Genomic DNA, 57,671 nt, shown 5'->3' on the forward strand with positions numbered 1-57,671 from the left:
TCAACTCAGGCTTCGTAAGCTGCTCAAGTTCCTCGCGATTCATGGATAGTGTGAATCATAGACGCGACCCCTTGGCAAGGGGGTGGGTAATTACAGCGCCGCCGCCGAGGCGCCAATCGAAATCGCCAACGCCAACAACAATCCGGAAGTCTTCATTGCATCTTTTCCTCATTGATATCGCGTCATCGGTTACGACAACCGAAACCGCGACACAAGATGAGAAACCATTATTTTGCAATTAGTTACGGCTATTAGGGCTAACGCTTCACTGTTCTGGAAGTGCATTGCCTCTTGCCGTGCCGGGCTCGCGCAAGCCAGCGCCCAGCAGCCGGAATTCCTCGGCGCGTGGGCTGCCGCTGCGCCAGGCCAGCGCAATGGTGCGCGCGGCATCCCCTTCCAGCGGGCGCGCGATCAGCCCCGTGTCTTCGAGAATGCCGCCATCGAGCGCCATCTTCGGCACCAGCGTCTGCCCCAGTCGGCCAGCCACCATCTGCACAAGTGTCACCAGCGATGTGCCGCGGTGGCCCGGGTCGGCACGCAATTCCGGGCGGCCGCAGGCGGCAAGTGCCTGGTCCTTGAGGCAATGCCCGTCTTCCAGCAGCAGCAGGTCGGTATCGTGGATCGAATCCGGCGACACGAACGGCGGCGGATCGCGCCGGTCGCGCGGATGGAAAACGAGGAAAAAGGCATCATCGAACAGCGCCATCGTCTCCACCGCCCCGCAGTCCCAGGGCAGCGCCAGCAGCACCGCATCGAGCTGGCCACGCGCCAGCGCCTCGCACGCCGCATGGCTCATCGCCTCGCGCAGGTAGAGCTTGAGCTCGGGATAGGCCTGGCGGAGTGCGGGCAGCACGCGCGGCAGCAGATAGGGGGCGATGGTGGGGATGACGCCGAGCCGCAGTTCGCCGGTGAGCGGGCGGGCCGAAGCGCGGGTGAGCCCGGCCAGCGCATCGGCTTCGCGCAACACATCATAGGCCTTGGCCACCACCCGCTCGCCGAGCGGCGTGAAGCGCACCACGCGGCGATTGCGCTCGACAAGCTGCACGCCGAGCAGTGTTTCGAGCTCGCGCAGTCCGGCGGACAATGTGCTCTGCGTCACGAAGCACGCCTCGGCAGCACGTCCGAAATGACCATGGATGTGCAACGCGGCAAGATACTGGAGTTGCTTCAGCGTCGGCAGGAATGTCATCGATTAACTCGATATGTAACAGTCAAATTATCGATTGGATTTGTAGAGCGGGTTTCGCCAGTGAGCAATGGCGATTTCACGCAACCCGAATCACAGGAGCATCTCATGGCCCTTACCGTTGGCGATACCGTCCCCTCGTTCGAACTTCCCGTCCAGCAGGGCATCGGCGCCCTTCCCGATGGCGAAACGCTCGACATCACCACCGCATACCCGAACAAGTGGAAGGTGCTGTTCTACTGGCCGAAGGATTTCACCTTCGTCTGCCCGACCGAAATCATCGGCTATGGCGACCTCAAGAGTGACTTCGAGGACCGCGACGCCGTGCTGATCGGCGCCTCGACCGACACCGATTTCGTCCACTTTGCCTGGCGCAAGTCGGACGAGCGTCTGGCCGCAGCCGATTTCCCCTGGCTGGCCGACAACTCCAAGCACCTCGCCGATGCACTCGGCATCATCGTCAAGGACGCTGGCGTGGCGCTGCGCGCGACCTTCATCATCGATCCGGACAATGTCATCCAGCATGTCACGATCAACGGCCTCAACGTCGGCCGCAACCCCGCCGAAACGCTGCGCATCCTCGATGCGCTGCAGACCGACGAGCTGTGCCCGTGCAACTGGAGCGAAGGGCAAGAGGTTCTCAAGCCCGCCGCGTAAACTCGATATCGCCGCATGACAGGAGGGCGCGGGCCTCGCCTGCGCCCTTCTTCATGCCCGTTTTCCCTGAAAGGACACCCCATGCTCTTCTCCGAACTCGCCAAGACGCTGCCCGATTATGCCAAGGACCAGCGGCTCAACGTCTCCAGCCTGATTTCCGAGCAGCTGCTCACCGACCAGCAGAAGTGGGGCACCTTCGTCGCCTGCGCGCACGCCACTGCGTACAAGCCGCTCATCGACGCGGTGGAAGCCGAAGCCGCCGACAAGCTGACGCCCGAAGCGATGAACGCCGCCAAGGCCGCCGCCAGCATCATGGCGATGAACAACATCTACTATCGCTTCACCCACCTCGCCTCGCGCCCCGAATATCGCACCATGCCGGCCCGGTTGCGCATGAACGTCATCGGTGCCCCCGGCATCGACAAGGCCGATTTCGAGCTGTTCAGCCTCGCCGTCTCGGCGATCAACGGCTGCGGCATGTGCATCGACAGCCATGACAAGGTGCTTGCCCAGCACGGCATGGCCGCCGACAAGATCCAGACCTCGGTGCGCATCGCCTCGGTCGTCCATGCCGTGGCGCGCACGCTCCAGGCCATGTGATGCCCTTCGCAGCCCGGCGCTCCCCCGCACGACAAGAACTGGCGCCGGGCTGCAATTAGGATTATCTGGCACAAAAGCCGAGCTTGTCAGCCGACTCGTCTGGGCGGAGTATTGCCATGGCTTTCGCCTTTCTCGATTCGATCAAGTCGCGTGATCCCGCCCCGCGCTCGCGCTGGGAGATCCTCACCTATCCAGGTGTCTGGGCGCTCGGCTTCCACCGTGTCGCGCACGCCCTGTTCACGGCACGGCTGTTCCTGCTGGCGCGCATCGTCAACCACATCAGCCGGCTGTTGACGGCGATCGACATCCATCCCGGCGCGCAGATCGGCCGCAATTTCTTCATCGATCACGGCTTTGTCGTCATCGGCGAGACGGCGGTGATCGGCGATGACGTGACCATCTACCAGTGCGTCACGCTGGGCGGCACCGATCCGGCGAACGGCGTCCCCGGCAAGCGCCACCCGACGCTGGAAAACGGCGTCATCATCGGCTCGGGCGCACAGGTGCTGGGGCCGATCACTGTCGGTGCCCGCGCCCGCGTCGGCGCCAATGCCGTCGTCACCCGCGATGTGCCGGCGGGTGCCACCATGGTCGGCATCCCGGCGCGCGCCGTGCCGGTGGAGGCCGAAGTCAAGGCCAAGGACTTCATGCCCTATGGCACGCCGTGCGCGCAGAAGTTCGATCCCGAAACGCAGAAGCTCGAACTGCTGCGCTGCGAGATCGAGACGCTGCGCGCCCGGCTCGATGCCATTACCAGCGAACAGCAACCCCAAGAAAACAAGAAGGTCGGCTGACTCTTGGAGAATGTGACCCCGCTGCGCACCCCCCGGAGCACCGGCGCCGAGCCGCAGGTCGCCTTCACCCGCCCCGAACTCGACCGCATCCTCTCCCTCTACGGCCGCATGGTCGCCGCCGGCCTGTGGCGGGATTATGCCCTCACCTTCGGCCCGCGCACCGCCAGCTTCAGCGGCTTCCGCCGCACCGCCGAAAACCCCGAGGCGCGCATCGTCAAGGACCCGGCACTGCGGTTGAAGCAGGGCGAATGGATCCTCTATGGCGAGGGCGGCGTTGTGCTCAAGCGCGGCCACGATCTCGCCGGCGTCCTGGCCCCACTCGAGCGCCGCCTGGTGAAGATCGTCGAGGGATGAGCGCCGAGGGGCTTGCCGGCGGTTGCCACTGCGGCCGCATCCGCTTCGCCGTGCCACTGTCCGCACTGCTCGGCACCGGCTATTGCCATTGCTCGATCTGCCGCCGCCTCTCCGGCGGTCCGGTCAACGCCTGGGTCGCCGTCGATCCGCAGGCGCTGCGCGTGGAGGGCGATCCCCGCCGCTACCGCTCCTCGGCCACCGGAACCCGCGCCTTTTGCGACGATTGCGGCGGGCAGCTCTGGTTCGCGCCCGACGACGGCAGCTTCATCACCCTCAACGCCACCGGCTTTGACGATCCGGAGGCTCACGCGGTGCGGCCGACGCTCCACGTCTACGAGGCCGACCGGCTGTGCTGGTTCGACATCGCCGACAAGCTGCCGCGCCATGCCGGCGGGTCGCAGCCCGACTGAGCTAGCGCTGCCCGCCCAGGGCAACCGCGCCTTGCGCAGCGCCGGTGTCGGGAACGATTTCGCCGGTGCGATCGCTGATTTCGTCGAAGCGCGCCGCGATCGTCTCGGCCGACATGTCTTCGGCCGCGACATGGATGCCGCGCGTCAGCGTCACATAGGCACGCTCGAAGCCGCCGCCGCCGGCGTTGATGATGGCATTGGTCGGCGCCTCGTCGCTCACCAGATACACCGCCGCCGGTGCCACCGTCTCCGGCCCCATCTTCGCCAGCAGCTCGGGCGGCATCAGGTCCTCGGTCATCCGCGTCGCCGCAAGCGGGGCGATGGTGTTGACCTTAACGTTGTACTTCGCTCCCTCGAGCGCCAGCGTCTTCATCAGCCCGACCAGCGCCAGCTTGGCAGCGCCATAATTGGCCTGGCCGAAATTGCCGTAGAGCCCGGTCGAGGAGGTTGTCATCAGGATACGGCCATAGGCCTGCTCGCGCATGATCTCCCACACCGCCTTGGTGCAGATGACCGACCCCATCAGATGCACGTCGGTCACCTGCCGAAAGTCCTCGATCGTCATCTTGACGAAGGTCTTGTCGCGCAGGATGCCGGCGTTGTTGACGAGGATATCGATCCGGCCCCAGCGCTCCTTCACGAAAGCGACCATCTTCTCGACAGCGGCAGCATCGGTGACGCTCGCTCCGTTCGCCATCGCCTCGCCGCCGGCCGCAACGATCTCGTCGACCACCGCCTGCGCCGCCGAAAGCGAGCTTCCGGTGCCATCGCGCGATCCGCCCAGATCATTGACCACAACCTTGGCGCCGCGCCGCGCCAGCTCGAGCGCATAGGCGCGCCCGAGGCCGCCGCCGGCCCCGGTGACGATGGCAACACGGTCTGCAAAACTGATCGTCATACGCTAATCACGCCCCTGATGTTCAAGGCGCGCTGTCTATCGCAACCGAGCCGAGCCGCAAAGCTCAAATGGATGCGTCTCAGGCCCGCAGAAGCACCGGCTCCGAGTCGAGCGCATAGCCCGCCGAGCGCACGGTGCGGATCACATCGGGAAGCTCCTGCGTGCCAGGCCCGGCGTTGATCGCCTTGCGCAGCCGGCGGATATGCACATCCACCGTGCGCTGCTCGACATAGACATCGCGCCCCCACACCGCATCGAGCAGTTGCTCGCGGCTGAAGACCCGGCCGGGATGCTCGAGGAAGTGGCGCAGCAGCCGGAATTCGGTCGGCCCCAGCTGCACCACCCGGCCGTCGCGCGTCACCTTGTGCGCCGATGTGTCCATGTTGATTCCGGCATAATCGAGGTTGCCGCCAGAAAGTGCAGGCCGCAGCCGCCGCAGCAACGCCCGGATGCGGGCAACGAGCTCGCGCGGCGAGAAAGGCTTGGTCACGTAATCGTCAGCACCCGTCTCTAGCCCGCGGATGCGATCGGCTTCCTCGGCACGCGCGGTCAGCATCACGATGGGCAGGTTGGCGGTGGCCGGCGCGCGGCGCAGCCGGCGGCAGACCTCGATGCCCGAGAGGTTGGCGATCATCCAGTCGAGAATCACCAGATCAGGCTTCTCCTCCTGCGCCAGCACCAGGGCTTCCTCGCCGTCGCCGGTGCGAATCACATCGAAATTCTCCTTCTCGAGATTGTAGCTCACCAGCTCCACGAGATGGGCATCGTCTTCGACCAGCAGGATCTTGGGGCGCATCAGTCATCCTCCTCAGGGGGGGCTTTGGCGGGGTAGCCTTTGGGTGGGGAGCCTTTGAGGGGCGGAGCGTCGGTGTTGGGAATGGCGTATATGCTGCGGGCGAACAGCGCGCTGTCATCGCCCTTGGTCCGCTCGGCCATGCGTTCGCCGGTGACGGCATAATGCACCATCTCGGCGATCGAAGTGGCATGATCGCCGATCCGCTCGAGGTTCTTGGCGACGAACAGCAGGTGCGTGCTCGGCGTGATGTAATGAGGATTTTCCATCATGAAGGTGAGCAGCGAGCGGAACAGGCTGTTGTAGAAATCATCGACCCAGCGGTCGCGCTCGCACACCGTCGCGGCAAGGGCGGCATCGCGATCGACATAGGCATCGAGCACGTCGCGGATCATCCCCACCACGGCGCGTGCCATTTCGGGAACGATCACCACCGGGCCGATCGGCTGCGCCTGCGACACGGCATAGGCGCGCTTGGCGATGTTCTTCGCATAATCGCCGATCCGCTCGAGCACATTCGCCATTTTCAGCGCCGCAATGATCTCGCGCAGATCGTCCGCCAGCGGCGCGCGCAATGCGATGATCCGCACCGCCAGCGCCTCGGCTTCCATTTCCAGCGCATCGATCCGCGCATCATCGCGGACGATCTGCTCGGCCGCCTCGATGTTGCGCGACACCAGCGCATCGACCGCGGCGGCAATCTGCACCTCGCACAGCCCGCCCATCTGGCTGATGATGGCGCGCAGCTGGCCGATGTCCTCATCGAAGGACTTGACGGTATGGCCGTGGGAGTCTGCCATGTTCTTGTCCTGGTTCAGCCGTAGCGGCCGGTGATATAGTCCTTGGTGCGACCCTCGGACGGATTGGTGAAGATCGTCGAAGTATCCCCATACTCGACCATCGTCCCCAGGTGGAAAAACGCCGTCTTCTGGCTCACGCGCGCGGCCTGCTGCATGTTGTGCGTGACGATGATGATGGCATATTTGCCGCGCAGATCGTCGATCAGCTCCTCGATGCGCGCCGTGGCGATCGGGTCGAGCGCCGAGCATGGTTCATCCATCAAAATCACTTCGGGATCGACGGCAATGGCGCGCGCGATGCACAGCCGCTGCTGCTGCCCGCCCGACATGGCGGTGCCGCTCTCGCCGAGCCGGTCCTTCACCTCTTCCCACAGCCCGGCGCGGCGCAGCGATCCCTCGACGATGCCGTCCATATCCGTCTTGTTCGCCGCAAGCCCATGGATTCGCGGGCCATAGGCGATGTTCTCGTAGATCGATTTCGGAAACGGGTTGGGCTTCTGGAAGACCATGCCGACGCGCGCGCGCAGCTGCACCACGTCCATCGAGGCTGCATAGATGTCGGTTTCGTCGAGCTTGATCTCGCCCTCCACCCTCGCGCTGTCCACGGTGTCGTTCATCCGGTTGAAGCAGCGCAGGAAGGTGGACTTGCCGCAGCCCGATGGCCCGATGAACGCCGTCACTTCATCGGCGCGCACATCGAGCGACACATTCTTGATCGCCTGCTTGGCGCCATAAAAGACATTGACGCCGCGCGCCGTCATCTTCGGCGGCTGGTTGCTGCCGACTGGTGGTGGTGCGTTGTTGGTGTTCACCAGCGCCTCTCGAACTTGTTGCGGAGATAGATGGCCACGCTGTTCATGGCGATGAGGATCATCATCAGCACCATGATTGCGGCACTGGTCTTCTCGATGAAGCCGCGCGCCACATCGTCGGACCACAGGAACACCTGCACCGGCAGCACCGTTGCCGGCTGGGTGAAGCCTTGCGGAGTATCGACGACAAAGGCGCGCATGCCGATGAGCAGCAGTGGTGCGGTCTCGCCCAGTGCCCGGGCGATGCCGATGATCGTGCCGGTGAGGATGCCCGGAAGCGCGAGCGGCACCACATGCTGGAACACCACCTGGATCGGCGAGGCGCCGATGCCAAGGGCTGCATCGCGGATCGACGGCGGCACCGACTTGATCGCCACGCGCGTCGAGATCACGATCACCGGCAGCGTCATCAGCGCCAGCGTCAGCCCGCCCACCAGTGGCGCCGAGCGCGGCATGCCGAAGACGTTGAGGAACACCGCCAGCCCGAGCAGCCCGAAAATGATCGAGGGCACTGCCGCCAGATTGTTGATGCTCACCTCGATGATGTCGGTCCAGCGGTTCCGGGGCGCAAACTCCTCGAGCCAGATCGCGGCACCGACGCCAACGGGAAAGGACACCGCGATGGTGACCAGTAGCGTGAGCAGGCTGCCGAGTGCGGCTCCCCAGATGCCGGCCAGCTCGGGAACGGTGGAATCGGCGGTGCTCAGGAAGATGCCGTTGAAGCCGGTGCGAAGCTTGCCCTGGGCCTCCAGCGCCTGCCAGGCACGGATATCCCGGTCAGACACGCCGCGGCTGATCTCGGGCGCTTCGAGATCGAACTTGCCCTTGTTGAGCAAGTCGATCGTGCTGCGAACCGGCACCCAGACCTGCTCGGTCTGCCCCAGCAGCGCCGGGTCCGCCTCCAGCCGGTCGCGCAGTGCCAGCCATGCACCTTCGCTCACCACCGAATCAAAGTCGCCGAGCTGCTCCGAGGCGGCGAGCATCAGCCCGGCGAAATCCGCCTGGCGAAACGCAGCCCGCCGCGCCGCCGGGTCGGCGGTGGCGGCAATGCGCCCGGCGTCGAGGCCGAGGATGGCGGGTTCATAGGTCACCGCCACCCGCACTTCGGTGTTCAGAAAACCGGTCCAGCCATCGCGCACGATGGTGAACAGCAGAAACACCAGGAAGCTGGCGGCCAGGCCGAGTGCTGCCAGGCCAAGGAAACGGAAGTTGCGCTCGGCGGCATAGCGGCGCGCGATGCGGCGCTGCATCCGCGTCGACGACCAGTCGGTCGGCTCGCGCTCGACAGGCATGGCGGTGCTGGATGCAAGCGTGGCCATCAGTCATATGCCTCGCGATATTTCTTCACCACGGCGAGCGCGTAAATGTTGAGCACCAGCGTGATGCCGAACAGCACCAACCCCAGCGCAAAGGCGGAGAGCGTCTTGGGGCTGTCGAACTCCTGGTCGCCGGTCAGCAATGCCACGATCTGCGTCGTCACCGTCGTCACGCTGTCGAACGGGTTGATCGTCAGGTTGGCGGCAAGCCCGGCCGCCATCACCACGATCATCGTCTCGCCGATCGCCCGGCTGACGGCGAGGAGGATGCCGCCCACGATGCCCGGCAGGGCCGCCGGCAGCAGCACGCGCTTGACCGTTTCGGAGGGCGTCGCGCCCATCGCCAGGCTGCCGTCGCGCATGCTGCCCGGCACCGCATTGAGCGCATCATCGGCCATCGAGCTGACGAACGGGATGATCATCACCCCCATCACCACCCCGGCGGCAAGCGCCGATTCGGAGCTGGCGTCGCTCATGCCGAGCCACACCGCAAAGTCGCGCACCCTCGGCGCCACGGTGAGCGCTGCGAAAAAGCCGTAAACCACCGTCGGCACCCCTGCGAGCAGTTCGAGAATCGGCTTCAGCACCTTGCGCACCGATGGCTTGGCATATTGGGTGAGGTAGATGGCGGACATCAGCCCGAGCGGGATCGCCACCAGCATGGCGATGATGGCGCCGATGAAGATCGTCCCCCAGAAGAGCGGCACCGCGCCGAACGCGCCCGACGACCCCACCTGGTCGGCACGAATCGCGGTCTGCGGAGACCAGCGCGTGCCGAACAGGAATTCGATCGGGGACACCATCTGGAAGAAGCGCAGGCTCTCGAAGATCAGGCTGAGCACGATGCCGAGCGTGGTCAGGATGGCCACCAGCGATGCCAGCATCAGCCCCCATCGCACCGCCACTTCCACCCGGTTGCGCGCCCGGAACTGCGGCGTGAGCCGCGAATAGGCCCAGAACCCGCCCAGCGCCGCAAGCGTCGCTGCAACCGCGCCGGCAAGCATGTTGTAGTTCGTCTGCGTCGCGGCATAGACCCTGGAGGCAGGTATTGTGGCCAGGTCGAACGGCTCGTCGATCTCGCCCGCTGCGAGGCCCCTGACCTCGTTCATGAAGCTGGTGCGATCGAGCGAAGTTTCCGGACGTTCCGCGGCCGGCACTGATGCCAGCACGCTGTCAGTCAGCACGCCTTCGCTGATGAAGCTCCAGCCGAGCAGCACCACGAGCGCCGGGGCCAGGGCAAGCAATGCTACAAAGCTGCCATGATAATTCGGCCGCGAATGCACGGCACCAATGCGGGCGCGCGCCGCAGTTCCCGCCGCAATGCCGCTCGTCGCCACCAGCGTGCGGCCGCGCGCACGGCCGATCTGGAAGCCGACCAGCGCCAGCCCGAAGGCAGCGAGGAAGAGGATGGTCAACGACATACGCTATAGAACGTCGGACGGATCGAGGAACACCGGCGTCCGCGCTGCCGCGGCATTGGCCGATCGCGCCGGCACCGGCGATGCCACCAGCCCGCGGCGCGACAGATAGCCCTTCGGACCCCAGGTCGATTCGCGGCTGAGCTCGACCAGGAACTCGCGCATCCCGCGCACCGCGCGCATGTGCTGGCCCTTCACATAGACATAGAGCGGCCGCGACGCCGGAAAGGCGAAGCTGGCGATATTGTCATAGGTCACCGGCACACCCGAGATCGGCACGCCCTTCACCTTGTCCAGATTTTCCTCAAGGTAGGAAAAGCCGAATACCCCGAGCAGCCGCGGGTTAGCCGCCAGCTTCTGCACGATCAGATTGTCGTTCTCGCCGGCCTCGACATAGGCGCCATCCTCGCGAAGTGCCGTGCAGACCTGCTGGTGGCGATCGGGATCGGACTTCTTGAGCACCTTCATGGCCGGGTTCGCGTCGCAGCCCTTCTCCATATAGAGTTCGTTGAAGGCATCGCGCGTCCCTGAGGTGGGCGGCGGACCCAGCACTTCGATGCGGATGGCCGGAAAGCTGGGGTTGACGTCGCTCCACAGCCGGGCGGTCTGCTTGCGGCCATAGGGGTTGGCGGCAAGTGCCCGGTAGATGTCGGCTTCGGTCATGCCCGGAAAACGTCCTGCCCGGCCTTGGGCCAGCGCAAGCCCGTCAAGCCCGATCTGCACTTCGATGATGTCGGTCACGCCATTGCTGCGGCAATCGGCGACCTCGGTGGCCTTGATGCGCCGCGATGCATTGGCAACATCGGGGAAGCGCTCGCCCACGCCCGAGCAGAACAGCTTGATGCCGCCGCCGGTGCCGGTCGATTCGACGATCGGCCCTGGAAACTGCGGGTTGGTGCGCTTGAACTGCTCGGCCACTGCCGTGACGAAAGGATAGAGCGTCGACGAACCGACGATCCGCAACTGGCTGCGCGCCGCCACCGGCGCCGGGAGCAGCACTGCAAGCATTCCGAGCATTGCTCCCAAGATCGCCCGGCGTCGCAACTTCCACTCTCCCGATCTGCGCCTGAGCGCGGCAGCATGGTTGCTGCACGATGATTGCCTTAGCGACACTCGATGCGGCGCATATGACAGTTCAATTGCAGTTTGATGACAGCGCTTCAGTCGGCTCCCGCCGCTTCGACCGGGACAGGCGCCGGTCGAGGCGGCTGTGCGAGCGGCAGCGTGAAGCTGACCCTGCTCCCCTCGCCCAGCTGGCTTTCGATCTCGAGCCGACCGCGGTGCCGCTCGACGATGTGCTTGACGATCGCCAGTCCCAGCCCGGTCCCCCCCATCTTGCGCGAACGCTGCGAATCGACGCGGTAGAAGCGTTCCGTCAGCCGCGGCAGATGCTCGGGCGCAATTCCCTCGCCGATATCGCTCACCAGCACCCGCAGCTGCGCAGGGGAAGCCGGCCCGGCCTCCTCGACCGTCACCCCCACCGTTACCGGTGTCCCCGATTGGCCATATTTGAGTGCATTCGAAACCAGATTGTGGAGCACCTGCAGGATCTGGTCACGGTCTCCGATCACCGGCGGCAACGCTGGCGGCACCTGCAGCAGCAACTGCCGCTGGTCCTGCTCCAGCCGCATCGCCAGTGTCTTGCCGACGTCGGCAAAAACGCTGCCCATGTCGAGTGACATCGACGGGCGCACATGCTTGTCGAGCTCGATCCGGGAAAGCGACAGCAGATCGTCGATCAACCGGCTCATCCGACTGGCCTCGTTCGCCATGATCGCCAGGAACCGCCGCCGCGCTGGCTCGTCCTCGGCCGCCGGCCCGGCCAGCGTTTCGATGAACCCGGAGAGCGTGGCCAGCGGTGTCCGCAGCTCATGGCTGGCGTTGGCGACGAAATCGACGCGCATCCGCTCGGTCAGCCGCGTCTGGGTGATATCGTCGAACACCACCAGCACCCTGCCCTGCCCGGCATCGACCGCGCGCAGCCGCCAGGCGCTGTTGCCGGCACCAATGCCGCCGAACTCGCGATTGCTGCTGGTGCCGCTCGCCGCCGCCTCGGCAATCGCGTCGAGCACCGCCGGGTGCCGCACCACAAGCCGCAAGTCACCGCCTTCCACCCTCGCACCGAACAGCGCCCGAGCTGCGGCATTGGCCGCGACGGCGGTCGCACCTTCCGCAATGAGTGCCGCATCGGAGAGCGCCTCGATGCTGATCCGGTCGGCCGGCTGCGCAACCGATGGCGACGGCAGCGGCGGCGGCTGCAGGATGGGCTCACCCACAGCCGGCAAGGGGCTGCGCCGGCCGATCACCCAGCCCATCCCCAGCGCTGCCAGCATCAACGCGAGAAAGGCAAGGACGAGAGTGGAGCTCATACCGGTTGCCAACGCAGCAGGGCGGCATCGAGTTCATCATAATGGTCGATCACCGCATCGGCTCCGAGCTCGGCCACCGGCCGATCCGAAAAGCCGAACCCCACGACGATCACCGGCAACCCCGCCGCACGTGCGGCCGACACATCGGCGATCGAATCGCCGATGAACACCGCACGGCCGCGCACGCCCCCCGCGGCATCTATCGTCGCCCACACATGCCCGGGGTCCGGCTTGGGGGCCGGCACCGAGTCGAAGCCCAGCACCGCCGCAAAGCGCTCGCCCCAGCCCAGCGCTGCCACGAGCGCATGGGCAAGGGCAGCCGGCTTGTTAGTGCAGATCGCCAGCCGGTGCCCTGCCGCCATAAGCCGGTCGAGTGCCGCTTCCACGCCGGGAAACGGCCGCGAGCCATCGGCGATATGCGCGCCATAATAATCGAAGAAGGCGGGCACCCCGGCCTCGACAAGCGCTGGCGTGCTCTCCCCGCTTTCCGCAAGCCCGCGTGCCAACAGCGCACGCGACCCATGCCCCACCATGTGGCGCACATCGTCAGGCGGCACCGGCGGCCTTCCGAGTGTGGCCAGCGCGTGGTTGAGGGCAGCACAAATGTCGGGGCCGGTGTCCACCAGGGTGCCGTCGAGGTCGAAAATGATGGAAAGTGGAGCCGTCACGCTGCCAAGGTGCGCATGCGTGCCTTTCCAACGCAAGGCCGATATGGCAGGGCGGGCAGTGTGACCGGAGCGACCACCAGAACCCCCTTGGCGGCCATCATCCTGGCCGCGGGCCAGGGCACCCGCATGAAGTCGGCTTTGCACAAGGTTCTGCATCCGATCGCCCATAAACCCATGGTGTTGCATCTTGTGGACAGTCTGGCGCCTTTGTTGCCGCAGGCGGTCGTTGCCGTGGTGGGGGCCGGGCGCGAGCAGGTGGAAGCCGCCCTCGCCGGGCGCGATGTGGTGCTGGCCGTTCAGGCCGAGCAGCTTGGCACCGGCCATGCCACGGCCCGGGCCGAAGCCGCACTCACCGGCTTTTCGGGCACGGTGCTCATCCTGTTCGGCGATTGCCCGCTGGTACCGAGCGCGACGCTGGCAGCGCTCGCCGATGCATTGGCCGATAATGTCGCCGTGGCGGTGCTCGGCTTCCGGCCCGCTGATCCGGCGCGCTATGGCCGCATCATCGCCGAGGGCAACCAGGTGGCGAAGATGGTCGAATGGAAGGATGCGACCGAAGCGGAGCGCGCCACGACCCTCTGCAACACCGGGCTGATGGCGGTGCGCGCTGCCGATCTCTGGCCGCTGCTGGCGCGGCTCGACAATGCCAATGCCGCCGGCGAATATTATCTGCCCGATATCGTCATGCTGGCCCTCGCCGATGGGCGGCGCGCAACCGTGATCGAAACCGACTCCGACGATGTGCTCGGCGCCAACAGCCGCGGAGAACTCGCCGCCATCGAAGCGGTGTTCCAGGCGCGCTCGCGCACCGCGATGATGGCCGCGGGCGTGTCGCTGACGGCACCCGACACGGTTTTCTTCGCCTATGATACCGCGATCGAAGCCGATGTGACCATCGAGCCCTTTGTCGTCTTCGGTCCCGGCGTGCGCGTTGCCACGGGCAGCCGCATCCGGTCGCACAGCCACCTCGAGGGCGCCACCATCGGCCCCGATTGCGAGGTCGGCCCCTTCGCCAGGTTGCGCCCCGGCACCGTGCTCGCGGCCGGCGCCAAGGTCGGCAATTTCGTCGAGATGAAGAAGTCGGTGCTCGGCGCGCACGCCAAGGCCAATCACCTGAGCTACATCGGCGATGCGCAGGTGGGCGCCGGCGCCAACATCGGCGCGGGCACCATCACCTGCAACTATGATGGCTTCGGCAAATACCAGACCGTCATCGGCGCTGGCGCCTTCATAGGCTCGAACAGCGCGCTGGTGGCACCCGTCAACATCGGCGCCGGTGCCATCGTCGGCGCAGGCAGCACCATCACCACCGATGTGTCGCCCGATGCGCTGGCGATGGTGCGCCCGGCACAGCAGGAAAAGCCCGGCTGGGCCGCGCGCTTCCGCGCCGCAAAAACCATGCGAAAGGCAGACTGAACCCCATGTGCGGCATCATCGGAATCGTCAGCACATCCGCCAGCGCAGCGGTTGCCCCTCGCCTGCTCGATGGGCTGCGGCGGCTCGAATATCGCGGCTACGACAGCGCCGGCATCGCCACCCTCCACGAGGGCGCGCTGCTGCGCCGCCGTGCCGAAGGCCGGCTCGACAATCTGGCGCGTGCGCTGGCGGCAGACCCGCTCGCGGGCCACACCGGCATCGCCCACACGCGCTGGGCCACACACGGCGGCCCCACCACCGACAATGCCCACCCGCATGCCACCGAAGCGGTGGCGCTGGTGCACAATGGCATCATCGAGAATTACAAGACGCTGCGCGCCGAAGTCCTCGCCGCCGGCCGCACGCTCACATCGCAGACCGACACCGAAGTGGTGGCCCAACTGCTCACACTTGCGGTCCTGCGCGGCCTCACGGCGGCCGAGGCCTTTGCCGAAACCCTGCCGCGCCTGCACGGGGCCTTCAGCTTCGCGGTACTGTTCAAGTCCGAGCCCGGCACCCTTTACGGTGCCCGCCAGGGCAGCCCGCTCGTGCTCGGCCATGGCACCGATCCGGCGCTGCCCGAGATGTTTCTCGGCTCGGACGCGCTCGGCCTCGCCCCCTTCACCAACCGCATCACCTATCTGGAAGAAGGCGACCGTGTGCGCCTGACCGCGACATCGTGCGAAATCCACGACCGCGGCGGCGCGCTTGTCGACCGGCCGATCACCATTTCCAGCGCCTCGGCAGCGCTCATCGAAAAGGGCAACCACCGGCACTTCATGGAAAAGGAAATCCATGAGCAGCCGATCGTCGTGGCGCAAACGCTTGGCGCCTATCTCGATCCGCTTGCCGAGACGGTCGGCCTGCCCCCGTGCGACTTCGATCTCGCCGCCATCACCCGCATCCAGATCGTCGCCTGCGGAACAGCATTGCTGGCGGGTCATGTCGCCAGCTACTGGCTCGAATCGCTGGCGCGCATCCCCGTCGCCATCGAGAACGCCTCCGAGTTCCGCTACCGCGAGCCCGTCTGCGGCCCCGATGCGCTGCTGCTCGTCATCTCGCAATCGGGCGAGACGGCCGACACGCTAGCAGCCCTCCGCCATGCCCGCGCTGCTGGCCAGAAGGTCGCGGCGGTCGTCAACGTGCCCAGCAGCACCATGGCGCGCGAGGCCGATCTGCTGCTCCCCACCCATGCCGGCCCCGAGATCGGCGTCGCCAGCACCAAGGCCTTCACCTGCCAGTTGGCCGTGCTCGCCGCCTTCGCCGTCGCCCTGGCGCGGCTGCGCGGCACCATCGATGCCGAAGCCGAGGCCGCCCATGTGCGGATGCTTACCGAAGCCCCGGCGGCCATGAACGCCGCACTGGCACTCGAAGCCCCGATCCAGGCGCTCGCACAGCCGCTCAGCCGTGCACAGGACATTCTCTACATCGGCCGCGGCCCCGATTTTCCGATGGCGCTGGAAGGCGCCCTCAAGCTGAAGGAAATCAGCTATATCCATGCCGAGGGCTATGCCGCAGGCGAACTCAAGCACGGCCCGATCGCCCTTGTGGACGAGCATATGCCCGTCATCGTCATCGCCCCCTCGGGCCCGCGCTTCGAAAAGACCATCTCCAACATGGCCGAAGTGATGGCTCGCGGCGGCCAGGTGGTGTTGATCTCGGACGCAGCCGGACTGGCTGCACAGGCTGCGGGCACCATGGCGGCGATCGAAGTGCCGCAGGTACCATCCTTCATCCAGCCGCTTGTCATGGCCGTGCCGGTGCAGTTGCTCGCCTATCACGTGGCTCTCGCCAAGGGCACCGACGTCGACCAGCCACGCAACCTCGCGAAATCGGTCACTGTCGAGTAGCACAATTGCTGAATGGCCGGTTTTGCAGTGTCATAACAGAGATTTCCGAGTTCCTCTGACGTTGATGTCATGGATCGGCTGCTGTTCGAGCGCGGCTGGGCGCCTGCGGGGATACGCACGGGATGGTCAGTTGCGAGTGCAACCCGGCTGGCTTCCAGTCGCGCTCCAGCATGCCGCGAAGCTGCTTCGTCACGACTGCATCGGCGATAAGCAGGCCATATCCCCGCGACAGTCCTGGCTTCGGGGCGGGCCCGCCTCGCTCTGCAAACTCGATCACAAGAGTCTCGCGTTCGGCATGCCAGTGGACACTCAACAGGCCGGAAGGTGTCGATAACGCGCCATGTTCCACGGCGTTGGCGATGATCTCATGGAAAACAAGCGCCAAGGGCTGGACCTGGGAGGCGTCGAGAACGACGGCGGGGCCGGACAGGTCGACGCGGTCGATGCCGGCAGGCAGTTCACACCTGACCACCTGATCGATCGGCACCGCCTGCCATTTGCCCCTCGCTAGCAACCTGTGCGCGTTGGCGAGCGCGGCAATGCGTCCTTGGACGGTATGCATGTATCGTTCGACATTGTCCGCTCGGGTCATCCGGACAATGCCCTGCACCAACGCCAGCACGTTCATGGCGCGGTGATCGATCTCGCCCAGCATGGCGTGCTCGGTACGCTCCAGGTCGCGCACACGCCTGGCCGCAGTCATATCGATGTGCGAGCCGAAAAAGTAGATCAGCTTGCCGTTGTCATCGAAGATCGGGCTTACATGGATCTGGTTCCAGAACGGCGAGCCATCCTTGCGGTAGTTGAGAACCTCATGGGTTACCCCGACCCGCCGATCTATTGCGCTCCGCACGACGTCGACGTCGGCGGGCATTGTGTCGGAGCCTTGCATGAAGCGGCAATTCCGCCCGATGACCTCCTCGGCGGCATAGCCCGACATGTCGAGAAAGGCGCGGTTTGCAAGAACGATCGGGTTGTCGTGCTGGTTGGGATCGGTCACCACCATTGGCATGAACGTGCGGTCGACGGCGATCATCGCAAGCTTGGCATGATCGACCATCCCTTGTGCACTCACTGCTGCCGGCAGGGCTTCGTGCATTTCGGCGCTATGGGACACGGTATCGGCCACAAGTTGTCCTCCAACATTTTGAATTCCAACGTCGAGATCGCGATCGGGTCGCTTCCGCTCACCGCATTTTTTCGCGTGATGGCTCGGCTTGGCTGGGCAGGGGCTCCCGCGCGATCCGTGACAAACTTCGAAGGCGCGGCCGGTCCCAAACCGGGCTGCGGCATGAGCCGATCTGAGCGGCAGTTCCTTGTCGATCCGACACTGAAAGTCCGACGGACATCGCATCTTTATATAAATTGACCATTAAGACCAAATATTAACCGCGATCTTTATCGGATATGCTCACTACAGCTGCTACAGCTTGACCGATACGGTTCAAATGCTTGTCATTACTGCATAGTTTTATTGTGTATTTATTACCGGAATCCATGAAATGAGTTTTATACCTCAGGCTTTTGAATGCAAACACGATGCGTCGTGACGCAAAAGAACTTCTGAGCCGGCTTGGTGCTGGGAGTTTCAAGTATCAAGAATTCGAGAACGCCTGGTCGGATCTCGACAGCTGGCCGATTTTCCAGGCCATCGTGCAAGATGGAAGGGTTGTCGGCAACGAGGCCTTGAAAGCGGGCCATCAGGCAATGTCGCTGGAGGATGGCGGGCATGACGAAGCGGCATCGCTTGTCTTGCAGGCGCCGATGCCTCGGTTCGATGCTCCGGTTCGCCCCCTGCCGCAGCCGACAGCGTCCCCGATCCGCGACTCCCTCTTCAGCGCCTATGCACCAGCGGCCCAAAGCGCAGATCGCGGCATCGGCGGCGCTTCAAATCGCGGCGAGAGTGTGCGCGCAGTCCTTTCGCGATTGTCGCAGGCTCGCGCATGACGCTCATCCTGGTCCAATCCCCGAAAGGCGGGGTTGGCTCCACCTTCATGACGGCCCAGTTGGCCATCCGGCTGGCCAAGCAAGGACTGCAGGTCGCCGCGATCGATTGCACCGGGCAGGATTCGCTGAAGCTGCATTTCGGACTGCGCCCGGCACAGCCGCTCGGCTTGCCGGGCGAAGTCGTGCCGCAAGCCCTTGTGGTTCTCGGCGTTGCACTGATGAGCGGCGACGACCTGCAACGCGAGATAACCCACGGCACCCCGGCATCGCTGGCCTCGCAGTTCCCACCCGAACGGGTGACGATCATCGATGTGGCGTCGAGCGACCGGCGATTGATGGATGCGCTGATGCCGCTGGCGACAGTCCATCTCTGCGTGCTGACCCCTTCGCCCGCCGCGATCGCCACCCTGCCACTCACCGATCCCGGCAAGCCCGTGATCGAATTGCAAAGGACATTGTTCATTCTCAACCAGCTTGACGACCGCCTGAAGCTGTCGCGCGACACTTCGAAGTTTCTCGGCGAACTGCTGGGGGACAAGCTGGTCGGCAGTGTCCGGCGCGACGAGGCAGTGAACCAGTCATTGGCGATGCTCCAGCAGATCGGCCGCTTTGCGCCATCAAGCGTCGTTCTTCACGATCTTGCAGCGTTGACGGCCGTCATCGCGCATCGGTGCGGGTTCGTGTCCGATGCTCCGGACAATGCGCCGGACAATGCACTGGCCGGCGCAAAGGCAGACGCGCTCGCTGGCACTGGCGTTCCGGAGTGAGCAGGGTCGCTGGCGGTCTGCCCGAAGCATTGACCGGAAACAGCGCGCCATCGCGCGTTGCTGCCGTGCTGGCGGCAATCATTGCCGTCCCGTTGTTGCTCCTCGTGATCGCCGTGCCGCTCGATCTCCGGTCACAGTGGCTGTTCGCCGCCGTGACGGTGGTCGGTGCAATCCTGTTCGGGCGCGTCAAGGGCCGTCGCGCCACACTGGCCATTGCGCTGCTTTCGGTGATCGTCTCGACCCGGTACATGGTCTGGCGCACGACCCAGACGCTGGAGTTCCAGACACTGCCCGAATTGCTGCTCGGGGGCGGCCTCTATCTCGCCGAAGTCTATGCCTGGGTCATCCTCGTGCTCGGTGTCGTCCAGACCGGCTGGCCGCTCGAGCGCCCGGTCGTCGAGATTGCCGGCGAACCCGACACCTGGCCGATGATCGACGTCTACATCCCCACGTACAACGAAAGCCTCGCCATCGTCCGCACCACCGTGTTCGCCGCGCAGGATATGGACTATCCCGAGGATCGCTACCGCATCTTCATCCTCGACGATGGCCGCCGCCCCGAATTTCGTGCCTTCGCTCGCGAGGCAGGCTGCGGCTATCTCACCCGCCCGGACAATCTGCACGCCAAGGCCGGCAACCTCAACGCCGCGCTCAAGCGCACCGATGGCGAACTCATCGCCATTTTCGACTGCGACCATGTGCCGACGCGCGCCTTTCTGCAGTTGACGGTCGGCTGGTTCCAGAAGGACCAGAAGCTTGCGCTGCTGCAAACCCCGCACCATTTTTATTCCGCCGATCCTGTCCAGCGCAACCTCAGCCGGGTCAGCGACATGCCCGGCGAGGGCGAGCTGTTCTACAACGTCGTCCAGGGTGGCAATGATCTCTGGAACGCCGCCTTTTTCTGCGGGAGCTGCGCGATCATTCGCCGGACCGCGCTCGAAGAAACCCAGGGCTTTGCCGGCGAGACCGTCACCGAAGACGCGCACACTGCCCTCAAACTCCAGCGAAAGGGGTGGAATACCGCCTACATCAATATCCGCCTGTCAGCCGGCCTCGCGACCGAGCGGCTCATCCTGCACATCGGCCAGCGCATTCGCTGGGCGCGCGGCATGACGCAGATCCTGCGGATCGACAATCCGCTGTTCGGCCCCGGACTGACCATCCAGCAGCGCCTTTGCTACCTGAACGCGATGCTGCACTTCCAGTTTCCGCTGCCGCGGATCGTATTCATAACGTCGCCGCTGGCCTATCTGCTTGCGGGCCAGAACATCATCAAGGCGTCCGCCGCACTGATCTTCGCCTATGCCCTCCCGCACCTGTTCGTTTCGATGGCGTCGGGCAAGCGGCTTCACGGCGGCGACCGTCGTCCGTTCTGGGGGGAAATCTACGAGACGTTGCTGGCCTTCCATCTGGTGAAGCCGACGCTCTACACGCTGATCAACCCTCGCAAGGGCAAGTTCAACGTCACCGACAAGGGAAGTCTGCTCGATCGAAACTATTTCGATTTCGCGACCGTCAGGCCGCACCTCATCACGCTGGGCCTGCTGGTCGCAGGCATTCTTGGCGCGCTTGCCCAGATATTCCTGCCTGGCGGTGACGTGGGGCAGCAAGGCACGTTGCTTCTCAACACGGCATGGGCCGGCTTCAGCATCGTCATCCTGACGGCCGCAATCGCGGTAGCGCGTGAGCGCCGGCAGATCCGGTCCGATATCCGCATCGAAGTCAGCATGCCGGTCACCGTGCATTTCACCGACGGTTTTGTCGTCGACGGGCACAGCGTCGATATCTCGATGGGCGGCCTGTCGATCCAGCTGCCGCCGGGCACTTCACCGCACCAGCAAGGCATTACCGACGTGTCGATGTCGATGGGCGACGAGACGCTCACCCTGCCCGCGACGATGCTCCGCATGGATGACCTGCTCGGCCGCGTCATCTTCCTGCCGATGGAGCCGTACCAGACGCGCCAGCTGGTCAGGGCGGTGATGGGGCGCGCCGATGCGTGGCAGCTCGCCGATCCGCACCCCGTCGTGTCCGGCGCGCAATCGCTCCGAGACATCGCCATCGTCGCCTGGGCGACGCTGCGAGCGATTGCCCGCTGGCGGCCCGGCAGCCGCAACCAGCCGTTGCCAGCAACAGCCAAGGCACCTGCCATGGCATCCATTGCAGCGCTCGCAGCACTCGGCCTGCTGGCATTTGCCGGCGCGGATCCGGCCCGCGCCCAGCCCGTCGCGGCTGCCATCTCGCCGCGTGCTGACCAGCTGCCGGCCACTGGCAGCGCGGCGCCCACCAGCATCCGGCTTTCGCTCAAGGATCTTCGCGTCACGAGCCCGATCAGGCTCGCCGGCACCCGCGGCGAAATCGGCATCGCGTTCGGCATGCGGCGCGATCTCGTCGTTACCGGCGCCAGCCTGACGCTCAACCTTGCGCACTCGCCGGCGCTTTTGGGGGACCTCAGCCAGCTCGTCGTCCTGCTCAATGGCGAGGTCGTGCAGATCGTGCCGCTGCGCGCCGATACCGCTGGTGGGCAGCTGCTGCGGATCCCGGTCAATCCGTCGCTGTTCCTGGCGGGAGACAACCAGCTCAACATCCGCTTCCTCGGCCATTACACCCGTGATTGCGAAGACCAGTTCAGTTCGGTGCTCTGGGCGAATGTGAGCAACACCCGCTCGTTCCTCGATCTGACGGTCCAGCCGCTCACGCTTGCTCCCGATCTCAATGCTCTGCCGGCGCCGTTCTTCGATCGATTTGCGCCCGGCCCGCTGCGCCTGCCGTTCGTTTTCGCGGCATCGCCGACCGATGGGGAGCTCGAAGCCGCAGCCAGTGTCGCATCCTGGATGGGGGCCAACGCAAGCTACCGCACCTTCAACTTCCGCACCTTTTTCAATCAGCTGCCCAAGGGCAATGCGGTCGTGTTCATCACGCGGACACGCCGTGTCACCGGCGTCCCGGCGGAGATTACAGGCCCGGCGATCGAGGTGATGCGCAATCCGGTTGATCCGGCCGGGCAATTGCTCGTTGTGATGGCTGAAGACGATCGCCAGCTGAAGCAGGCGGCAGCAACGCTCGCCAGCGGCCGAGGACTGTTTTCGGGCCGCAAGGTCTCGACGGCCGATGCCCGCATTCCGACGTATGGCGCCTATGGTGCCGTTCGCTGGCTGCGCACCGATCGCCCGGTCAGGCTCGGCGAACTCGTCGACCCGCTGACCCTTCAGGGCCGCGGCCTGCCGCCCGGTCCGCTGACGACGCCGTTCCGTGCCGCACCCGATCTGTTCTTCTGGCCGCGACAGGGCGGCAAGCTCGATCTGCGGTACCGCTATCCGACCGCGTCCTGGCTCGATCCACGCGCGTCGCGTCTCGATGTCTCGATGAACGGCCAGTATCTCAACACTTTGGGCATTTCGAGCGCGCCATGGTGGAACCGCCTGATCGGTGGTCCGGAGACGTTGACCCCGCAGTCGCAGGCCTCGCTGGTGATCCCCAAATACATCCTGTTCGGACAGAACGAGCTGATCTTCGATTACAATCTCGTCCTCGCCAACCAGAAGGCCTGCTCCACCGTCCTCCCCCAGAATGTGCGGACCAGCATCCTGCCGGACAGTTCGATCGACCTCTCGAACACCTACCATGCTGCCTATATGCCCGATCTCGCCACCTTCGCGGGCGCCGGCTATCCGTTCACCATCTATCCGGATCTCGCGCAGACCATGGTGGTGTTGCAGCGCGACGCCCGCCCCGAGGTCGTCGAGACATTCCTTGGCATCATGGGCCGGTTCGGAGATTCGACCGGCGTGCCCGCCACCGCTGTCTCGGTCACGCGGCAGATCAACAGCGATCAGCTGGGCGGCAAGGATATCCTCGTCATCGGGACGCTCGGCATCACGCGTGGCGGTGGCCTGTTCGCCGATGCGCCGATCCAATATGCCGATGGCCGCTTCCGGGTGCGGGAACGGACCCTCGCCGAACTGGGTTTCAATGCGCTTTCATATTATGAGCGCGCTCCCGCAAAGACCGTCAACGACTTCCTGTACAGCACGACGACGTTCAGTGGCCTGACCAGCTTCGAATCGCCCTTCAGCAGTGCCCGCACCGTCGTCGCGGTCCTGGCCAATGATCCCGAGATGCTGCCGCCGCTCATCGCCGGTCTCAGCGATGTCGCCGTCAACGCACAGGTCCAGGGCGATTTGTCGGTTGCGGTGGGAGACGGCATGGTCAGCTATGCTGTCGGCGAAGGCTATTGGGTGGGCACACTTCCCGTCTGGTTGAAGATGGCCTATCTCGCCAGCCAGAGGCCGATGCTGTTGGCACTGGCCGGCATCCTGCTCGCGCTGCTGCTGTCCTGGCCGGTCTATGCCATGCTGCATCGCCAGCAGCGCCGGCGCCTCTCGGTCGGTGACCGGTGAAAGTCCGGATTCTGCTGCTGCTTGCGCTGGCGCCGCTCGCCGTGGAGGCCCGTGCGCAGACCCCGGCGATCGAGGCGCTCCTGAACCAGGCATCCTATTGGCAAGGCAAGGGCCGGCAGGATCTGGCAGCACGGGCATTCCGCCGCGTGCTGGCGATCGATCCGACCAATTCCCGCGCCAAGCGCGGCCTTGCTGGCGACCTCCCGGTTGCTGCTTCGACCCCTGCGCCGGCACGGACTCCTGTGCCGGCACGGACTCCGGCGCCCGCGAATGCGCCCGCCAGCGCTCCCGCTCCGACCACCAGCCCGCGTCCGGCTGCCCCTGCCGCGACGACGGTTGCCAATCGCGCCGGCGAAAGCAGGGCGGCCGGGTTCCGCAAGCTCGAAGCCGGCAACCTTGCAGACGCCGCGCGGGATTTTCGCGCAGCCCTTGCGGCGCGCCCGGACGATGCGGAAGCCCTGGGCGGCCTCGGCCTTGTCCAGCTCCGGCTCCAGCAGTTCGGCGCAGCGCGGGACAATCTGGCGCGCGCCTCGGCCCGCGGTCGCGCCGCACAATGGGCGGATGCGCTGGCATCGGCACGCTTCTTTGCAGATCTCGAAGCCGCGCGCGCGCTTCGCGCCGCAGGCCAGATCGACGAGGCACAGAAGCTTGCCGAGCAACTGACGGCCTCGACGTTCGCCGGCCGCGGTCCCGCACTCGAGCTGCTCGCCGAAATCTACGAGAGCAAGGGCCATTTCGCGGAAGCTGCAGCCCTCTACAAGACCGCTGGCGGCCTTCCGGGCTTGGCGCGCACCGCCGATGGCCGGCTCCAACGGCAGGCAACGCGGGCGCTGGCGTTGCAGGCTGCCGCGACCAACAACGACACCGAGGCCGAGGAGCTTTTCCGGCGCGGCCTGATGGAGGGGCCGAGCGACCCCTGGATCCGCTATGATTATGCGCGATTTCTGGACCAGCGCGGCCGCCGGAACGATGTGCTGGCAATCATTTCGGCCTTGTCCATGCTGCCCGGCACCGAGCCGGTCTATGCCGCCGCACTTCTCAACAGCCAGATCGGGCAGGACGGCGTTGCCGAACAACTGATGGGCCGCATTCCCGAAGCGCAGCAGACCGAGCCGATGCGCAGCTTTGTCGCCGGGCTGAAGATCGATGCTGCCGTGGCACGTGCCCGCTCGCTCGCCGGGCGCGGAAAGCCGACGGAAGGGCTGGCGCTGCTCCGCCAGCAGGCCGCGACGCCCGGCCTGACGATGGCCAAGCAGGGCCAGCTCGCCAGCGCTCTTTTCGATCTGGGGGAAAAGCCCGCAGCCACGGCGCTGGCCCTGCAGGCGCTGCGGACCGGATCGACCAACCCTGCCGATTTCGAGGCGACCATCCGTGTGCTGGCACAAAGCGGGCAGGACGATCTGGCGGTTCAGGCAATCCGGCAGGCGACGACCGCCGCGGGGGCATTCGGCGACAACCAGCTGTTGCTGGCGCGGCTGAACGCCGTTGTCGTCGTGACCCAAGCCGACCGCATGCGCGAGGCAGGCGAATATGCCCCGGCTTTCGACCTGCTCCAGAACGCCTGGCAAAGCGCGTCGGGCAATGTCGAAATTCTCGCGGCACTGGCCCGGCTGTATCAGTCCGGCGGCCTCACGGTGCAGGCGGCGCAAACATATCGCATGGTTCTCGACAAGCTCCCGAACGACAAGAGCGCCCTGATCGGGCTCGTCGACACTGCGGGAAGCTCGGGCGATTATGCGCTGGCTCGCTCGGCGCTTGAACGCGCCGTCCGCATCGATCCTGCAGACTACACCATCTATCTCGCTGCCGCCCGCATGGAGCGGACACGCGGCAACGAAGGCGCCGCGGCGCGCTATCTCAAGCAGGCGCGTGCACTCTACACGCGGCAGGCACAGACGGTCGGCGGTGGCTTCGGCACTGCCAACCCTTTCGCCGCCGCCCCGCGATCGGCAATCGCAGCCGCCCCCCTCAACCCGTTCGCCCTCCCCGGCAGGTCTGCGGGCAGGCGAGCGGACTCCGATGATGAACTGCTTGCCGGGCTGGACGGCGACAGGTCCGGCTTCATCACTGCCGGCGCCCCGCCGCTCGCCGCCCGGGCCGGTCGTCCGCTCGCGAGCAGCGATCCGATCCTGCAATCGATCGAGCAGGATCTCGGCGATATTGCATCGGCCGACGAGACGCGCGCCGATGTGAAGACCGAATATCGCCAGCGCGTCGGAGAAGTCGGTCTCAGCCAGTTGAAGTCGATCAGCGGCCGTGCCGAACTGTCGACCGGCCTTGCCGGCGGCCGGGTATCCGCTTCCGCACTGGCGAGCACCATCGACGCCGGCCGTCCGACCGGATCGGGTCTCGCGCGCTTCGGCCGCAACGCCACCCGGGAGGCCGAGGCCATTGTCGCCGCACTTCCATCTGCTCTGGTCAATGCCGAGACGCAGGTGGCCACGGGCGTGGCGCTTTCGGTCGGCTGGGCCAATGAGCTCGTCAAGGCCGATGTCGGCACCACGCCGCTCGGCTTTGGCCAGACCAGTGTGGTGGGCGGCGTGTCGGTGTCACCGCGGCTGTCGGAATCGGTCACCGCCCGGCTCTGGGCCGAGCGCCGCGCCGTGGAGGACAGCATCATCTCGCATGCCGGCACCCGCGATCCGGTCAGCGGTGATTTCTGGGGTGCGGTCCGGCGCGCCGGCGGCGGTGCATCGCTCTCCTATGATGTGGAGGGGACCGGCGTGTATGCCGACGGCTCCTATTATCGCTACGCAGGCACGGCGGTGAAGTCGAACAGCGGCGTCCAGGCCAATGTCGGCGGCTATTTGCGCGTGCTGAAGGACGAAAGCTCGCTGCTGAGCCTCGGCATCAATGCGAACTACCAGACCTTCGACAATCAGCAGAATTACTTCACCTTCGGCCATGGTGGTTATTTCAGCCCACAGAGCTTCCTCAGCATCAGTTTTCCCGTGCACTACCAATATCGCCAGCCGCAGGGTCTGGACATCGACATCAATGTGGCACCAGGCTACCAGAGCTACAGCCAGTCCGCTTCCGATGTTTATCCGACCGATCCTGCCGCACAGGCGCGGCTCAATGCGCTCAAGGCCCTCAACACCGACGTTCGCTCCACCTTCGACAGCAGCAGCGAGACCGGGTTCGGCCTGTCTGCGAACGCCGCGCTTTACTATGTGCTCAACCCGCGCCTGAAGATCGGTAGCGATATCAATTACAACAGTTTTGGTGCCTATAAGGAGTTCCGGGGATCGGTCGGCATCAAGCAGGCAATCGGAGAACGATGATGGCTTTGGCAATAGTTGGGTCCCGTCACGGGGATGGCACTGCTCCCGTTCGCCCGAGCGAACTGGCGTTGCAAATCGCGATGGTCGACGAAGTGTTCGCAAACGCTTCCGCCGAGCAGGCGACGAGCTTCTTCGAGGCGGTTGGCCGCCGGCTCGCTGCGGCACTGGTGCTGCCGTCCGACGATTGGCTGCTGCCGCTCGAACATGCAATCAACGGCTTCTGGCAGCCGCTCGGCCTCGGCCATGTGTCGCTGGCCATCGACAAGGACGGCATTGCCATCATCCACGATCATCATGCCGCCATCGGCGCGGCTCGCTCGCCGGCCTGGCCGCAGGCCACTGCGGCCGTGGTGTTCGGGGCCTATTGTGCCTGGTTTGCAGCACTTGGCGGTGCCGGCGCGTTTCACACGCGGCTTGTGCAGCAGACAAGCGATCAACTGGTCATCCACCATGGAGTTTGATCGGCGCAGCCTGCTGGCGGCGATTGTGCTGACGACATCCGCCTGCGCCCGCGCCAACGGCGAGACCGACGAGCAGCGCGAGACGTCACGAAAAAGCCTTTCATCGGCCAGCGACTGGCAAGCCTTCAGCGCGGTGTATCTTCGCCCCGACGGGCGGATCGTCGACAATGGCAATGGCGCGATCAGCCACAGCGAAGGGCAAGGCTATGGCATGCTGCTTGCCGAAGCAGCAGCCGACCGCGCCGCGTTCGACAGCATGTGGGGCTGGACGGAGAAGACGCTCGCCCGAAGCGATGTCGCGCTCTACTCGTGGCGATACTCGCCCGGCGAAGCAGTCCCGGTCTCCGATCCCAACAACGCCACCGATGGGGATATCCTCATCGCATGGGCACTGCTGCGCGCCCATGCGCGGTGGCGGCAGCCCGAACATATGGCCCGGGCGCGCGAAATCGCCACGACGATCCGCACAAAGCTCATCCATCGCCAGGCCGGTCGATCGCTGCTTCTACCGGCGCTGACCGGCTTCGTCCGGCCGGACAGGACAACGATCAATCCCTGCTATTATATCTGGCCAGCGATCGATCTTTTCCGTCGCATCGACCCCTCGGATGCCTGGGAAGCGCTCGCCCGCGATGGCGAGCGCCTTGCGCGCGACGCCCGTTTTGGCCCGTCGCGGCTTCCGTGCGACTGGGTCGACGTCACCGCGACCGGCGTCGTGCTTCCCGCAGCCGACAAGCCGCCGCGGTTCGGCTTCGATGCCATCAGGATCCCGCTGTACCAGCTTGCCGGCAACCGCCGTTCGCTCGCCACCGAAGTCGTCAGCTACTGGCGCCAGCTGATCGAACGCAAGACGATGATCCCGGCCTGGATCGATGTCGTCAGCGGCGAGCGCGCGCCATACGCCTTGTCCCCGGGCGGCACCGCCATGGTCGGGCATTTGTTGCACGCCAGCGACATGGTTCCTGCCAGTCTCCCCGTTCTGGGAAGCGATTATTACTCGGATGTACTGACCTTGCTTTCGCGTTTATTGCTGCCTGGCAAGACCGGCCGTTAGCGATCCGGGACGGACTCGCAATCCCCGCGCAAGTGAAATACAATTGTTAAATAGCGTCGATTCGCATCAGTTGGCCTTCATGGCAGCTGGTGTGACTATAGGCGTACCATAGCGAAAGCAGCTGCATAAAGGCGCTTTGGCTTACTCTGATCTCCCTCGATGACGGGGAAAAGGAGAGGTGCATGGGGGGTGCCGACGCTGCTGGTCGATCGACCGAACAACTTGTCGAGTTGTTGGCCGTCCATCTTGACGATGTATCTGTTGCACCCGTTGCCTTGCACGATTCCGCAAGCAGTGTTGATGTTGCGTTACGAATGCTGGGATGCGCCCCGGCGCACCATACGCACCGCGGTACTGGCAGCCGCATGGCGCTCACCCTCAGCTACCTGGTCACGGTCCGGCTCGATGATCCGGTCGCCGAACATCGCGTTGCGGCAGCGATCGCGTTCGCGGTCATGTCGGCGCAGGGCTTCGAGCTCTCCGATCGCAGCGCTGCCGAGACGTGCGTGGCCATCGGACTGCCACCAGCGGCCGGCTGCGTCATCATCGCATCGATAGAGCAGGAGCGCGTGATGCCGCGCGCGCCGCTGGTGCGCGAGCCGGCCAGGATCAAGATCTCGCCGGCCGACTGGCTGGACGGCATCGTGCTCGGCCCCGGCGATGTGCCGGTTGCCGGAGCCTATGTCCGGCTGGCCGATGCGGCGACGGTCACCGGGCCGGACGGGCGGTTTCGCTTCCGCGTCCCGGCGGAGACGACCGTCGAAGTGACCGCCAGGGCGCGCGACGTCGGCGCCAGTGTCCAGGCCAAGCCTGGCATCCCCGCCAGAATCTCTCTGCCGTTGGAGGCCTGACCCATGCGCTACTCCGCTCCAGGTGTTTACATCGAGGAAATCGACAGCGGTCCGCGGCCGATCTCCGCGGTCGGCACCGAAACAGCCGGCTTCATCGGCACCGCACCGCGCGCCGATGCGGCGATCAACGAAGCCATTGCGATCAACAACTGGAGCGAGTTCCTGCGCCGCTATGCGGGCGATGGCCTGGCCAGTACCGACCTAGCCAATGCAGTGCAGGGCTTCTTCCTGAACGGCGGCTCGCGCTGCTACATCGCCAATATTCCCGAGGGTGCGCCAATCGCCGGCAAGGGTCTCGACGCGCTCAACCTGGTCGACGAGATCGCCATGATCGCGGCACCCGGCCGCACCGACTTCTCGTCGCATGAAGCGCTGGTGAGCGCTGCCGCCTCGCTGAAAGACCGGGTCGCCATTCTCGACGGTCCGGCGCAGGTCGACGACATCGCCCGGCTCACCCAGGTTGGCTCGGTGGAAAGCGAGCCGGCAAGCGGTGGCGACGAGGGCGGCGAGGGCACCGGCGGCGGGCGCCGGTCGCGCGCCAAGGCTGGCGGCCTGCGCCCTCCGATGGACGACAAGGGCTATGGCGCCTTCTACTTCCCGTGGCTGCGGGCGCGCGACGCGCTCGACCCGGCGAAGATCGTGTCGGTGCCGCCGTCGGGCCATATGGCGGGGATCTTCGCGCGCACCGACGCCGAACGTGGCGTGCACAAGGCGCCGGCCAACCTGCCGATCCGCGGTGCACTCGGCCTTACCCAGATGCTTTCGCAGGCGGAACAGGGGCTGCTCAACGATGCCGGCGTCAATTGCATCCGCTTCTTCACACGAGAAGGCATCCGCATCTGGGGGGCCCGCACCATCGCACCCGCCGAAAGCAACTGGCGCTATCTCAACGTCCGCCGGCTGTTCGCGATGATCGAGGAATCGATCGCGATCAGCACGCGCTGGGTGGTGTTCGAGCCCAATGATCGGCCGCTGTGGAAGGCGATCGAGCGCGATGTCGGCGCCTTTCTCACCCTGCTCTGGCGGCAGGGTGCGCTCGCCGGGGCCAAGCCCGAGCAGGCGTTCTTCGTCAGATGCAACGAGGAGACCAATCCGCCCGAGGTGATCGATGCTGGGCAGGTGGTGGTTCTGGTCGGCATCGCGCCGGTGAAACCTGCTGAGTTCGTCATCTTCCGCATCGGCCAGTCGCCGACAGGCACCATGGTCGAAGGCAATTGATCCGCTAGAGGAGACCGGACATGGCAAGCGCTCCCCCGCAAGGGAAATCGGGCGGCGCGGCGGCGCAGGCGCCGCTCGCGCAGAGCGAAATGTATCGCAACTACAACTTCGTGCTGCGCCTCGATGCCACCGAGGTGCGGTTTACCGAATGCCTCGGCCTCGGTGTGCGGATCGAACCGATCCGATACCGGGAATCGGGTGCCGGTTCGATCGTGCGCGCCCTTCCCGGCCCGGTCGACTATGCCGAGGCGGTGCTCCGCTACGGACTGACCGCCACGCCCGATCTGTGGACCTGGCTGCAGGAAACCGTCGACGGCACCGTCCGCCGCCGCAACGTGACGATCAGCCAGCTCGACAATGACGGGACGACGGCGCGGATCAACTGGAACCTTTATGGTGCCTGGCCCTGCCAGTGGAGCGGCGTGCCGTTCGATGCGCTCGGGCGTGAAGTGGCGATCGAGGAGCTGCACCTGGCCTTTGACCGGCTCGATCGTTCGTGACGGCAGCGGCGCAAGTGCTCGCGCACCTCGTGCGGCTGCTGGCAGGCTGGCTGGCAAGCGTGGCGGCGCGGCTGGAGCCTGCGCATGCCCCGGTCGTCAGCCACGCCGATCTCGCCGCTGCCTTCCCCGGCGCGCCGGCGCATTGGCTCGATGCCGTTGTGACCGGCCTCGACCGGTCGCACGATGCAAACGCCAGCGCACCCGGAACAGCGCCGCGCATCGAAGCGCACGTTGCCCCCCGCCAGACGGCCAAGGCGCGGCGAAGCGCAGCTCGCGCCGGGCCGCGCCGCGGCAGTGAACCGCGGGTGCGCGGCACTTCGCCAGCACAGGCTGTTGCACGCGCCGTTACGGCAGCGACTTCACCACAGGCATCGGGGCACCGCGTACGCCGCAGCATGGCGATGCTCTTCGGCGCCGAAAACGCCGACGTGCCAGGCTCGAAACCGGCATCGGCAACGCTGCCCCAGCGCACCGCAGCGCGATCACGACCGAACATGCCTTTCGCCGCGCGGCCGCAGTCAACGCATCCTGTGGACAATGGGGCCTCCCCGGTGTCCGGCCGCCGTCCAGTCGATGCGCCCGCCAAAGCTGTTTTGCCTGCCTCGTCGCCACACCTGAATCGCGCTGCGGATGGTCGCTATCCAGCCTCGTTGCCGCGCATCGAGGCCGATACGAACGGGCGCTATCCTGCCTCGCAGAAGGCGATGTATCGCGCCCCAGTCTTTGCCGCTGCTTCCCCGCCGGGCACCGAGCCGCACGCGTTCACCGGTCAAGTCGGCCACATCCGTCCGAACCCTCTGTTTCCCGGGCGGGTGCTCAGGCGCGGCGCGCGCGATTCTCCGTCTGGCGCTCCACCTGCCGATCGATGGCCCGCGCTGCCACCGGTGGAGGATACACTGGCGGAGATCGACCCGCCGGCGCTCGACCTGGCGCGTTACCGCCGCGAACAGGAGCTGGGCGGATGGAGCGGGTGACCTTTCTGATCGAGCGGACCGGCGAGCGCATCTCCTGCCTGCTCAATCCGGAAGCGCTGGAGGCGCGGCGCACCGCCGGAATCGCCCGCCGCCGCAGTGCCGGCGGTGCGCTGCTTGCTGCTCCCGCCGGCGACGACCCGTTGTTGCCGACCGGCGGCGGTGTCACCGAATATGATCTCCGGCTGCTGTTCGACATCGATGTCGCGAATGAAGGGCGTGCGCCTCCGGCTCGAACACCGGCACTGCCGCCCGGCGCTGCCGATGCCGAGCAAGGACCGCAGACGTCGCCGCCAGCATTGCAGCCCCCGCCGCCGGTGCTCGATGTTCGCAGCCTGACCCAGCCGCTCTGGGCACTTGCGGAAACCGGCATGCCCATCGACGGCGCGCTGGCACTGCAGCGCGTGCGGGTGATCTGGGGCCGGTCGTGGAACGTGCCTGGCGTGATCACCGCGGTTGCCGAGCGGCTGGAGCGTTTCACGACCGAGGGTGTGCCGCAGCGCTCGTGGCTCAGCCTCCGCCTGCGCCGGGTGCCCGATGACGGCGCCGCGAGCGCACCACCGCCCTCCCCGATCACGCCGCAGTTCGAGCATCGCGACGGCGCGGGCCCGGCTGCCGCACCGGAAGACGAGACGATTGTCGTGCCTGTCGATGAGGACGGCTTCATCCTCGAACGCCTCGACCAGATCGCCGCCGATCACTATGGCGATCCCGCACTTGCGCGCCTGCTTGGTGCATATAATGGGCTCGAAGATCTCCTGCGGCTCGCCGAAGGCCAGGCGCTGCGGCTCCCGTCACGCCGTACCCTGCTGGCCCTCGCAGGCGCAGAAGCCCGCGCATGAGCGCTCCCGTTCTCCTGGTCGATGGCAATCCGGCCTCGCCGCTCCTCGCCGCCGCGATCATTTCGATCCGCGTCGAACAGGTGCTGGGCGTGCCGGCGCAACTGCTGTTGCTCTTCGCGGACCTGCCGGCCGAAGGCGGTACCGATCTTCGGCTCGGCACCGCGATCACGGTCAAGGCGCGCGACGGGGTCACGCTCATCGAAGCGGAGATCACCGCCATCGCGCACCAGGCAACATCGGGCGGCGGCCCGACCTTGATGGTGCGCGGATACGACCGGCTGCACCGGCTGCGCAAGAAGCAGGCGGTGCGCGCGCTGCCGGCGACATCGCTGGTCGAGCTCGTTCGCGAAGCCGCCGACGCGGTCGGAGCAACTCCGGTCACGCCGCCCGGTTTGCCCGGCCCACGCTTTCGGCTGCAGCATGAGGGGAGCGATTTCGACCATCTGCGCGATGCTGCCGCCGAATGTGGCTGCTATCTGCGCCTCGGTGACGGCCGGCTCGAAGCGTTCACCCTCGCGGGTGACGGCGCGGACGCCGCGACTCTGCGCCTTGGCGCGAACCTTTACGAGGCGCGGATCGAAGCGAGCGCCGAGGCGCTTCGCCGATCGGTCGCCGTGGTCGGCTGGGGGCTCGATGGAGATGCGATCACCGCCCGCGCGACCGTCGCCGCGCAGGATCAGGTCGATATCGAGGATGGCGGCGCCTTGCAGGGCTTCGAAGGCCTTGGCGACCGCCTGTTGCCCAATCGCCGCGCCGACACCCCCGAAGAGGCCATGGCGCTCGCACAGGCCGATCTCGATGTGGCGGCGGCGCGCGCCAGGACATTCACCGGCCTTGCCGAGGGCGATCCGGCACTCCGGCCCGGCCGCCGCGTCAGCGTGGTCGGCGTTGGCCCCCGCGCCGACGGCATGTTCGTCCTCACTCGCGCCGTGCACCAGTTCTCGGCCGAACGCGGCCATGTCGTCGAGCTCGACACCACGCCGCCCGCCCGCCCGGCGCGGGCGATGCAGTCGACCTCTACCGTCGGGATCGTCACAAACTGCGACGATCCCGAGCAGCTCGGACGGGTAAAGGCGCTTTTGCCGGCGTTCTTCGACAATGTGGAGACCGACTGGATGCAGGTGCTGGCCCTGGGTGCCGGTGCCGGCAAGGGTGCGGCGATCTTTCCCGAAATCGATGACCGGGTGCTCGTCCTCTTTACCGATGGCGATCCGGCCCGCGGCGTGGTGCTGGGTGGACTATGGGGCCGCCAGGCGCTGCCATCGCCAGCCGATGCCGCGTCCCCGCGCGCCTATGTGCTGCGCACGCCCGGCGGCCAGCAACTGACGCTCGACTCGCACCGTCCCGCCATCCGGCTGGAGACCGCGGCAGGCGATCTGCTGGACATCTCGCCCGATGGCGCGCGGCTGCATGTCACCCGCGACCTGACCATCGAGGCGCCGGGCCGGCGGTTGCGCATCCGCGCCGACCGCGTGGACTTCGAGCAAGGCTGATGAAGTGGCTGACCGAAGACGCGCTGCTCGTGTGCGACCATCGGGGCAAGGTCGACAACCGCCCCTCGCAGGCTTTCGTGCGGATCGAAGGCCGGCGCGTGCTGGTCGCGACCGACCCGGAAGGCCGGGGCATTTCGGGCTGCCCCAATGCCAACCCTCTCGCCGGCATCCGGCCGTGCCTGACAACGATGAAGGTCGATGAGGGCTATTCGACGCTGGTGCGCATCGCTGGCCGGCCGGTCGCGCTCGACGCGCTGAAAGGCAGGACCGACGGCACACCGCCGGCGACGGTCGACTACATCGTGCAGCGGCCAGGGCAGTCGCTGGTCAAGGCGCGGAGCTGAGCTTTGGTAGCTGTCCGGGCCATCCGCTTCGAGGGCGCCGGCAACCAGCAGATCCGTCCTGATGCGGGTGCGGGACCGCTGCTCACGCCCGGCCGCCGCCTTGCCTTTGTCGCCGGGCCGGAGGCGATCCGCCAATCGATCCTGTTGCTGCTGACGACGGCACCGGGCGAGCGGGTGATGCGGCCCGACTATGGCTGCCCCCTCCACAGGCTGCTGTTTTCCCCCAATGATGCGACCACCGCTGGTCTCGCCATCCATTATGTGCGTCAGGCGATCGCCCGCTTCGAGCCGCGGGTGGAGATCGTCCGGCTGGATGCCGAGGCCGATCCGCTCGACGTCGGCGGGCTGCTGGTGACGCTCGACTATCGCATCCGCGCAACCGGCGAGACAGCACGCCTCGACCTTGCGATCGCGCTCGACGGAGGAGGCGGCGCATGACGGTGCCCCTGCCACGGCTCGACGATCGCAGCTTTGCGGAGCTGGTCGCCGCCGGCACCGCCCGCGCGCGCGCGCTGTGCCCCGAATGGACCGATCTGTCGGTCGGAGATCCCGGTGCCGCACTGATCGATGTCTTTGCCTTTCTCACCGAGGCCCTGCTCTACCGGGTCAACCGCATTCCGCCGAGACTGCAGCTCGCCCTGCTCAACCTGGCAGGCGTGCAGATGCGGCCGCCCGCCGCCGCTGTCGTCGAGCTGCTGTTCACCCGCCGTGCCGAGAGCAAGGGCCGGATCGAGATTCCCGCCGGCACCCGCGTGGCGACCGGCGATGCGAGCGTTGCCTTCACGCTGGTCGACATGGTCGTGCTCGGCGATGGCGACGCCGAGGCGCGCGGCACGGCGCTGCACTGCGAGCTGGTCGAAAACGAGGCGCTCGGTCGCAGCAGCAACAGCGGCAGCGGCGGCGGTGGCGGGCAGCTTTTCCGGCTGGCACGCGCGCCGGTGGTGCGCGGGCTGCCGGACGGGCGGGACTTCATGCTGGGCGTCGAAACCGACGACGACCTGTCGCCGGGGCGCGCGCTGCGGGCGGTCGATGGCCGCGTCTTCGAGATCTGGCGCGAAGTGGCGCATATGGCCGATACTGCGGCGGGCGAGCCGGTGTATCTCCTCGATCGTGGTGCCGGAGTCGTCCAGTTCGGCCAGGGCAGCAGCGGTGCCGCACCCCTGCCCGACCGGCAGTTGCGAGCCTGGTACCGGCGCGGTGGCGGGGCAGCCGGCAATGTTGCGGCGGGCACCCTGACCAGCATCGCTGCTGTGCCACAGGTGCAGGTGACCAACCCGGAAGCCGCACGCGGGGGCGCCGATGCCGAGACGATCGAGCAGCTGCTGCGCCGCGCTCCTTCCGCCATGGCCGCGCGCGATGTCGCGGTCACTGTCCGCGACTATGAGGAGGTGGTGCTCGAGCCGGGGGGCATTTCGCGCGCCCTCGCCTTCGCCCAGGCGCAGGTCTGGCGCCATGCGGCCCCCGGCGTGGTCGAAGTGCTCGCCGTGCCATCCATCGACGCCGACGCGCATCCGGGCACCGGCATCACCGCAGCGGTCGTCGCGTCGCACCGCACCGAAGCCGTGCGGGCCCGTGCCGAAGCAGCGCTCGACCGTCGCCGGCCGCTGGGTGTGCGCGCAACGGTGCGGTGGGCGAAAGTACGACCGGTCTCGGTGTCCGCGCGCGTCGTCATCGGGCCCGAAGCCGATCCCGCTGCGGTCGAGCACGGCATCTACCGTCGTATCCACGCCTTTCTCTCGCCGCTCCGCGAACTTGCCTTCGGCCGCCAGATTCGCGCCTCCGAAGTGTACGAGCGCATTCTGGGCGAGCCCGGTGTCCGCTATGCCGACCAGCTCGTCTTCCGGATCGACGAGACGCCGCATCGCAACGTCTGCGACCTGCGCGCCGACCCCGCGCAGCCGGGCCTGTGGTTTGCAGTCACCGACGTGGCACTCCACCGCAGCGAGGACGATGGCGACAGCTGGTCGGTGCTGCATCTGCAGGAAGGCGAGGCACCGCGCTTCGTCCGCCGCCATCCGACGCGGCCGGGGCTGCTGGCACTCGGAATCGCGCGGGGCACCGGGAGCGTCGTGCATCTGAGCCGGGACCTGGGGGAGACCTGGAGCCTCGATGCCGCGGCGATCGACGGCGAGCTGTCCGACGCCGCCTGGCTGGAGCAGGACGGGCAGCCGGCGCTTCTGCTCGCGACCAGCACCGGCCTGCTCCACTTCGCTCCTGGCTCGGACAAGGTGCCGGCGCCGGTGGTGGTCGATCCGGCCCAAGACGCCAAGGGCTTCTGGGCCGTGGCGACAGCGACATCGAGCTCGGGTCTTGTCCATGTCGCAGTCGCTGCCCGTGCCAGAGGCGGCGTGTATGTTTCGCCCGCAGGCGGCGTTTCGAACAGCTATCTGGCGCCAGGGCTCAAGGACCATGACGTGCGCGTGCTCGGTGTGCATGCGACCGGATCGCGGCTGTTCCTCTGGGCGACGATGGCGGCGGAAGCCGGCGAGGAAGGGCATGGCGCACAGCGGCTCGAACTGCGTGCGGACGGCGCCCGCGACCCCGCCGGCTGGGTCGAGTTTCGGGAGGGATGGCGCGGCGGATCGGCCCAGGCGCTATCCTTTGCCGGCAATCTCGTCATTGCCGGCTCCAATCGCGCCGGCGTGCTGACCCTCGATGTCGATGCTGCGGCGCCCGCATGGGTGCCCGCCCGCCTCGATGCCGGCCTGCCGCTGCTGAGCGAACGCCGATTGCTGCACGAGGTCCGCGCAGTGGCGGCGGCGCGCCGGCCGGACGGCCTGGTGATATTGAGCGGCGGCATCCGCGGCATCCATGCCAGCCTCGACGGTGGCCAGAGCTACACGCTTGCCTCGGCAATCGAGTATCGCGAGCGCGTGCCGCTGCCACCGCGCTGGCTCTATTGCTCGGGGGAGCACCGCCTCGTCATCGTTCAGGATGGAGGCGGCTGAAATGGAGCCCTCGCGCATCCTGCACTATCTGCCGGAGAATTATCAGGCGGCGGGTGCGCGCCAGGACGGGCCCTTGCTGGCGCTGCTCGCAGCGATGGACGCGATGCACGAGCAAGTCGAAGCCCTGCTTCAGGACATCGACACGATCGTGTCCCCGCATGCTGCACCCAACGACGCCCTGGTGCTGCTGATGGCGAGCTGGCTGGGGCTCGATCGATATCTCGACGGGACGGCTGACAGCCCGGGCAAAGGAACCCCCAGCTTCCGCGCCGGCACCCGCCAGTTGCGACTGCTGGTGGCCGAGACCGCCCGGCTCGGGCGTGCTCGCGGAACCCGCGGGTCGCTCACGCGCCAGCTCGAACTGGCGACCGGGCTGACGGGTTTCGAGATCAATGACGACGACGGGCGGCCCTTTCATCTCGATGTCAGGGCCCCTGCCGCCGCACGGCCGCTCGCGAAGCTCGTCGAGCGCATCATCGAGGGCGAGCGGCCTGCGCATGCGACCTGGTCGATCGAGTTTGCCGAGGCGCCGAACGCTTTGGATCCCGCTCCGGATCCCGCTCCGGAACCAGTCCCAACCCCTGCGCCGGAGGCATCAGAGCCATGATGCACCGGCGTTCCCCTGCTTTGGCTGATCGGGAGTCATGACCATGCCGAGTTTCGAAATTCCGGACGGACCCACCACCGTGGCGCTGAAAGGCGGCGGCCAGGCGCCTCAGACCGGCGCAATCCAGTTCAGCGTCACCAATCGGAGCGGCGGACCCCGCAGCGGGCGGCTGAGCCTGCGCGTGACCGGCGATACCAGGGCCGAATGGTTCAAGATCGAGGGCGAAACCGAGCGCAATTTTCTGGCAGGAGAGACGCACACCGCAAGCGTGGTCATCTCGGTCCCGCCAGGCACGGCGCCGGGCGATTATCCCTTCCGGCCGCGGGTGGTGGCGGTGAACGATCCGGACAATGACTTTGCCGACGGCCCGGCCTCGACCCTGAGGGTGGATGCGAGCGCGCCGCCACCGCCCAACCGGACCTGGCTATGGATCCTGATTGCGGTGATCGTGGTCGTCATCGTCGGTGGTGTGGCGTTTCTGGCCTTCCGCCCCGATGGCGACGAGCCTCCGCCCGCCGACCCGCCGCCAGTGGCCGATCCCGTGGCGACGCTGCCCGAGCTTTCTGGAAGGCCGCTGGCGGAACTGGAGGCGCTTGCCACGCAGCACGGCTTCCAGGTGACGGTCGCCGAGCGTGTCGAGGGGCTCGAACCGGGACATATCGTCAGCGTCTTTCCCGCGGCCAACACGCCGATCACAGCCGATCTGCGTGTCACGGCGATCGTCGATCCGGGTATTGCGGTGCCCGATCTGCGCAACAAGCGCTTGGCGGCCGCGCAGAACGAGATTCGGCAGGCGCGGCTCACGCTTTCGGAGATAAGGCAGAGTTGCCGGCAATCCGGCGTCGACGATCTGGTCATCAGCCAGGAGCCGGCGGGTGGCGTCAGGGTCAAGCTGAACCAGCCGCTGGTGATCACAATCACCGATGTGCAGACATCGTGCCTTGTCTTCCGCCCCGAAATCCTTCGCATTCCTTCGGATCTCGTGTTCAGGCGGATGTGACGGATGCGGCTAGCCGTCATCGTCCTGCTGCTCCTGGGGCTGAGCTTCGTCGTGCTGCAGGTGGCCGGCGCGCGGGAGGACAAGACTGACACGGACCGCGGATCATCGGGCAGCGGCTGGACTCCACCGATGAAGAGTGGCGAAGTCGATGAGGAGGCAGCAGAAGACTGGGAGCCGCCGGCGTTGATGGCGGGTGTGCTGCGCGTCTTCGGAGGCTTCGTGCCTGCAGTCGCGGTGGAGCAACCCGAAGTGATCGTCCGCGCTGGGGAAGAGGCCGTGCGATCGGTGCCGCCGGACACCGATAGCCGGATGCGGGCGGCGCGGGCGCGGCTGGTTGCCGGCAGTGTCGCGACGATATCCTTCCCCGTTCCCGAAAAGGGTCGGCGCACGCTCTGTCTCTGCCTGCCCGGTCAACCGATGACGCGAGACGCCACGACCGCCTGCCCGGCCGGCTGGCGCGACGAGAATATACCCTTTTGCCAGCGCGGCAGCGACGTGACGATGATCCCGGTCTCCGAGCTTGGCGCGCAATTTGTCTATGCGGCGCCGCGCGGGGCAACGGTGCGGATGGAATAGATCAGCCGTGTCGCAGGCTCGCCACCGCCTTGATCGTGCCGATGATTGCGAAAACGAAGAGCAGCAGCAGAAGGACGAGCCCGATGACCGCAATGACCACGGCAATCGCCGCGTCCGCGATGCTGATCAGGACAGCGGGTACCAGCGCATGGACAAAGGCAATGCCCCAGGTCAGGCCGAGCGACAGCAGCACATAGAAGAGCAGGCCCTTGTTCTGCAGGAACCGCTGCTGGGCGAGCAGGAGAAAGAGGGAAAACAGCAGCTTGAGTGCCATCACCAGTGTCAGGGTCGCCGCTGCGCCGCTTTTTGCAAAACTGCCCCAGCCTGCGACATAGGCGATGGTCCCGAAAGGTACTGCCAACAACAGGCCGACCATCAGCATGAGCAGCCCGAAGGCCAGCATCAGCGCTGCAAAGCCGGCCAGAAGCGCAAGCAGGGACAGGAGCAATGTCGTGATCGGCTGGACGCGACCAACAAGCTCGCGCGGCACGGGCACCGAAAGGCTCTGGCAGAGCAGATTGTAGAGGAGGGTGCCGTCGATGATGAAAAGATACTTGATGGCGAGCCCGGGCACTTCGTTTTCACCACGCGCAAACATGTCCGAAAGAAAATCGGCGGCTGTCAGTTCAATCAATGCAGCTAGCGCGAGCAGCGCGACGGCGAAAATGAAGAAAGGCAGTCGAAGTTGATCCATGGCGCATGCTCCAGGCAGGCGTTAATGCGTCGTAAGCAATTCATAGCCCTTGATGCAGTCCTATAATTCTGAACCGGGCAACAACATCGGTTGGCAAAACAGCATTATTGAGTTATATTAACATCAAAAGGTCGGATAGTATCGTTTCCATGCCCTCCCGGATGTATCGGTCCGTTTGCGGCGCGCACACTAGAAGTTGCTGGTTGGAAAGGCATATCTATGACTGCTTCAAGCACAACGAGCAATCCCACAGTCAAGAAAATCCTCACCGTGCTCGGCTATCTCGGGGTTGCCGCAGCGACGATCCTGCTCATCTATTTTTTCGTCCTTACCCGCGAGATATGGATGATCACGCTCGCCGCGACAACGTTGTTCGTGGCAGTGGTGGGCCTGATCGGCGGTCTTTCTGCGAAGCCGAAATTCGATTACAAGAAGAAGATGCTTGGCGGCGAGATCACCGGCCTGCCCGACTGGGCAACGATCGTCGCACTGGCAGGCCTTGTCGCCAGCCTTATCATCGGCGCGGTGACCTGACCTCTTCGAGCGCATGACGTCTCAAATGGTGCACGGACGATTGCCCGGCCTCCGCGCTGCCGTCAGCGCAGCGTCGGGAAGACGCCAAGCAGGTCGCGCTGCTCGGGCAGGATGTAGACTATGCCGACCGTGCCGAGGAAAAGCGGGCGGACCACATCATCGAAGAAATCGGCGGGCACATTGATGCAACCGTACGAGATGCGGTTGTCATCCGGGCTGTGCGACATCAGGCGGCGCTGGCGCTCGTCGGATGGCTTGCCGGTGACGACGCGGTGCAGCGACAGGCTGTTGGCATAATCGACCCATAATATATCGTTCTTGCCGAGGTCGTTGCCAAGCTCCGCGACATAGCGGCCGGCAGCGGTGATGCGATCTTCCGGCCCGATGGCGGACAGAGGCCGGTCGCCGATGCCGGGCGGATTGATGTCGCCGCGAGCGAGCCCGAGCAGCACGGGTGACGTGCCGCGCAGCGTGCCGTCGGCGGCATAGGCGAAGGCGCGGGCATTGTGCTTGTCGACGATGACATACGCCATGCCGGCGTTGTCGCCACCGGCACGGATGCGATCAGCGATCGTGGCAACATCGGCTGATGGCATCGTCATGGCCAGGGCCGATTCCGCAGCAGCGCCCGCAGCATAGGCACCGGCCGGCGCCGCCACGAGCGCCAGCGCGAGGCAGAGGTGCCGCAAGCGGCGCTCGGCGGCCCGGTCCATCAATTCCGCGACGGCTTGGGCTTCAGCACGGGGCGCGGTGCCGGCGCTACGGGTGCCGGCTGTGCAACAGGCTCAGGCGCGACTTCGACCGGAGCCGGTACCTCTGCCACCGGAACTGCGGGCATCCTGACTCCACCATCGAACACGGCGAACTGGATCCCGGCGAGCGGCATGCCGGTGACCACCGCAGGAATCGGTGTGGTCGAGATCGGCGACACCGGGAGCGGAGCGGGTGCCGGCGTCGGGGTGGGGGTAGGCGTCGGAGTCGGAGTCGGAGTCGGGGTCGGAGTCGGGGTGGGGGTAGGCGTCGGGGTAGGCGTTGGCGTTGGCGTTGGCGTTGGCGTTGGAGTGGGTGTGGGGGTCGGGGTGGGCGTGGGCGTTGGTGTCGGCGTCGGAGTCGGAGTAGGCGTCGGAGTGGGGGTAGGCGTTGGAGTTGGGGTTGGGGTTGGGGTTGGGGTTGGCGTTGGCGTTGGGGTCGGGGTTGGTGTTGGTGTGGGGGTCGGTGTCGGTGTGGGGGTAGGTGTTGGCGTGGGGGTGGGTGTCGGTGTGGGAGTAGGTGTTGGCGTTGGAGTTGGCGTTGGAGTGGGGGTAGGGGTCGGAGTCGGGGTCGGAGTAGGCGTAGGCGTCGGAGTAGGCGTAGGCGGTGTGACGACGCCAGCCGTGCGCTGCCCGGCTTCGCAGCACGAGCTCGCAAGTGCGTATTGCGCGGCATCGGCGCCGCCCAGCGTGTAGCCGCTGAAGCTGACGCCGCCGTCTTCACCCGGCACGGCGCTGTCGAAATCGGCCCGCGCATCGGGTCCGGCGACGAGTGTGACACCCGTCGGCAGCCCCGAGGTCGCGGTGCTGTTGAAGCCGCTGAGCACCACCGCGGTGGTCCCGTCGCCGACCTTTGTCGCCGTCGGGAAAACCAGCATCCGGGCATCGATCGTGGAGCCGCCGCTGAGAGTGAAGCGCGGCGTGAAGTTCGTCGGCGTCGCATAGGAGGTCGGGTTGTAGTTGATGGTGACGAGCGCCGTCGGGCCGGTGACGACGATCGGCGGCGCCGAAGCGCCGAAGATCACCGTGCCGCCCTCGACTCCCGGGCCGGTGCCGTCGAAGCCGGCGATCAGCGTCATGCCCGCTGGCACGCCGAGCGACTGCGCCGGGATCGTCGTGCCTCGGGTCAGCACGATCGCGCCCTGGATAAGAAGGTCGTGCCCGGCACAGAGCACCATGTTGCCGTCGGTGACGGTGAGCGCGGCGATGGTCTGGATGGTGACGTTGCGCCCGGCATTGACGATCATGCTGCCGTTGGTCGTCGTCATCGCCGCCGCCAGGTTCACATCGCGGCCGCAGCACAGCACGATGTTGCCATTGGTCGCGGTGATCGACGCGTTGACGTTGATGTCGCGCACCGCATTGAGCCGCAGCGTGGTGGTGCTCGGGCTGGCGGTCCAGGCGATCGCTTCGTTGACGAAGATGTCGCCATTGCCGGTCGCCGACGTGAACAGGTTGGTGGTCGGCGGCGTGCCGCTGACGGTGTTGTCGTTGCCCGGAAAAGTGCTGATGACGATGCTGTTGGTGACGAGCAGCGCCGAAAGCGCCGCGCCCGAGATGTTCTTGCCGGCCTCGATCGTGAAATCCTCCGGGTCGATCAGCCAGGTGCCGGTGGTGCCGCTCGCTGCCAGCGTCGTGATGCGTGCCGTATCGGCGATGTTGACCGAGGCCGCCGAGGTTTCGATGAAGCCGCCGTCGCCGCCATCGGGAGCGCTGGCATCGAGGCTGCCGTCGATGGTCATGGTGCCGCTGGTCATGTCGCCGAGCAGCAGGATGACGCCGCCGCGGTTGGCAACGGTCTGCGCAACGATGACCCCGGTGTTGTTGACAGCGGTCTTGAGCAACTGCCCCGCGGCCTGGGCGGTGAGCAGGACCCGGCCGCCATTGGCCGCGATCAGCCCGCCGTTCTCGACGATGGCCTGGATGGCGCCGCGCTCGATGGCGACGTTGAGGAGGCCGTCGCCGGCAAAATCGAGCGTCACCGCCTCACCGCCGACGAGCGCCACGCTGCCGAGCTGCGCCTGGATCGTTCCCTGGTTGCTCACCTGCGAGCCCATCAGCGCAACAACGCCGCCATCGGCATTGATGCTCCCCTCGTTGCGGACGCTGCCGCCACTGCCTTCGAAGCGGAAGCGGTTCGCCATGAAGTCGCTGTCGGAGATGCCGAGCGTCGAGGCGACAAGGCCGCCGACATTGACCTGGGCGTTGCGACCGAAAAGGATGCCGTTCGGATTGACGATGAAGACCCGGCCATTGGCCGACATCTGGCCCATGATGGCGCTGGGGTCCTGGCCAAGGACGCGGTTGAGCGTCACCGACTGGGCGTTGGGCTGGGCGAAGGTCACGCTCTCGCCCGTTGCGATGCCGAAGCTCTGCCAGTTGACGACGGCATTCTGGCTCGACTGGTTGATCGTCAGCGCCGCGTTTGCAGCCGAGATCGTCGCACTGCCGGCGACAACGACGCCGCCGCCGGGAAGTGCAAGCGCTGCGCCGGGCAGCGACACCAGCGCCGCGACCATGGTGCCGGCGAGGAGTCGAATGCGATGGGCCTTGGCGAGAACGGCGAGAAACATGGGCTTTACCTTGTGAAAATCATGCGTCCGCACCGGGTTCGGTGGCGGAACGGATCAGAAGAACTTGCTTGCCTGGAACCAGAACTGCCCCGACGCATCGGGGCCCGAGGTGACGCGCTGGTTGCCGAGGCGGTGGGCATAGGAGGCCCGGACCTGGAAATTGCCGTTGTCGGCCCAGGCGATGCCGCCGCCGGCACCGCTGAGGCTGGTGCTGTTGTCGGCGGGCGAAAAGCGGTTGCGGTTGAAGGTGACGCCGCCATGGTCGACGAACGCGACAAGCGAGACATCGCCGGGCACCGCGTCCGACACGCCGGCCAGTCGCAGCCGCGCTTCGGCGGTGACGATATAGCCCTGGTCGCCGAAGCCCTCGCCTTCCGGATAGGCGCGGACGCCATAGGCGCCGCCAAGCTGCATCTTTTCGGAAATGTCGAGGTTCTTCGACGCCAGCTGGCCGCGAGCAAAAAGGTACAGCGACAGGTTCTCGGTCAACGACTGGTTGCGGCCGGCGGCGAGGTTGAGCTTGTGGAAGCCGCCGTTGCTGCGCGCCGTCACTGCATCGATGGCGCGAACGGCGGGGGTGCGGATGTCGAGGTTGCCCATCGACCAGCCGATCGACCAGAAGCTGCTGCCGCTGGCATCGCGCCCGTCGCCTGAAAGGCCGAGCGAGCCGACCTGCGACCGCCGGTCGATCACGCTGTTGGTGGTGTCGACCTCATCGTGGAAGAATTTGAAGTCGGCGGCAGCGAGCAGATACACGTTGTAATCATAGGTCCGGAGCAGCGGGTAGCTGGCAAAGACGCTGAAGATGTCGGCCGAGCCATGGGCATCGAGCGCCTCGAATTCCTTGCCGAGCGAATAATCCAGCCGCGCATAGGCGACACCGAGGGTTAGGGCACCGACGGGAAGCTGATAGGCGCCGCGAACATAGGTGAGCCCGCCATCCGACACGAGGCCGCGGACGCTCAGCACATCGCCCAACCCAAGCGGATTGTTGAAGTTGAGGCTGCCGCCGGCGCGGTAATAGCCGGTGTAGCGGTTGCCGCCATTGTCGACATCGATGCTGCCGGTGATGCTGCGGCCGGGGGTGACGTCGACGCGAAGATCGGCGGTGCCGGTTTCGGCGCCGGGCGACAGCGTCGACTTGACCAGCGTGCCGGGCACGTCCGAGAGCAGCAGCAGCCGGCGTTCCAGTGCGCGATTGGCCACGATGTCGCCGCTGTCGAGGCCGGCGAGACGACTGGCGACAACCCCATTGGCAACGCGGGTGGTGTTGTTGGTCGTCACGGCGCCGTAGCGGCCCTCGATCACCGCAATGGTGACGGTGCCATCGGCAACAGCCTGCGCCGGCAGATAGGCCTGGGCGACGAAATAGCCGCGGGCGGCATAGAAGCTGGTGATCCTGGCGGCCATGGCGTTGAGATCACCGAGGCTGAGGCTGGCGCCGGGCACGAAGCCGGTGACGCTGCGCAGTTCGGATTCGGAAAACACCGTCATGCCGGTGATGGCGATTGCGCTGACCGAAAAGGCGGGGCCGGCATCGGCTGCAACGACAGCTGGTGCCGGCCGCTCGATGCGCAGTTCGGGATTGACGGGTGTCATCTGCGCCGGGGGTGGCAGCTGCCGCAGCTGGCCACCGGCACTGGGGAGCTGTTGCGCCAGTGCCGCCTCGGCGCCTGTCGACAGTATCAGTCCGATCATCGCAGTCCGCACGTTGGCCACCTTGCTGGAGTCGATGCCCGGAGCGGCGGAAATGCCGCTTGGACACGAATCTCGTGCCAAGGACTTCAGTTTTCGGCATTGTACGCGATGCTACACGCTGCAGAATGCTATAGGCCCCTAGAGAGACTAATATACGTGAACAAGTTCGACTTTCAAGTAGCAGAGATCATCTTAATTTTTGTTAAGTAATTAGTATTTCATATATATATAGTATTAGGTTTCTATTTACCATAATTTGAAATGGTAATGTATTTAATTTTTGAAGTATGGAGTGATTATTATTTCGACGAGAGGCGAGCTATTTTATGCATTCTGGCTTTGTTTGCATGCCCGCGCTGTACAAAAGCCAAGTTTCCGATCTTTCCGCCAATAGTGAATCTCATAACGGTCGTTTATGCTTTCGCATCTTTGCGGCATGTCTCCGCCAGTGGCGCAGGGCGGGGGTTTCGGGCGGCTGATCAATGCAGAGCGTGCGCTCCCTGTTGCTCGATTGACGGTGATGCTGACCGGTGCCGGGTTTGCCGGAGATTGCATTCCCCCGGATGGTGACCGCCGGGCCAGCCGCTTTCGCCACGCAATTTCGCTCCGGACTTTCCCAGCACCCCGACACAGCGGCTCCATCCGGCTGCACGATCGGGGTTGCGATGATGGCGCCGATCTTCCACTTTGTTGCGGCGCGGCAATCTGGTCGGCGCCACCACGGGGTTTTCGATGCTGATTCGTGCCGGGTACCGGATTGTGCTGGGGGTGAACGTGCCGACGGCGATGACAGCGCTTCTGAAGGTCCATCCATCGCGCCACGGCGATCTGCGGACGCCCGAGCAGGTGCTGACCAGCCCGGCGATCGAGCAGCACGACTATATCGACCAGTTCGGCAACATCTGCACGCGGATGACATTGCCGCCCGGCGACACCGTGCTGAGTTGTGACCTGCTCGTCGAGGACAGCGGCGAGCCCGACCGGCAGTCACCCGATGCCGAGCAGCATCCGGTGCACGACCTGCCCGACGACGTGCTCGTCTATCTGCTGGGCAGCCGCTATTGCGAGACCGACCGCATGTCGAGCATGGCGTGGAACATGTTCGGGCATCTGGAGCCCGGATGGTCACGCGTCCAGGCGATCGTCGACTATGCCCATCGCCACATGAAATACGGATACGAGCATGCCGACGCAACGCGCACGGCGTTCGAAGGGCATGTGCAGCAAGTTGGAGTGTGCCGCGACTTCGCGCATCTGGCCATCACCCTGTGTCGCTGCCTGAACATCCCTGCGCGCTATTGCAGTGGCTATCTCGGCGATATCGGCGTGCCGCCGGCGCCCACGCCAATGGATTTCCACGCCTGGTTCGACGTCTATCTGGGTGGGGAATGGCACGTGTTCGATGCACGGCACAACAAGCCGCGCATCGGCCGCATCCTGATGGCGCGAGGCCGCGATGCGACCGACACCGCGTTGACGACGACATTCGGCCCCGTGTGGCTGAACGGCTTCTCCGTGCATACCGATCAGATCGACGAGGCTTGAGCAGGCTTCGTTGCCGCCATGCCACCGCTTCGCTACGATACCCCCTTCCCTCTTGATATCTGGAAACGATCCTGTCGGTCATCGCCGCCCTCAACCATGTGACCCGGTACCGCTATGACGAGCCGACCATGCTCGGCCCGCATGTGGTTCGTTTGCGGCCGGCGCCGCACAACAGGACACGGATTCCCAGCTATTCGATGAAGATCACGCCGGCGGTGCATTTCATCAACTGGCAGCAGGATCCGCATGGCAACTGGCTGGCGCGAATCGTCTTTCCCGAGCCGACGACCGAGCTCAGCATTTCGGTCGACCTGACCGCCGAGATGGTGGTGATCAACCCGTTCGACTTCTTCGTCGAACCCTATGCGATGTCGCTGCCTTTCGAATATCCGCCGCAGCTGGCGCAGGATCTCTCCCCCTATCTGGCGATCGACGATGATGGCCCGGGGCTTGAAGCACTGGTGCGCGATCTTCGCCCCGAAGGTGCGGCGACGGTGGACTTCATTGTCGGCGTCAACGAGCGGATCGCGCGGCAGGTCGGCTATACGGTGCGCATGGAGGCGGGGGTGCAGACCCCCGACGAAACGCTGGCACTGGCGCTCGGATCGTGCCGCGACAGCGCATGGCTGCTCGTGCAGCTGCTCCGCAGGCTCGGCCTCGCGGCGCGCTTCGTCTCGGGCTATCTCATCCAGCTCAAGGCCGACATTGACCCGGTGGAAGGTGCGCAGGGCACGCGCACCGACTTCACCGATCTTCATGCCTGGGCCGAAGTCTATATCCCCGGCGCCGGCTGGATCGGACTCGACGCCACATCGGGGCTGCTGTGCGGAGAGGGGCATATTCCGCTTGCCGCGTCGCCGCACCACCGATCGGCGGCAGCGATCACCGGCGGCGCCAGCCGCCCGGCCGACCATTTCGACTTCTCGATAACCGTGACGCGGCTGGTGGAGCCGATCCGCATCACCCGCCCGTTCGAGAATGGCGACTGGGACGCCCTCGACCGTGTCGGCGAGCAGGTGGAGGCGGACCTGCAGAAGCAGGATGTGCGGCTGACCATGGGCGGCGAACCGACCTTCGTGTCGATCGACGATTTCGAATCGAACGAGTGGAACATCGACGCTTCGGGCCCGACCAAGCCGATGATCGCCGAAGCACTGCTCCACCGGCTGCGCGACCGGTTCGGCCGCAGCGGCATGCTGCATCACGGCCAGGGCAAATGGTATCCCGGCGAGCCACTGCCGCGCTGGGCGCTGGGGCTCTTTTGGCGGCGGGACGGCCTGCCGATCTGGCCGGAGGCAACGGCGGACCCGCTGAGGGTCGAGGCCGGGGTGACGACCGCAGATGCCGAAGCGCTGATCGCGCGCCTCGCAGGGCGGCTCGGGATCGACCCTGGGCTCGTGATCCCGGCACGCGAGGATGCGCTGCACTTCATCAAGGCGGAAGGCGACCTGCCCGCCAACCTCGTGCTCGACGAGTCGGCCATCGACGATCCGGCATCGCGCACCCGGCTGCGCCGCGCCATGCAGGGCGGGCTGTCGAAGACCATCGGCTATGTGCTGCCGCTGCGCCGCACCTTCGGCAAGGCCGAGGGCGAGGGCTGGGTAAGCGAGGCTTGGACGTTCACCCGCGAGGGGCTGTTCGTCATCCCCGGCGATTCGCCGCTCGGGCTGCGGCTGCCGCTCGACACATTGCCGGCGCTCGACCCCAAAGACTATCCGCATATCGTGCCGCTCGATCCCTATGCCGAGCGCGGACCGCTGCCCGATTTCAGCGCGCTGCCGCCGGCACCGCCACCGAAGCGCACGCGCCGCAAGCCGCCGGTGGTGCGCACGGCGCTCAACATCGAGGCGCGCGACGGCATGCTCTACGTGTTCATGCCACCCATCGCGCGGCTCGAGGATTATCTCGAGCTGGTCGCGCATCTGGCGGTGGCGGCCGAGGCGCTGCCGGTGCGGATCGAGGGCTACCCGCCACCCGCGGACGCGCGGCTCGGGGTGCTGAAGGTGACCCCCGATCCCGGGGTCATCGAGGTCAATGTCCAGCCGGCGTCATCGTGGCGCGAGGCGGTGGAGATCACCAACGGCGTGTACGAAGATGCCCGGGCCACACGGCTGGGCGCCGACAAGTTCATGATCGACGGGCGCCATACCGGGACGGGCGGCGGCGCGCATGTGGTGGTCGGCGGTGCCAGCCCGGCGGATTCGCCGTTCCTGCGCCGACCCGATGTGTTGAAGAGCCTGTTGATCTACTGGCAGCGCCACCCGTCGCTTTCCTATCTGTTCGCCGGGCTGTTCGTCGGGCCGACGAGCCAGGCGCCGCGAGTCGACGAGGCCCGGCACGATGCCTTGTACGAGCTGGAGATCGCGCTCGGGATGATCCCGGGGCCGAAGGCGAGGCGCCCGGCGCCGTGGCTGGTTGACCGGCTGCTGCGCAACCTGCTCACCGATGTCAGCGGCAACACCCACCGCACCGAGATCTGCATCGACAAGCTCTATTCCCCCGACGGCCCGACGGGACGGCTCGGGCTGGTCGAGTTCCGCAGCTTCGAGATGCCGCCGGATGCGCGGATGAGCCTTTCGCAGCAGTTGCTCATCCGGGCGCTGATCGCCTGGTTCTGGCGCCAGCCGCAAAGCGGGCCGCTGGTGCGCTGGGGCACCGGGCTGCACGATCGCTTCATGCTGCCGCACTTCGTCTGGAACGACTTCAAGGACGTGCTCGCCGACCTCGGCGGCGCCGGCTACGCATTCGACAGCCAATGGTTCGAGGCGCAGCGCGCCTTCCGCTTCCCGGTGCACGGCCGCGTCCAATATGGCCCTGTGTCGCTCGAACTGCGCCATGCCCTCGAACCCTGGCATGTGATGGGCGAAGAGAGCACGGGCTCCGGCACGGTGCGCTTCGTCGATGCCTCGGTCGAGCGCCTGCAGGTTCGCGCCGAGGGCTTCAACCCCGAGCGCCACATCATCACCTGCAATGGCCGGATGCTGCCGATGACGCCGACCGAGACCTCGATGGAGGCGGTCGCCGGGGTGCGTTACAAGGCGTGGAAGCTCCACAGCGGGCTGCACCCGACGCGGCCCGTCGATGCACCGCTGACCTTTGACGTCATCGACCGGGCGCACAACCGCTCGATCGGCGGCTGCGTCTATCACGTCACCCATCCGGGCGGGCGCAGCTACGATACCTTTCCCGTCAACGCCTATGAGGCACAGGCACGGCGCAAGGCGCGCTTCGACGAGCATGGCCATACCCCCGGCATCATCAAGCCGCCGGTGTCCGAACGGACAGCGGAGTTCCCGATGACGCTGGACCTGCGGCGCGCGCATGGGAATTGAGGCAGTAACGGCACGCCCGCAATCCGATCTCGGGCCGGAAGCAGCAGCGCGGCTTTCGGGCTGGCTGCGCGATTACCAGATGCTGCCGGGCGTGCCCGACGAGCTTTTCGACGTGATGCGCCGCCCGCGTGCCGACTGGCTGGAGCTGCTGGCCGGCTTTGCCGAATACCCCGAGGCGGAATCGCGGAGCCGCTTCTCGGTGGCGACGCGGCACATCCGCGATACCGGGGTGACCTACCGCGTCTATGGCGAGGAAAATGAGCGCATCTGGCCGGTCAACCCGCTGCCATTGATCCTGGGGCATCGCGAATGGGCGGCGATCGCCGCCGGCGTGGAGCAGCGCGCGACGCTCATCGAGGCGATCCTGCAGGACATCTACGGCGAGGCGAAGCTGGTCGAAAGCGGCGCCCTGCCCGCTGCGGCGCTGACCGGAAGCGTCGATTTCGTGCGCGCCATGCGCGGCGTCGAGCCGCCCGGCGGGCGCCACATGCCGCTCTATGCCTGCGATCTCGGGCGCGGCCCGGACGGGCGCTGGTGGGTGCTCGATGATCGCACCCAGGCGCCCTCGGGCGCCGGCTATGCGCTCGAGAATCGGCTGGTGCTGTCGCGCGCCTACCCTGCCCTCTACAACCGCATGAACGTCCAGCGGCTCGCGCCCTTCTTCGACGGCATGCGCAAGGGGCTGTCGGCAAGCGCCCAGCGCAGCGACCCGCGCATCTGCCTGCTCACCCCGGGGCCGTTCAGCGAAACCTATTTCGGCCAGGCGCAGCTGGCACGCTACCTGGGCTTGCTGCTGGTCGAAGGCGACGATCTCTTGGCGCGCGACGGCAAGGTTTATCTGCGCACCATCGCCGGCCTGAAGCGCGCCGATGTCATCCTGCGGCGGGTCGATGCCGATTATCTCGATCCGCTCGAACTCAACGGCGCCTCGCAACTCGGTGTTCCCGGCATCCTCGAGGCAATCCGCGAAGGCGGGGTGGCGATGGTCAACATGCCCGGCACCGGCGTGATGGAATCGAAGGCGCTGCTCGGCTTCATGCCCAAGCTCTGCCGCATCATGCTGGGCGAAACATTGAAGCTGCCCAATGTCGCGACCTGGTGGTGCGGCCAGCCGGCAGAGCAGAAATATGTCGAGGACAATCTGAGCCGGCTCGTCGTCGGCCCGGCGTTCAATGCCTCGGCGGGCCAGTGCAGCCGGTCACGGCTCATCGCCGATCTGTCGGTGGAAGACCGCGAGTCGGTCAGCGCTTGGCTTCGCGACCGCCCGGGCGACCATGTCGGGCAGGAGGTGGTGCGGCTTTCGACCATGCCGGTGCTGCGCGGCGACCGGCTGGAAGCCGCTCCCTTCGTGCTCAGGGTCTATGCGGCGTGGACGCCCGATGGCTTCCGCATCATGCCCGGTGGCTTCTGCCGGACCTCGGAGCGCCCCGACGCGCGCGCCGTGTCGATGGGCGAGGGCGCGCGCACGGCCGATGTCTGGGTGCTCGACGACAAGCCGGTGGAAGGCGCAACGCTGCTCGCCAGCCATGACGATGTGAAGATCCGGCGGGTGGCCGGCACGCTGCCGAGCCGGGCGGCCGACAATCTGTTCTGGCTCGGGCGATACCTCGAGCGCGCCGAGGCGACATTGCGGCTGGCGCGCAGCCTGTGCACCAGCCTGATGGTCACCGAAACGGCCATCCACGGCAGCGGCGAAACACTGGAGGGGCTGCAGACGCTGCTCGTGGGCTGGGGCGCGCTCGACGAAGACGCCCTCGGAAGCGGCTCGCTGGAGGCAACGGTCAGCACGCTTCGCGACGAGGATGCCGATGGCTCGGTCATTCGGCTGGTCCGCGCCGCGCGGCGAACGGCGGCGAGCATGCGCGAGCGGCTTTCGGCCGACTTCTGGACCCTGCTGCTCGGCCTCGAGACCGAGCTTGCCGCCACCTGGCCGATGCCGCGCTCGGAAGCCGAGGCGCTCGGGCAGGTCGAGCGGGCGCTGCAGGTCCTTGCAGCGCTCTCGGGGCTGGCGCAGGAAAACATCAACCGCGATGCCGGCTGGCGGTTTCTCGACATGGGCCGCCGCATCGAGCGCGGGATCAACGCCTGCCGCATGGCGCGCACCTTCGCGCATGAGGCCGCGACGACCGACGACCTCGACCTGTTGCTCGATCTGGTCGACAGCCAGATCACCTACCGCGCCCGCTATCTTGTCGGCCTGTCGATGATCCCGGTGCGGGACACGGCGGTGCTCGACGGCTTCAACACACGGTCGCTGGCGTTCCAGGTGCTGACGCTGAAGGATCATCTGGCGAAACTGCCGACGCTGCTCGACGACGGCGTGCCGGAGGAGCCGCACCGCGTGCTGCTGCCGCTTTCCACCGAGATAGAGACCAGCGAAGCGGCGAGCCTTACCATCGAGCGGATCGCACATTTCGAGGCGACGCTGCTGCACCTGTCGGGCGTGATTGCCGACCGCTACTTCCTGCAGGGTGCCAAGGCGGTGCCCACGATCAAGCTCTCGGGTCTCGGATGATCTACACCATCCGCCACCGGACGACCTATGACTATGGCAAGCCGGTGGGGTTCGCGCGGTGCATGCTGCGGCTGACGCCGGTATCCTCGGCCACGCAGACCCTCATCGAAAGCGCGGTGTGCATCTCGCCCACGCCGCTGCGCCTGCTGGTCGGGCAAGGGCCGTTCGGCGAGACGACGCGGACGATCATCCTCGACCGGCCGCACGACCAGCTGGTGATCGAGGCCCGGTCGCGGGTCGACGTGCATGCTCCCGAGCGGCTGCCCTCGGCCGCGCCGGCGTGGGAGGCGGTGCGTGTCGCGGCCTTCGGCACCCGGCAACTGGGGGCGGATGGGCCGGCCGCCTATCTCTATCCGACACGTCGGACACCGTGCGTGGGGGCGATCACCGATTATGCCCGGGCCAGTTTCCTGGCCGGCCGCCCGATCATCGAGGCCGCCTGCGATCTGATGGTGCGCATCCACCGGGATTTCACCTATGATCCCGACACCACCACCGTCTCCACCCCTGCCATCGAGGCGTTCGAGGCGCGCAGCGGCGTTTGCCAGGATTTCGCACATATCATGATCGCCGGGCTGCGCGGGCTCGGGCTGCCTGCCGCCTATGTCAGCGGCTATCTGCGCACCAATCCGCCACCAGGAAGGCCGCGGCTGGAAGGCGCCGACGCCACCCATGCCTGGATCGCGCTGTGGTGCGGTGAAAGCGGCTGGATCGGGCTCGATCCGACCAATGCGGTGCCGGCGCTCAACGATCATGTCGTGCTTGCCACCGGACGCGACTATTCCGATGTGGCGCCGATCGACGGCATCATCCTTGCCCCCGGCAAGCAGGCGATCAAGGTCGAGGTGGATGTGGTTCCCGAGGCCGACTGACAGGCGCTTCACCCTGCCTGGTGCAACGAGGCAAAGGCCGCTGCGGCACCGAAAAGCCCGGGTTCGGCATCCGTCAGCAGCCGGACCGGCATGTCCGCCATCGCCGCGGAAAACCGGCCCTTGTCGATGAAACCGCGAGAGAAAGAGGCAAGCGCGCCATGGCCGAGCAGCCGATTGGCAAGGCTGCCGGCAAGGACCACGCCGGCAGCACCCTGGACAAGCGCCATGTCGCCGGCAAAGGCCCCGAGGCACAGGCAGAACCGATCGAGCGCGCGGGCGTGCCGCGTGTCGTGCCCTGCAATGGCACGCTGCCAGAGCGCCGCATCATCCGGAACATCGCCGCTCGCCGCATCGGGCGCCAACGCCCGGAAGATGTGCCGCAGCCCCGGTCCGGACACGACGCGCTCCGCTGAGACCCGTCCGAAGTGCCGGCGCAGCTGTGATGCAAGCGCCGCGTCCTCGTCGTCGCGCACGGCAAAGCTGCTGTGCCCGCCCTCCGACACCAGGATCTCGTAGCGGCCCGGCCATTGCGCAAGGCAGGCCACGCCGAGCCCGGTGCCAGGGCCGATCACCGAAATGCACCCGTCGGGCGGCAGGTCGCGGTCGGGGCCGCAGATCGGCTGGAATCGGTCTGCGGGAGCCTGGGCGACGGCATGCGCCACCGCAGCGAAGTCGTTGATCAGATGGACCGTGCGAACGCCGATCTCGGCGGCGAGGCATGAACGCTGCAGCACCCAGGGATTGTTTACGAGCTCGATCGTCTCGCCGCTGACAGGCCCGGCCACCGCGATCGCCGCCGCCGACGGCAGTGGCCGGCCGATCACGCCGGCATAGCGCGCCCAGCTGGCGGCGAAGCCCGGATCGTCGGCGCATTTGAAGCGATGCTCGTCGCGCAGCACGAGGACGCGCCCGGCGCTGATGGTGGCGATGGCAAAACGTGCATGCGTGCCGCCGATGTCGACGGCAACGATCTCGCGGCCACCCTCCCCCGCCCCCATCCTCATGCCGCCGCCCTCATGCCGCCTTCCTCATTGCGGTGTCAGTCGCCGTGTCGCGAGGGCAAAGCCGGCGATATAGACATAACAGGCCAGCGGCACGAACAGCGCCGCGCGCAACCCCAGCCCATCGGCCGCCACCCCGGTGACCAGCGGCACGATCGCGCCACCGACGATCGCCATGCAGATGATCCCCGACCCTTCGGCGGCGCGCGTGCCAAGGCCTTCGGACGCCAGGCTGAAGATCGTCGGGAACATGATCGAGTTCATCAGGCCGATGGCGATCAGCGACCAGCCGGCAACAAGCCCGACGGTGTTGGCCGAGGTCAGGAGCAGCAGCCCGGCGCCCACGGCAAAGGCGCACAGCACCAGCGCCGGCTCGAACCGCCGCAACAGGCCTGCGCCGATGAAGCGGCCAATCATGGCGCCGCCCCAGTAGAAGGCGATCAGTTCGCCCGCCGATTGCGCCGCCACCGCCAGCGTATCGGCCTGCATCAGGAAATTGGCGAGCAGGCTGCCGATCGAGACTTCGGCGCCGACATAGACGAAGATCGCCAGCGCCCCGAGCGCAAAGCGGGGCCGCTTCAGCAGGTCGAACGCCGCGAACATCGAGATCCTCGGCACCGGCGTTTCGGCAAGCCGATCGCGGCGCAGCCAGACCGCAACTGCCACGATCACCAGCGCCGCAGCGATGCCGAGATAGGTCGTCACGATGACGCCGGTCTCCTGCGCGCGCAGCGTCGCCAGCGCTGCGGCATCGAGCGCCGCCGGATCGATGTCGGGCAGCGATCCCAGGATCAGCCGGGCGCCGAAAAATGGAAACACCGTCGTGCCGAGCGCATTGAAGGCCTGGGCGAAGGTCAACCGGCTGTGCACGGTCTCGGCGCGCCCCAACATCGAAATCAACGGGTTGGCGACAACCTGGACGATGGTGACGCCACTCGCCAGCACGAACAGTGCGGCGAGGAACGCCGGAAAAACCGCGCTCACCGACGCCGGGATGAACATCAGGCACCCCGCCGTCATCGTCACCAACCCGAGTGCCGCGGTCCGCATGTAGCCGATCCGCCGCACGATCGCCGCCGCCGGCAGCGACACCAGGAAATAGGCGGCGAAGAACGCCGACTGCACCAGCATCACCTCGGCATAGTCGAGCGTGAACAGCGATTTCAGCTTGGGGATCAGCACATCGTTGAGGCTGGTGATGCCGCCGAAGATGAAGAACAGCGCAAAGACGAACCACCGCAGGTCGGCGGGGGTGTCGTCGTGGGACGCGAGCGAAGTCGAGGCAGGTGCGAGGGCCATGCGGATCCTTCAAGCCGTTGCGCGTCTTGCGTAGCGGCACGGTGGCGGAGTCGAAACCCCCGCCGGGTGGCGGGGGGCTTGCACTGGCTAGAAGGTCACCCGCCCGCGAAGCCCGAACGTGCGGGCATCGTTGAGGAAACGGATGTTCAGCGACGATCCGACAAGCGCCTTCTGTGACGCCTGCACATCGAACAGGTTCGATGCCCAGGCCTCGATCCGGTAATTGTCGATCGTATAGCCCGCCGCGATGTTGACGGTGGCAAACGCCTTCTGCTCGTCCGGAAACCCGACCTCGAGCGACGTCTGGCGCGTGCCATCCAGAAACACCACGTCGCGCTCGTTGAACTGCGACAGGAAGAACGCCGATCGATAATTGACCAGCGCCTGCCAGTCGAAGGTGCCGCTGCCGAGACCGATCGCCTGCTGGATCCGGGCGTTGACGTTCCACCGCGAGGCCAGCGGCAGCCGGTTGCCGCTCAGGTCGATCAACGGCGAGTTGCCGCCAGCGCCGAAATCCTGCCCGCGCGCATCGGCGACGATACCGCTGGTGACCTTGGTATCGAGATAGGTCAGGTTGAAATCGAGGCCGATCCGCGCCGGCAGCGAAAACCGCGTCTCCAGCTCGAAGCCGCGGATCCGCGACGACCCGATGTTGCGGTTCACCAGCGAATAACCGTTGCACACCGGCGGCACCTGCGTCTGGTCGAGATTGATGCAGGTCAGGTCCTGGAACACCTGATCGCTGTAGTCATACCAGAATCCGGTCAGATTGAAGACCGATCGGCGGCCGTCGAGTTCGAAGACATTGCGCGACCCGATTTCATAAACGACCACCTTCTCCGGGTTGAATGCCTCGGGAATCGTCGATCCGTTGAAGCTGTCGTTGAAGCCGCCGGCCTTGTGCCCGGTCGAAACCTTCGCATACACCTTGCTGTCGTCGCTCAGGTCGAAGTCGGCACCCAGCCGGAAGTCGAAATAATTGAACGCCGCACTGCCGACCTGCTGCGTCGGAATGCCCAGATTCGCATAGCTGAAGCCACCGTTGCGATCGCTCGGGTTGTTGACCGGGCAGGTCACGAAGCCGTTGTCGATATCCGGGCGGGTAAAGCAGGTGCCATTGGGGTTGGTGCCGTTGGCGATCGTCTGGATCTGCTGGATCAGCGTATCGCGCACCCCTGGCGTCTTGGTGCTCTCGATCAGGAACTGCGCCACCTGCTGCGGTGTCTGGACATTGCTCAGGTCGAAATTGGGCCGG

48 protein-coding genes (1 of these 48 running past the window's edge) are annotated in these 57,671 nt (G+C 66.2%); 30 read left to right on the forward strand and 18 right to left on the reverse strand.

What is annotated here, in order from left to right; translation table 11 throughout:
* Nucleotides 1-265 precede the first annotated feature (265 nt).
* Nucleotides 266-1,189: a hydrogen peroxide-inducible genes activator gene (locus FHS79_RS11035; RefSeq protein WP_184199687.1), complete on the reverse strand. Its 924-nt coding sequence runs from the start codon at nt 1,187-1,189 to the stop codon at nt 266-268.
* Between the two features lie 105 nt (nt 1,190-1,294).
* Between FHS79_RS11035 and FHS79_RS11040 the strand changes: the two genes are divergently transcribed.
* From FHS79_RS11040 to FHS79_RS11060, 5 genes are all read left to right on the forward strand, one after another.
* Nucleotides 1,295-1,843 (forward strand): peroxiredoxin, encoded by a 549-nt coding sequence (locus tag FHS79_RS11040; RefSeq protein ID WP_184199690.1) that lies wholly within the window; start codon nt 1,295-1,297, stop codon nt 1,841-1,843.
* Nucleotides 1,844-1,924: 81 nt separating this feature from the next.
* Nucleotides 1,925-2,443, forward strand: a complete 519-nt coding sequence (ahpD, locus tag FHS79_RS11045) for an alkylhydroperoxidase, AhpD family (RefSeq protein WP_184199693.1) — start codon at nt 1,925-1,927, stop codon at nt 2,441-2,443.
* A gap of 116 nt (nt 2,444-2,559) precedes the next feature.
* On the forward strand, nt 2,560-3,237 hold the full coding sequence (epsC, locus tag FHS79_RS11050; RefSeq protein WP_184199696.1) for a serine O-acetyltransferase EpsC: 678 nt from the start codon (nt 2,560-2,562) through the stop codon (nt 3,235-3,237).
* A 3-nt stretch (nt 3,238-3,240) separates the two neighbouring features.
* Nucleotides 3,241-3,591, forward strand: coding sequence for a DUF2794 domain-containing protein (locus FHS79_RS11055; protein ID WP_243452826.1), 351 nt, complete (start codon nt 3,241-3,243; stop codon nt 3,589-3,591).
* Entirely contained in the window at nt 3,588-4,001 is a 414-nt protein-coding gene (locus tag FHS79_RS11060) for a GFA family protein (protein WP_184199699.1), read from the forward strand. The genes FHS79_RS11055 and FHS79_RS11060 overlap by 4 nt, the downstream gene beginning before the upstream one ends.
* Nucleotide 4,002: 1 nt before the next feature.
* On the opposite strand, the gene FHS79_RS11065 is transcribed toward FHS79_RS11060, so the two are convergent.
* The 9 genes from FHS79_RS11065 to gph form a co-directional block, all read right to left on the reverse strand.
* Nucleotides 4,003-4,899 carry an SDR family oxidoreductase gene (locus FHS79_RS11065; RefSeq protein ID WP_184199708.1) on the reverse strand — a complete coding sequence of 299 codons (897 nt, stop codon included), beginning with the start codon at nt 4,897-4,899 and terminating at the stop codon, nt 4,003-4,005.
* Between the two features lie 79 nt (nt 4,900-4,978).
* Entirely contained in the window at nt 4,979-5,695 is a 717-nt protein-coding gene (gene phoB, locus FHS79_RS11070) for a phosphate regulon transcriptional regulator PhoB (RefSeq protein WP_373289717.1), read from the reverse strand.
* Nucleotides 5,695-6,492, reverse strand: a complete 798-nt coding sequence (gene phoU / locus FHS79_RS11075; RefSeq protein WP_184199709.1) for a phosphate signaling complex protein PhoU — start codon at nt 6,490-6,492, stop codon at nt 5,695-5,697. The genes phoB and phoU overlap by 1 nt, the downstream gene beginning before the upstream one ends.
* Before the next feature lie 14 nt (nt 6,493-6,506).
* Nucleotides 6,507-7,253 (reverse strand): phosphate ABC transporter ATP-binding protein PstB, encoded by a 747-nt coding sequence (gene pstB, locus FHS79_RS11080; protein WP_184199913.1) that lies wholly within the window; start codon nt 7,251-7,253, stop codon nt 6,507-6,509.
* 47 nt (nt 7,254-7,300) lie between these two features.
* Complete coding sequence (gene pstA / locus FHS79_RS11085) at nt 7,301-8,596, reverse strand: phosphate ABC transporter permease PstA (protein ID WP_184199915.1); 1,296 nt, start codon at nt 8,594-8,596, stop codon at nt 7,301-7,303.
* A 26-nt stretch (nt 8,597-8,622) separates the two neighbouring features.
* Entirely contained in the window at nt 8,623-10,041 is a 1,419-nt protein-coding gene (gene pstC, locus FHS79_RS11090) for a phosphate ABC transporter permease subunit PstC (RefSeq protein ID WP_184199710.1), read from the reverse strand.
* Nucleotides 10,042-10,044: 3 nt separating this feature from the next.
* Nucleotides 10,045-11,046: a substrate-binding domain-containing protein gene (locus FHS79_RS11095; protein WP_243452827.1), complete on the reverse strand. Its 1,002-nt coding sequence runs from the start codon at nt 11,044-11,046 to the stop codon at nt 10,045-10,047.
* A 152-nt stretch (nt 11,047-11,198) separates the two neighbouring features.
* Nucleotides 11,199-12,407, reverse strand: a complete 1,209-nt coding sequence (locus FHS79_RS11100) for a sensor histidine kinase (protein WP_184199712.1) — start codon at nt 12,405-12,407, stop codon at nt 11,199-11,201.
* Nucleotides 12,404-13,075, reverse strand: a complete 672-nt coding sequence (gene gph / locus FHS79_RS11105) for a phosphoglycolate phosphatase (RefSeq protein WP_184199713.1) — start codon at nt 13,073-13,075, stop codon at nt 12,404-12,406. Before gph ends, FHS79_RS11100 begins: the two co-directional genes overlap by 4 nt.
* 15 nt (nt 13,076-13,090) lie before the next feature.
* Between gph and glmU the strand changes: the two genes are divergently transcribed.
* Nucleotides 13,091-14,491, forward strand: coding sequence for a bifunctional UDP-N-acetylglucosamine diphosphorylase/glucosamine-1-phosphate N-acetyltransferase GlmU (glmU, locus tag FHS79_RS11110; protein ID WP_184199714.1), 1,401 nt, complete (start codon nt 13,091-13,093; stop codon nt 14,489-14,491).
* 5 nt (nt 14,492-14,496) lie between these two features.
* Nucleotides 14,497-16,341: a glutamine--fructose-6-phosphate transaminase (isomerizing) gene (gene glmS, locus FHS79_RS11115; protein ID WP_184199716.1), complete on the forward strand. Its 1,845-nt coding sequence runs from the start codon at nt 14,497-14,499 to the stop codon at nt 16,339-16,341.
* A 67-nt stretch (nt 16,342-16,408) separates the two neighbouring features.
* On the opposite strand, the gene lov is transcribed toward glmS, so the two are convergent.
* Nucleotides 16,409-17,470 (reverse strand): blue-light-activated histidine kinase, encoded by a 1,062-nt coding sequence (gene lov, locus FHS79_RS11120; RefSeq protein ID WP_184199718.1) that lies wholly within the window; start codon nt 17,468-17,470, stop codon nt 16,409-16,411.
* 410 nt (nt 17,471-17,880) lie between these two features.
* On the opposite strand from lov, the gene FHS79_RS11125 reads away from it, so the two are divergent.
* The 18 genes from FHS79_RS11125 (at nt 17,881) to FHS79_RS11210 (ending at nt 39,604) form a co-directional block, all read left to right on the forward strand.
* Nucleotides 17,881-18,288, forward strand: a complete 408-nt coding sequence (locus tag FHS79_RS11125) for a hypothetical protein (RefSeq protein ID WP_184199721.1) — start codon at nt 17,881-17,883, stop codon at nt 18,286-18,288.
* Entirely contained in the window at nt 18,285-19,055 is a 771-nt protein-coding gene (locus FHS79_RS11130; RefSeq protein ID WP_184199724.1) for a cellulose synthase operon protein YhjQ/BcsQ, read from the forward strand. The genes FHS79_RS11125 and FHS79_RS11130 overlap by 4 nt, the downstream gene beginning before the upstream one ends.
* A 29-nt stretch (nt 19,056-19,084) precedes the next feature.
* Nucleotides 19,085-23,455 (forward strand): UDP-forming cellulose synthase catalytic subunit, encoded by a 4,371-nt coding sequence (gene bcsA, locus FHS79_RS11135; RefSeq protein ID WP_207792322.1) that lies wholly within the window; start codon nt 19,085-19,087, stop codon nt 23,453-23,455.
* Nucleotides 23,452-26,739, forward strand: a complete 3,288-nt coding sequence (locus FHS79_RS11140) for a cellulose synthase subunit BcsC-related outer membrane protein (protein ID WP_184199727.1) — start codon at nt 23,452-23,454, stop codon at nt 26,737-26,739. The genes bcsA and FHS79_RS11140 overlap by 4 nt, the downstream gene beginning before the upstream one ends.
* Nucleotides 26,740-26,807: 68 nt before the next feature.
* The gene (gene bcsD, locus FHS79_RS11145; RefSeq protein ID WP_184199730.1) at nt 26,808-27,200 is read left to right on the forward strand and encodes a cellulose biosynthesis protein BcsD; all 393 of its coding nucleotides are present in this window, start codon (nt 26,808-26,810) and stop codon (nt 27,198-27,200) included.
* On the forward strand, nt 27,190-28,254 hold the full coding sequence (locus FHS79_RS11150) for a family 8 glycosyl hydrolase (protein ID WP_184199733.1): 1,065 nt from the start codon (nt 27,190-27,192) through the stop codon (nt 28,252-28,254). The genes bcsD and FHS79_RS11150 overlap by 11 nt, the downstream gene beginning before the upstream one ends.
* A 365-nt stretch (nt 28,255-28,619) precedes the next feature.
* Complete coding sequence (locus tag FHS79_RS11155) at nt 28,620-29,105, forward strand: carboxypeptidase-like regulatory domain-containing protein (protein WP_184199736.1); 486 nt, start codon at nt 28,620-28,622, stop codon at nt 29,103-29,105.
* 3 nt (nt 29,106-29,108) lie between these two features.
* Nucleotides 29,109-30,323 carry a phage tail sheath C-terminal domain-containing protein gene (locus FHS79_RS11160; RefSeq protein ID WP_184199739.1) on the forward strand — a complete coding sequence of 405 codons (1,215 nt, stop codon included), beginning with the start codon at nt 29,109-29,111 and terminating at the stop codon, nt 30,321-30,323.
* Between the two features lie 20 nt (nt 30,324-30,343).
* Nucleotides 30,344-30,823 (forward strand): phage tail protein, encoded by a 480-nt coding sequence (locus FHS79_RS11165; RefSeq protein ID WP_184199742.1) that lies wholly within the window; start codon nt 30,344-30,346, stop codon nt 30,821-30,823.
* A 14-nt stretch (nt 30,824-30,837) separates the two neighbouring features.
* Nucleotides 30,838-31,797: a hypothetical protein gene (locus FHS79_RS11170; protein ID WP_184199745.1), complete on the forward strand. Its 960-nt coding sequence runs from the start codon at nt 30,838-30,840 to the stop codon at nt 31,795-31,797.
* Nucleotides 31,785-32,636 (forward strand): hypothetical protein, encoded by an 852-nt coding sequence (locus FHS79_RS11175; RefSeq protein WP_184199747.1) that lies wholly within the window; start codon nt 31,785-31,787, stop codon nt 32,634-32,636. Before FHS79_RS11170 ends, FHS79_RS11175 begins: the two co-directional genes overlap by 13 nt.
* Nucleotides 32,633-34,129, forward strand: coding sequence for a phage baseplate assembly protein V (locus FHS79_RS11180; RefSeq protein ID WP_184199749.1), 1,497 nt, complete (start codon nt 32,633-32,635; stop codon nt 34,127-34,129). The genes FHS79_RS11175 and FHS79_RS11180 overlap by 4 nt, the downstream gene beginning before the upstream one ends.
* A complete protein-coding gene (locus FHS79_RS11185; protein WP_184199751.1) occupies nt 34,129-34,473 on the forward strand; it encodes a cupin domain-containing protein in 345 nt (114 codons plus the stop codon). The genes FHS79_RS11180 and FHS79_RS11185 overlap by 1 nt, the downstream gene beginning before the upstream one ends.
* Nucleotides 34,474-34,476: 3 nt before the next feature.
* Entirely contained in the window at nt 34,477-34,911 is a 435-nt protein-coding gene (locus FHS79_RS11190) for a GPW/gp25 family protein (protein WP_184199753.1), read from the forward strand.
* Nucleotides 34,908-37,421, forward strand: coding sequence for a baseplate J/gp47 family protein (locus tag FHS79_RS11195; RefSeq protein WP_184199755.1), 2,514 nt, complete (start codon nt 34,908-34,910; stop codon nt 37,419-37,421). Before FHS79_RS11190 ends, FHS79_RS11195 begins: the two co-directional genes overlap by 4 nt.
* On the forward strand, nt 37,408-38,028 hold the full coding sequence (locus FHS79_RS11200; RefSeq protein WP_184199756.1) for a phage tail protein: 621 nt from the start codon (nt 37,408-37,410) through the stop codon (nt 38,026-38,028). The genes FHS79_RS11195 and FHS79_RS11200 overlap by 14 nt, the downstream gene beginning before the upstream one ends.
* A gap of 43 nt (nt 38,029-38,071) precedes the next feature.
* Complete coding sequence (locus FHS79_RS11205) at nt 38,072-39,028, forward strand: PASTA domain-containing protein (RefSeq protein ID WP_184199759.1); 957 nt, start codon at nt 38,072-38,074, stop codon at nt 39,026-39,028.
* Nucleotides 39,029-39,031: 3 nt separating this feature from the next.
* A complete protein-coding gene (locus FHS79_RS11210; RefSeq protein WP_184199762.1) occupies nt 39,032-39,604 on the forward strand; it encodes a hypothetical protein in 573 nt (190 codons plus the stop codon).
* Nucleotide 39,605: 1 nt separating this feature from the next.
* On the opposite strand, the gene FHS79_RS11215 is transcribed toward FHS79_RS11210, so the two are convergent.
* Nucleotides 39,606-40,298 (reverse strand): hypothetical protein, encoded by a 693-nt coding sequence (locus FHS79_RS11215; RefSeq protein ID WP_184199765.1) that lies wholly within the window; start codon nt 40,296-40,298, stop codon nt 39,606-39,608.
* A 219-nt stretch (nt 40,299-40,517) separates the two neighbouring features.
* On the opposite strand from FHS79_RS11215, the gene FHS79_RS11220 reads away from it, so the two are divergent.
* The gene (locus FHS79_RS11220; protein WP_184199768.1) at nt 40,518-40,832 is read left to right on the forward strand and encodes a hypothetical protein; all 315 of its coding nucleotides are present in this window, start codon (nt 40,518-40,520) and stop codon (nt 40,830-40,832) included.
* A 62-nt stretch (nt 40,833-40,894) separates the two neighbouring features.
* On the opposite strand, the gene FHS79_RS11225 is transcribed toward FHS79_RS11220, so the two are convergent.
* From FHS79_RS11225 to FHS79_RS11235, 3 genes are read right to left on the reverse strand one after another with little or no spacing between them, the layout of a single operon-like run.
* Nucleotides 40,895-41,545, reverse strand: a complete 651-nt coding sequence (locus FHS79_RS11225) for a L,D-transpeptidase (protein ID WP_184199771.1) — start codon at nt 41,543-41,545, stop codon at nt 40,895-40,897.
* Nucleotides 41,545-44,154 (reverse strand): two-partner secretion domain-containing protein, encoded by a 2,610-nt coding sequence (locus tag FHS79_RS11230; protein WP_207792319.1) that lies wholly within the window; start codon nt 44,152-44,154, stop codon nt 41,545-41,547. Before FHS79_RS11230 ends, FHS79_RS11225 begins: the two co-directional genes overlap by 1 nt.
* A 54-nt stretch (nt 44,155-44,208) precedes the next feature.
* The gene (locus FHS79_RS11235) at nt 44,209-45,852 is read right to left on the reverse strand and encodes a ShlB/FhaC/HecB family hemolysin secretion/activation protein (RefSeq protein WP_184199773.1); all 1,644 of its coding nucleotides are present in this window, start codon (nt 45,850-45,852) and stop codon (nt 44,209-44,211) included.
* 732 nt (nt 45,853-46,584) lie between these two features.
* Between FHS79_RS11235 and FHS79_RS11240 the strand changes: the two genes are divergently transcribed.
* From FHS79_RS11240 to FHS79_RS11255, 4 genes are all read left to right on the forward strand, one after another.
* On the forward strand, nt 46,585-47,397 hold the full coding sequence (locus FHS79_RS11240; protein WP_184199919.1) for a transglutaminase-like domain-containing protein: 813 nt from the start codon (nt 46,585-46,587) through the stop codon (nt 47,395-47,397).
* A gap of 98 nt (nt 47,398-47,495) precedes the next feature.
* Nucleotides 47,496-50,729 carry a transglutaminase family protein gene (locus FHS79_RS11245; RefSeq protein WP_424022265.1) on the forward strand — a complete coding sequence of 1,078 codons (3,234 nt, stop codon included), beginning with the start codon at nt 47,496-47,498 and terminating at the stop codon, nt 50,727-50,729.
* Nucleotides 50,719-53,244 (forward strand): circularly permuted type 2 ATP-grasp protein, encoded by a 2,526-nt coding sequence (locus tag FHS79_RS11250; protein WP_184199776.1) that lies wholly within the window; start codon nt 50,719-50,721, stop codon nt 53,242-53,244. Before FHS79_RS11245 ends, FHS79_RS11250 begins: the two co-directional genes overlap by 11 nt.
* A complete protein-coding gene (locus tag FHS79_RS11255) occupies nt 53,241-54,116 on the forward strand; it encodes a transglutaminase family protein (protein ID WP_184199779.1) in 876 nt (291 codons plus the stop codon). The genes FHS79_RS11250 and FHS79_RS11255 overlap by 4 nt, the downstream gene beginning before the upstream one ends.
* 8 nt (nt 54,117-54,124) lie before the next feature.
* On the opposite strand, the gene FHS79_RS11260 is transcribed toward FHS79_RS11255, so the two are convergent.
* The 3 genes from FHS79_RS11260 to FHS79_RS11270 all read right to left on the reverse strand — a co-directional run.
* Complete coding sequence (locus FHS79_RS11260) at nt 54,125-55,120, reverse strand: glucokinase (RefSeq protein WP_243452830.1); 996 nt, start codon at nt 55,118-55,120, stop codon at nt 54,125-54,127.
* Nucleotides 55,121-55,144: 24 nt separating this feature from the next.
* On the reverse strand, nt 55,145-56,416 hold the full coding sequence (locus FHS79_RS11265; protein ID WP_184199782.1) for a sugar MFS transporter: 1,272 nt from the start codon (nt 56,414-56,416) through the stop codon (nt 55,145-55,147).
* Nucleotides 56,417-56,503: 87 nt separating this feature from the next.
* A protein-coding gene (locus FHS79_RS11270; RefSeq protein ID WP_207792320.1) for a TonB-dependent receptor crosses the window boundary here: on the reverse strand, nt 56,504-57,671 show its final stretch. 1,463 nt of this gene lie beyond the right edge of the window; the window shows 1,168 of its 2,631 coding nt (coding positions 1,464-2,631); the start codon falls outside the window, past its right edge; its stop codon occupies nt 56,504-56,506.

The sequence above is a fragment of the Polymorphobacter multimanifer genome (assembly GCF_014205635.1).
Taxonomy (GTDB): Bacteria; Pseudomonadota; Alphaproteobacteria; order Sphingomonadales; family Sphingomonadaceae; genus Sandarakinorhabdus; species Sandarakinorhabdus multimanifer.

Excerpts from the sequence above, each read along its gene's own strand:
- FHS79_RS11035 (WP_184199687.1), bottom strand. The coding sequence starts at position 1,189 with ATGACATTCCTGCCGACGCTGAAGCAACTCCAGTATCTTGCCGCGTTG.
- FHS79_RS11040 (WP_184199690.1), top strand. The coding sequence starts at position 1,295 with ATGGCCCTTACCGTTGGCGATACCGTCCCCTCGTTCGAACTTCCCGTC.
- ahpD (WP_184199693.1), top strand. The coding sequence starts at position 1,925 with ATGCTCTTCTCCGAACTCGCCAAGACGCTGCCCGATTATGCCAAGGAC.
- epsC (WP_184199696.1), top strand. The coding sequence starts at position 2,560 with ATGGCTTTCGCCTTTCTCGATTCGATCAAGTCGCGTGATCCCGCCCCG.
- FHS79_RS11060 (WP_184199699.1), top strand. The coding sequence starts at position 3,588 with ATGAGCGCCGAGGGGCTTGCCGGCGGTTGCCACTGCGGCCGCATCCGC.
- FHS79_RS11065 (WP_184199708.1), bottom strand. The coding sequence starts at position 4,899 with ATGACGATCAGTTTTGCAGACCGTGTTGCCATCGTCACCGGGGCCGGC.
- phoB (WP_373289717.1), bottom strand. The coding sequence starts at position 5,695 with ATGCGCCCCAAGATCCTGCTGGTCGAAGACGATGCCCATCTCGTGGAG.
- phoU (WP_184199709.1), bottom strand. The coding sequence starts at position 6,492 with ATGGCAGACTCCCACGGCCATACCGTCAAGTCCTTCGATGAGGACATC.
- pstB (WP_184199913.1), bottom strand. The coding sequence starts at position 7,253 with ATGACGGCGCGCGGCGTCAATGTCTTTTATGGCGCCAAGCAGGCGATC.
- pstA (WP_184199915.1), bottom strand. The coding sequence starts at position 8,596 with ATGCCTGTCGAGCGCGAGCCGACCGACTGGTCGTCGACGCGGATGCAG.
- pstC (WP_184199710.1), bottom strand. The coding sequence starts at position 10,041 with ATGTCGTTGACCATCCTCTTCCTCGCTGCCTTCGGGCTGGCGCTGGTC.
- FHS79_RS11095 (WP_243452827.1), bottom strand. The coding sequence starts at position 11,046 with ATGCTTGCAGTGCTGCTCCCGGCGCCGGTGGCGGCGCGCAGCCAGTTG.
- FHS79_RS11100 (WP_184199712.1), bottom strand. The coding sequence starts at position 12,407 with ATGAGCTCCACTCTCGTCCTTGCCTTTCTCGCGTTGATGCTGGCAGCG.
- glmU (WP_184199714.1), top strand. The coding sequence starts at position 13,091 with ATGCGTGCCTTTCCAACGCAAGGCCGATATGGCAGGGCGGGCAGTGTG.
- glmS (WP_184199716.1), top strand. The coding sequence starts at position 14,497 with ATGTGCGGCATCATCGGAATCGTCAGCACATCCGCCAGCGCAGCGGTT.
- FHS79_RS11125 (WP_184199721.1), top strand. The coding sequence starts at position 17,881 with ATGCGTCGTGACGCAAAAGAACTTCTGAGCCGGCTTGGTGCTGGGAGT.
- FHS79_RS11130 (WP_184199724.1), top strand. The coding sequence starts at position 18,285 with ATGACGCTCATCCTGGTCCAATCCCCGAAAGGCGGGGTTGGCTCCACC.
- FHS79_RS11150 (WP_184199733.1), top strand. The coding sequence starts at position 27,190 with ATGGAGTTTGATCGGCGCAGCCTGCTGGCGGCGATTGTGCTGACGACA.
- FHS79_RS11155 (WP_184199736.1), top strand. The coding sequence starts at position 28,620 with ATGGCGCTCACCCTCAGCTACCTGGTCACGGTCCGGCTCGATGATCCG.
- FHS79_RS11160 (WP_184199739.1), top strand. The coding sequence starts at position 29,109 with ATGCGCTACTCCGCTCCAGGTGTTTACATCGAGGAAATCGACAGCGGT.
- FHS79_RS11165 (WP_184199742.1), top strand. The coding sequence starts at position 30,344 with ATGGCAAGCGCTCCCCCGCAAGGGAAATCGGGCGGCGCGGCGGCGCAG.
- FHS79_RS11175 (WP_184199747.1), top strand. The coding sequence starts at position 31,785 with ATGGAGCGGGTGACCTTTCTGATCGAGCGGACCGGCGAGCGCATCTCC.
- FHS79_RS11180 (WP_184199749.1), top strand. The coding sequence starts at position 32,633 with ATGAGCGCTCCCGTTCTCCTGGTCGATGGCAATCCGGCCTCGCCGCTC.
- FHS79_RS11185 (WP_184199751.1), top strand. The coding sequence starts at position 34,129 with ATGAAGTGGCTGACCGAAGACGCGCTGCTCGTGTGCGACCATCGGGGC.
- FHS79_RS11195 (WP_184199755.1), top strand. The coding sequence starts at position 34,908 with ATGACGGTGCCCCTGCCACGGCTCGACGATCGCAGCTTTGCGGAGCTG.
- FHS79_RS11200 (WP_184199756.1), top strand. The coding sequence starts at position 37,408 with ATGGAGGCGGCTGAAATGGAGCCCTCGCGCATCCTGCACTATCTGCCG.
- FHS79_RS11205 (WP_184199759.1), top strand. The coding sequence starts at position 38,072 with ATGCCGAGTTTCGAAATTCCGGACGGACCCACCACCGTGGCGCTGAAA.
- FHS79_RS11210 (WP_184199762.1), top strand. The coding sequence starts at position 39,032 with ATGCGGCTAGCCGTCATCGTCCTGCTGCTCCTGGGGCTGAGCTTCGTC.
- FHS79_RS11215 (WP_184199765.1), bottom strand. The coding sequence starts at position 40,298 with ATGGATCAACTTCGACTGCCTTTCTTCATTTTCGCCGTCGCGCTGCTC.
- FHS79_RS11220 (WP_184199768.1), top strand. The coding sequence starts at position 40,518 with ATGACTGCTTCAAGCACAACGAGCAATCCCACAGTCAAGAAAATCCTC.
- FHS79_RS11225 (WP_184199771.1), bottom strand. The coding sequence starts at position 41,545 with ATGGACCGGGCCGCCGAGCGCCGCTTGCGGCACCTCTGCCTCGCGCTG.
- FHS79_RS11230 (WP_207792319.1), bottom strand. The coding sequence starts at position 44,154 with ATGTTTCTCGCCGTTCTCGCCAAGGCCCATCGCATTCGACTCCTCGCC.
- FHS79_RS11235 (WP_184199773.1), bottom strand. The coding sequence starts at position 45,852 with ATGATCGGACTGATACTGTCGACAGGCGCCGAGGCGGCACTGGCGCAA.
- FHS79_RS11240 (WP_184199919.1), top strand. The coding sequence starts at position 46,585 with ATGCTGATTCGTGCCGGGTACCGGATTGTGCTGGGGGTGAACGTGCCG.
- FHS79_RS11250 (WP_184199776.1), top strand. The coding sequence starts at position 50,719 with ATGGGAATTGAGGCAGTAACGGCACGCCCGCAATCCGATCTCGGGCCG.
- FHS79_RS11255 (WP_184199779.1), top strand. The coding sequence starts at position 53,241 with ATGATCTACACCATCCGCCACCGGACGACCTATGACTATGGCAAGCCG.
- FHS79_RS11260 (WP_243452830.1), bottom strand. The coding sequence starts at position 55,120 with ATGAGGATGGGGGCGGGGGAGGGTGGCCGCGAGATCGTTGCCGTCGAC.
- FHS79_RS11265 (WP_184199782.1), bottom strand. The coding sequence starts at position 56,416 with ATGGCCCTCGCACCTGCCTCGACTTCGCTCGCGTCCCACGACGACACC.